This window comes from Burkholderiales bacterium, assembly GCA_035518095.1.
Classification (GTDB): Bacteria; Pseudomonadota; Gammaproteobacteria; order Burkholderiales; family JAHFRG01; genus JAHFRG01.
The window spans coordinates 1-57,060 of sequence record DATIXX010000076.1 but is presented as its reverse complement, the minus strand read 5'-3'; the positions used below and the strand labels follow the sequence as shown (position 1 = coordinate 57,060).

Annotated in this window: 57 protein-coding genes and 2 tRNA genes; 43 read left to right on the top strand and 16 right to left on the bottom strand. The window is 55.3% G+C overall.

Annotation, left to right across the window (positions count from 1 at the left end; genetic code table 11):
- Window positions 1-39 precede the first annotated feature (39 nt).
- The 17 genes from VLV32_12485 to VLV32_12405 all read left to right on the top strand — a co-directional run bounded on the left by VLV32_12485 (window position 40) and on the right by VLV32_12405 (window position 15,452).
- Window positions 40-840 carry a uroporphyrinogen-III synthase gene (locus VLV32_12485; GenBank protein ID HUL42700.1) on the top strand — a complete coding sequence of 267 codons (801 nt, stop codon included), beginning with the start codon at window positions 40-42 and terminating at the stop codon, window positions 838-840.
- Window positions 841-884: 44 nt separating this feature from the next.
- Complete coding sequence (locus VLV32_12480; protein HUL42699.1) at window positions 885-1,283, top strand: MAPEG family protein; 399 nt, start codon at window positions 885-887, stop codon at window positions 1,281-1,283.
- Between the two features lie 293 nt (window positions 1,284-1,576).
- Window positions 1,577-2,002: a nucleoside-diphosphate kinase gene (gene ndk, locus VLV32_12475; protein HUL42698.1), complete on the top strand. Its 426-nt coding sequence runs from the start codon at window positions 1,577-1,579 to the stop codon at window positions 2,000-2,002.
- Window positions 2,002-3,093 (top strand): 23S rRNA (adenine(2503)-C(2))-methyltransferase RlmN, encoded by a 1,092-nt coding sequence (gene rlmN / locus VLV32_12470; protein ID HUL42697.1) that lies wholly within the window; start codon window positions 2,002-2,004, stop codon window positions 3,091-3,093. Before ndk ends, rlmN begins: the two co-directional genes overlap by 1 nt.
- Complete coding sequence (pilW, locus tag VLV32_12465) at window positions 3,090-3,869, top strand: type IV pilus biogenesis/stability protein PilW (protein ID HUL42696.1); 780 nt, start codon at window positions 3,090-3,092, stop codon at window positions 3,867-3,869. The genes rlmN and pilW overlap by 4 nt, the downstream gene beginning before the upstream one ends.
- A complete protein-coding gene (locus tag VLV32_12460) occupies window positions 3,866-4,747 on the top strand; it encodes a helix-turn-helix domain-containing protein (protein ID HUL42695.1) in 882 nt (293 codons plus the stop codon). The genes pilW and VLV32_12460 overlap by 4 nt, the downstream gene beginning before the upstream one ends.
- Before the next feature lie 68 nt (window positions 4,748-4,815).
- Complete coding sequence (gene hisS / locus VLV32_12455; GenBank protein ID HUL42694.1) at window positions 4,816-6,081, top strand: histidine--tRNA ligase; 1,266 nt, start codon at window positions 4,816-4,818, stop codon at window positions 6,079-6,081.
- Window positions 6,074-6,703 carry a tetratricopeptide repeat protein gene (locus VLV32_12450; GenBank protein ID HUL42693.1) on the top strand — a complete coding sequence of 210 codons (630 nt, stop codon included), beginning with the start codon at window positions 6,074-6,076 and terminating at the stop codon, window positions 6,701-6,703. Before hisS ends, VLV32_12450 begins: the two co-directional genes overlap by 8 nt.
- A complete protein-coding gene (bamB, locus tag VLV32_12445; GenBank protein ID HUL42692.1) occupies window positions 6,704-7,864 on the top strand; it encodes an outer membrane protein assembly factor BamB in 1,161 nt (386 codons plus the stop codon).
- A 41-nt stretch (window positions 7,865-7,905) separates the two neighbouring features.
- Window positions 7,906-9,228 carry a ribosome biogenesis GTPase Der gene (gene der / locus VLV32_12440; protein HUL42691.1) on the top strand — a complete coding sequence of 441 codons (1,323 nt, stop codon included), beginning with the start codon at window positions 7,906-7,908 and terminating at the stop codon, window positions 9,226-9,228.
- A 98-nt stretch (window positions 9,229-9,326) separates the two neighbouring features.
- Window positions 9,327-9,569, top strand: coding sequence for an RNA chaperone Hfq (gene hfq / locus VLV32_12435; GenBank protein ID HUL42690.1), 243 nt, complete (start codon window positions 9,327-9,329; stop codon window positions 9,567-9,569).
- A 12-nt stretch (window positions 9,570-9,581) separates the two neighbouring features.
- Complete coding sequence (hflX, locus tag VLV32_12430; GenBank protein HUL42689.1) at window positions 9,582-10,703, top strand: ribosome rescue GTPase HflX; 1,122 nt, start codon at window positions 9,582-9,584, stop codon at window positions 10,701-10,703.
- 47 nt (window positions 10,704-10,750) lie between these two features.
- Window positions 10,751-11,929 carry an FtsH protease activity modulator HflK gene (gene hflK / locus VLV32_12425; GenBank protein ID HUL42688.1) on the top strand — a complete coding sequence of 393 codons (1,179 nt, stop codon included), beginning with the start codon at window positions 10,751-10,753 and terminating at the stop codon, window positions 11,927-11,929.
- Window positions 11,926-12,801, top strand: a complete 876-nt coding sequence (gene hflC, locus VLV32_12420) for a protease modulator HflC (protein HUL42687.1) — start codon at window positions 11,926-11,928, stop codon at window positions 12,799-12,801. The genes hflK and hflC overlap by 4 nt, the downstream gene beginning before the upstream one ends.
- Window positions 12,802-12,808: 7 nt before the next feature.
- Window positions 12,809-12,994 (top strand): DUF2065 domain-containing protein, encoded by a 186-nt coding sequence (locus VLV32_12415; protein ID HUL42686.1) that lies wholly within the window; start codon window positions 12,809-12,811, stop codon window positions 12,992-12,994.
- Window positions 12,994-14,148, top strand: a complete 1,155-nt coding sequence (locus tag VLV32_12410) for an ATP phosphoribosyltransferase regulatory subunit (protein ID HUL42685.1) — start codon at window positions 12,994-12,996, stop codon at window positions 14,146-14,148. The genes VLV32_12415 and VLV32_12410 overlap by 1 nt, the downstream gene beginning before the upstream one ends.
- An 11-nt stretch (window positions 14,149-14,159) precedes the next feature.
- On the top strand, window positions 14,160-15,452 hold the full coding sequence (locus tag VLV32_12405; GenBank protein HUL42684.1) for an adenylosuccinate synthase: 1,293 nt from the start codon (window positions 14,160-14,162) through the stop codon (window positions 15,450-15,452).
- Between the two features lie 96 nt (window positions 15,453-15,548).
- Here the strand turns inward: VLV32_12405 and VLV32_12400 are convergent.
- Window positions 15,549-15,635 (bottom strand) — tRNA-Leu (locus VLV32_12400).
- A gap of 113 nt (window positions 15,636-15,748) precedes the next feature.
- Between VLV32_12400 and rnr the strand changes: the two genes are divergently transcribed.
- Both rnr and rlmB read left to right on the top strand, forming a co-directional pair.
- A complete protein-coding gene (rnr, locus tag VLV32_12395; GenBank protein ID HUL42683.1) occupies window positions 15,749-17,953 on the top strand; it encodes a ribonuclease R in 2,205 nt (734 codons plus the stop codon).
- 4 nt (window positions 17,954-17,957) lie between these two features.
- Complete coding sequence (rlmB, locus tag VLV32_12390; GenBank protein ID HUL42682.1) at window positions 17,958-18,707, top strand: 23S rRNA (guanosine(2251)-2'-O)-methyltransferase RlmB; 750 nt, start codon at window positions 17,958-17,960, stop codon at window positions 18,705-18,707.
- A 42-nt stretch (window positions 18,708-18,749) separates the two neighbouring features.
- On the opposite strand, the gene VLV32_12385 is transcribed toward rlmB, so the two are convergent.
- Both VLV32_12385 and VLV32_12380 read right to left on the bottom strand, forming a co-directional pair.
- Window positions 18,750-19,082 carry a YbjQ family protein gene (locus tag VLV32_12385; GenBank protein ID HUL42681.1) on the bottom strand — a complete coding sequence of 111 codons (333 nt, stop codon included), beginning with the start codon at window positions 19,080-19,082 and terminating at the stop codon, window positions 18,750-18,752.
- Window positions 19,083-19,158: 76 nt separating this feature from the next.
- Window positions 19,159-19,440, bottom strand: a complete 282-nt coding sequence (locus VLV32_12380; GenBank protein HUL42680.1) for a hypothetical protein — start codon at window positions 19,438-19,440, stop codon at window positions 19,159-19,161.
- Window positions 19,441-19,630: 190 nt separating this feature from the next.
- On the opposite strand from VLV32_12380, the gene rpsF reads away from it, so the two are divergent.
- The 5 genes from rpsF to dnaB all read left to right on the top strand — a co-directional run bounded on the left by rpsF (window position 19,631) and on the right by dnaB (window position 22,617).
- Window positions 19,631-20,020 (top strand): 30S ribosomal protein S6, encoded by a 390-nt coding sequence (rpsF, locus tag VLV32_12375; GenBank protein HUL42679.1) that lies wholly within the window; start codon window positions 19,631-19,633, stop codon window positions 20,018-20,020.
- Window positions 20,021-20,022: 2 nt separating this feature from the next.
- Window positions 20,023-20,319 (top strand): primosomal replication protein N, encoded by a 297-nt coding sequence (gene priB / locus VLV32_12370; protein HUL42678.1) that lies wholly within the window; start codon window positions 20,023-20,025, stop codon window positions 20,317-20,319.
- A gap of 12 nt (window positions 20,320-20,331) precedes the next feature.
- Window positions 20,332-20,619 carry a 30S ribosomal protein S18 gene (gene rpsR, locus VLV32_12365; GenBank protein ID HUL42677.1) on the top strand — a complete coding sequence of 96 codons (288 nt, stop codon included), beginning with the start codon at window positions 20,332-20,334 and terminating at the stop codon, window positions 20,617-20,619.
- Between the two features lie 11 nt (window positions 20,620-20,630).
- Window positions 20,631-21,080, top strand: coding sequence for a 50S ribosomal protein L9 (gene rplI / locus VLV32_12360; protein ID HUL42676.1), 450 nt, complete (start codon window positions 20,631-20,633; stop codon window positions 21,078-21,080).
- 154 nt (window positions 21,081-21,234) lie between these two features.
- Window positions 21,235-22,617 carry a replicative DNA helicase gene (dnaB, locus tag VLV32_12355; GenBank protein HUL42675.1) on the top strand — a complete coding sequence of 461 codons (1,383 nt, stop codon included), beginning with the start codon at window positions 21,235-21,237 and terminating at the stop codon, window positions 22,615-22,617.
- An 83-nt stretch (window positions 22,618-22,700) separates the two neighbouring features.
- On the opposite strand, the gene VLV32_12350 is transcribed toward dnaB, so the two are convergent.
- The 4 genes from VLV32_12350 to mnmH form a co-directional block, all read right to left on the bottom strand.
- Window positions 22,701-23,492: a hypothetical protein gene (locus tag VLV32_12350; protein ID HUL42674.1), complete on the bottom strand. Its 792-nt coding sequence runs from the start codon at window positions 23,490-23,492 to the stop codon at window positions 22,701-22,703.
- On the bottom strand, window positions 23,492-24,916 hold the full coding sequence (locus VLV32_12345; protein ID HUL42673.1) for a PhoH family protein: 1,425 nt from the start codon (window positions 24,914-24,916) through the stop codon (window positions 23,492-23,494). Before VLV32_12345 ends, VLV32_12350 begins: the two co-directional genes overlap by 1 nt.
- A 261-nt stretch (window positions 24,917-25,177) precedes the next feature.
- On the bottom strand, window positions 25,178-26,056 hold the full coding sequence (locus tag VLV32_12340) for a 4-deoxy-4-formamido-L-arabinose-phosphoundecaprenol deformylase (GenBank protein HUL42672.1): 879 nt from the start codon (window positions 26,054-26,056) through the stop codon (window positions 25,178-25,180).
- Window position 26,057: 1 nt separating this feature from the next.
- On the bottom strand, window positions 26,058-27,125 hold the full coding sequence (mnmH, locus tag VLV32_12335) for a tRNA 2-selenouridine(34) synthase MnmH (protein ID HUL42671.1): 1,068 nt from the start codon (window positions 27,123-27,125) through the stop codon (window positions 26,058-26,060).
- A gap of 4 nt (window positions 27,126-27,129) precedes the next feature.
- Between mnmH and selD the strand changes: the two genes are divergently transcribed.
- A complete protein-coding gene (gene selD / locus VLV32_12330; GenBank protein ID HUL42670.1) occupies window positions 27,130-28,191 on the top strand; it encodes a selenide, water dikinase SelD in 1,062 nt (353 codons plus the stop codon).
- Window positions 28,192-28,432: 241 nt separating this feature from the next.
- Here the strand turns inward: selD and VLV32_12325 are convergent, their stop codons facing one another.
- A complete protein-coding gene (locus VLV32_12325; GenBank protein ID HUL42669.1) occupies window positions 28,433-29,053 on the bottom strand; it encodes an arylesterase in 621 nt (206 codons plus the stop codon).
- Here VLV32_12325 and VLV32_12320 point away from each other — a divergent pair.
- The 14 genes from VLV32_12320 (at window position 29,037) to VLV32_12255 (ending at window position 46,432) form a co-directional block, all read left to right on the top strand.
- Window positions 29,037-29,720 (top strand): ABC transporter ATP-binding protein, encoded by a 684-nt coding sequence (locus VLV32_12320; protein ID HUL42668.1) that lies wholly within the window; start codon window positions 29,037-29,039, stop codon window positions 29,718-29,720. The genes VLV32_12325 and VLV32_12320 overlap by 17 nt on opposite strands.
- Window positions 29,717-32,203, top strand: coding sequence for an ABC transporter permease (locus tag VLV32_12315; GenBank protein HUL42667.1), 2,487 nt, complete (start codon window positions 29,717-29,719; stop codon window positions 32,201-32,203). Before VLV32_12320 ends, VLV32_12315 begins: the two co-directional genes overlap by 4 nt.
- A gap of 295 nt (window positions 32,204-32,498) precedes the next feature.
- Window positions 32,499-35,582, top strand: a complete 3,084-nt coding sequence (fdnG, locus tag VLV32_12310) for a formate dehydrogenase-N subunit alpha (protein HUL42666.1) — start codon at window positions 32,499-32,501, stop codon at window positions 35,580-35,582.
- Between the two features lie 12 nt (window positions 35,583-35,594).
- Window positions 35,595-36,464 (top strand): formate dehydrogenase subunit beta, encoded by an 870-nt coding sequence (fdxH, locus tag VLV32_12305; GenBank protein HUL42665.1) that lies wholly within the window; start codon window positions 35,595-35,597, stop codon window positions 36,462-36,464.
- Window positions 36,461-37,075: a formate dehydrogenase subunit gamma gene (locus VLV32_12300; GenBank protein ID HUL42664.1), complete on the top strand. Its 615-nt coding sequence runs from the start codon at window positions 36,461-36,463 to the stop codon at window positions 37,073-37,075. Before fdxH ends, VLV32_12300 begins: the two co-directional genes overlap by 4 nt.
- A 72-nt stretch (window positions 37,076-37,147) precedes the next feature.
- On the top strand, window positions 37,148-38,074 hold the full coding sequence (fdhE, locus tag VLV32_12295) for a formate dehydrogenase accessory protein FdhE (protein HUL42663.1): 927 nt from the start codon (window positions 37,148-37,150) through the stop codon (window positions 38,072-38,074).
- Between the two features lie 26 nt (window positions 38,075-38,100).
- Window positions 38,101-39,519, top strand: coding sequence for an L-seryl-tRNA(Sec) selenium transferase (selA, locus tag VLV32_12290; GenBank protein HUL42662.1), 1,419 nt, complete (start codon window positions 38,101-38,103; stop codon window positions 39,517-39,519).
- A complete protein-coding gene (selB, locus tag VLV32_12285; protein HUL42661.1) occupies window positions 39,516-41,450 on the top strand; it encodes a selenocysteine-specific translation elongation factor in 1,935 nt (644 codons plus the stop codon). Before selA ends, selB begins: the two co-directional genes overlap by 4 nt.
- A 55-nt stretch (window positions 41,451-41,505) precedes the next feature.
- Window positions 41,506-41,601, top strand: a tRNA-Sec gene (locus tag VLV32_12280).
- A gap of 126 nt (window positions 41,602-41,727) precedes the next feature.
- Window positions 41,728-42,186 carry a glycine cleavage system protein H gene (locus VLV32_12275; GenBank protein HUL42660.1) on the top strand — a complete coding sequence of 153 codons (459 nt, stop codon included), beginning with the start codon at window positions 41,728-41,730 and terminating at the stop codon, window positions 42,184-42,186.
- Entirely contained in the window at window positions 42,183-42,560 is a 378-nt protein-coding gene (locus VLV32_12270) for a DsrE family protein (GenBank protein ID HUL42659.1), read from the top strand. The genes VLV32_12275 and VLV32_12270 overlap by 4 nt, the downstream gene beginning before the upstream one ends.
- Window positions 42,561-42,575: 15 nt before the next feature.
- Window positions 42,576-43,376, top strand: coding sequence for a molybdate ABC transporter substrate-binding protein (modA, locus tag VLV32_12265; GenBank protein HUL42658.1), 801 nt, complete (start codon window positions 42,576-42,578; stop codon window positions 43,374-43,376).
- A gap of 292 nt (window positions 43,377-43,668) precedes the next feature.
- On the top strand, window positions 43,669-45,177 hold the full coding sequence (locus tag VLV32_12260) for an aldehyde dehydrogenase family protein (GenBank protein HUL42657.1): 1,509 nt from the start codon (window positions 43,669-43,671) through the stop codon (window positions 45,175-45,177).
- A 154-nt stretch (window positions 45,178-45,331) separates the two neighbouring features.
- The gene (locus tag VLV32_12255; protein HUL42656.1) at window positions 45,332-46,432 is read left to right on the top strand and encodes a transglutaminase-like domain-containing protein; all 1,101 of its coding nucleotides are present in this window, start codon (window positions 45,332-45,334) and stop codon (window positions 46,430-46,432) included.
- A gap of 289 nt (window positions 46,433-46,721) precedes the next feature.
- Here VLV32_12255 and VLV32_12250 read toward each other — a convergent pair whose 3' ends face one another.
- Complete coding sequence (locus VLV32_12250) at window positions 46,722-47,162, bottom strand: hypothetical protein (GenBank protein HUL42655.1); 441 nt, start codon at window positions 47,160-47,162, stop codon at window positions 46,722-46,724.
- 317 nt (window positions 47,163-47,479) lie between these two features.
- On the opposite strand from VLV32_12250, the gene VLV32_12245 reads away from it, so the two are divergent.
- Window positions 47,480-48,568 carry a YHYH protein gene (locus tag VLV32_12245; protein HUL42654.1) on the top strand — a complete coding sequence of 363 codons (1,089 nt, stop codon included), beginning with the start codon at window positions 47,480-47,482 and terminating at the stop codon, window positions 48,566-48,568.
- Between the two features lie 505 nt (window positions 48,569-49,073).
- Here VLV32_12245 and VLV32_12240 read toward each other — a convergent pair.
- Window positions 49,074-49,748, bottom strand: a complete 675-nt coding sequence (locus tag VLV32_12240) for a ceramidase domain-containing protein (protein ID HUL42653.1) — start codon at window positions 49,746-49,748, stop codon at window positions 49,074-49,076.
- Between the two features lie 487 nt (window positions 49,749-50,235).
- On the opposite strand from VLV32_12240, the gene VLV32_12235 reads away from it, so the two are divergent.
- Window positions 50,236-50,553 carry a hypothetical protein gene (locus VLV32_12235; protein ID HUL42652.1) on the top strand — a complete coding sequence of 106 codons (318 nt, stop codon included), beginning with the start codon at window positions 50,236-50,238 and terminating at the stop codon, window positions 50,551-50,553.
- A gap of 170 nt (window positions 50,554-50,723) precedes the next feature.
- Here VLV32_12235 and VLV32_12230 read toward each other — a convergent pair whose 3' ends face one another.
- The 4 genes from VLV32_12230 to VLV32_12215 all read right to left on the bottom strand — a co-directional run bounded on the left by VLV32_12230 (window position 50,724) and on the right by VLV32_12215 (window position 53,442).
- Window positions 50,724-51,527, bottom strand: coding sequence for a methyltransferase domain-containing protein (locus VLV32_12230; GenBank protein ID HUL42651.1), 804 nt, complete (start codon window positions 51,525-51,527; stop codon window positions 50,724-50,726).
- Window positions 51,528-51,813: 286 nt separating this feature from the next.
- Window positions 51,814-52,584: a hypothetical protein gene (locus VLV32_12225; GenBank protein HUL42650.1), complete on the bottom strand. Its 771-nt coding sequence runs from the start codon at window positions 52,582-52,584 to the stop codon at window positions 51,814-51,816.
- Window positions 52,585-52,825: 241 nt separating this feature from the next.
- The gene (locus tag VLV32_12220; protein ID HUL42649.1) at window positions 52,826-53,080 is read right to left on the bottom strand and encodes a hypothetical protein; all 255 of its coding nucleotides are present in this window, start codon (window positions 53,078-53,080) and stop codon (window positions 52,826-52,828) included.
- 176 nt (window positions 53,081-53,256) lie between these two features.
- The gene (locus VLV32_12215) at window positions 53,257-53,442 is read right to left on the bottom strand and encodes a hypothetical protein (protein HUL42648.1); all 186 of its coding nucleotides are present in this window, start codon (window positions 53,440-53,442) and stop codon (window positions 53,257-53,259) included.
- 566 nt (window positions 53,443-54,008) lie between these two features.
- Between VLV32_12215 and VLV32_12210 the strand changes: the two genes are divergently transcribed.
- The gene (locus VLV32_12210) at window positions 54,009-54,500 is read left to right on the top strand and encodes an aspartate carbamoyltransferase (GenBank protein ID HUL42647.1); all 492 of its coding nucleotides are present in this window, start codon (window positions 54,009-54,011) and stop codon (window positions 54,498-54,500) included.
- 106 nt (window positions 54,501-54,606) lie between these two features.
- Here the strand turns inward: VLV32_12210 and VLV32_12205 are convergent, their stop codons facing one another.
- Window positions 54,607-55,716 carry a putative sulfate/molybdate transporter gene (locus VLV32_12205; protein HUL42646.1) on the bottom strand — a complete coding sequence of 370 codons (1,110 nt, stop codon included), beginning with the start codon at window positions 55,714-55,716 and terminating at the stop codon, window positions 54,607-54,609.
- A 392-nt stretch (window positions 55,717-56,108) separates the two neighbouring features.
- Between VLV32_12205 and VLV32_12200 the strand changes: the two genes are divergently transcribed.
- Window positions 56,109-56,579, top strand: coding sequence for a hypothetical protein (locus tag VLV32_12200; GenBank protein ID HUL42645.1), 471 nt, complete (start codon window positions 56,109-56,111; stop codon window positions 56,577-56,579).
- Window positions 56,580-56,761: 182 nt separating this feature from the next.
- On the opposite strand, the gene VLV32_12195 is transcribed toward VLV32_12200, so the two are convergent.
- On the bottom strand, window positions 56,762-57,060 hold a 299-nt coding region (locus VLV32_12195), incomplete at its 5' end, for a hypothetical protein (protein ID HUL42644.1).

The window sequence follows — 57,060 nt, the reverse complement described above, 5'->3', positions numbered from 1 at the left end:
ACTCGTTGCAGTGTTAAGAAATATTCGGACTTCAAGTCTATGAAAGGCAAGACGATCGCGCTTTTGGAGAATCGAATAAGCGATCAGCTCGCTGATCTGGTCGCGAAGCAGGGAGGCCTGCCGTTTTCAGCGCCAGCGCTTGCGGAAGTCCCCGACGTGGACATCGGCCACATCGCCAAATTGATACACGATTGGGAAGCCAGGCCGGCAAAGGCGGTTGTTTTCCAGACCGGCGTTGGAACCCGGGCACTATTTAGCGCCACTGATTCTCTGTGCGTCACAGAGACATTTCAAAAGCTGCTCGCGCAATCGGTTGTAGTAGCGCGCGGGCCCAAACCCACCGCAGTATTGCGCTCGCGAGGCGTGCGCATTGATTTGAGCGCCGCGGAGCCGTATACAACGACTGAAGTGCTTGCCGCGCTTGATGCGGTTCCGATTCGTGGAGAGTGGGTTGTCGTGCAGCGTTACGGTGAGACCAATATCGAGCTGGAAAAAGCATTGCGGGAAAGAGGCGCATTTGTAACTGAAATTCAGACGTACCGCTGGGCACTTCCCGAAAACAAGCAACCCTTAATTGATTTAATGAATGCATTGGAGCGCGGCGAGATTGACGCCGTGGCTTTTACCAGTGCTTCCCAGGCGCATAACTTGTTTTCCCTGGCCGAGAGCCTGGGACGGAAAGAAGCCCTTAAGACTCATATCAATAAAACGCTGGTCGCATCCATAGGCCCTGTATGCAGCAAGGCGCTGAATACGCTGGGCGTCAATGTCATGCTGGAACCCCGACCGCCTAAGCTAGGGCCGTTTATTGCCGCTCTTGCTAAAGCTCTAGAGCAATAGCCAAGGTTTTTCAATTCACGCAGTTCCGAAAGAGGAGGCTGGCAATGATGCCGCGAATTATTTTTCTATATGCTTCGCTACTAAGCTTGATTCTGGTTTACCTTTCCTTTCGCGTCGTGCGGTACCGCGTTAAATACAAGGTCGGTATAGGGGATGGCGGCAATCCCATTTTGGCGCGCGCCATCCGCGCGCAAGGCAATTTCGTGGAATATGTGCCGCTTGCGCTTTTGCTTATTCTTCTGGTAGAGCTTGCCGGTTTCAGCGCATGGGTGGTGCATGCGTTGGGCGTCTTACTGTTGGGAGGACGGGTTTGGCATGCGCAGGGACTTGGCATATCCTCCGGCGGGTCACCTGGTCGCTTCATCGGAACGCTAGCCAGCTGGCTCACTTTAGGTGCCGCTTCAATTCTCTGCCTGCTTGCCCTGTTCGGGACGGTTTTCTAATAGGACCCGGTTTATCAGCGGAAATAAATGGGGTAGCACCTTGCGACTGGTAAAACAGCGATTCACTGCGTGAAAATAGTTTCAAAGTGGTTTCCGCGTTCCATAGCCATGCCAGAGCTCAAATAAGCAACTAGAAGATCTCCCGCGAAATGTGCGCGGCTGAAATGGTGTGATTTCAGTCCAGGCGTTTGCCCAGACGGAAAACGCCATAAAAATTAGGTCTTAAGGCTTTATTTGAGCCTTGTAACATGGTAGCTTTACATATTTATTTCGAACTGTGTTGGAGACCGGAAATGGCTGTTGAACGCACCTTATCCATTGTCAAACCGGATGCCGTGAACAGAAACATCATTGGAAAAATCTATTCCCGTTTCGAAGAAAAGGGTCTCAAGATTGTCGCGGCGCGTATGCTAAGGCTCTCCCGCACCCAAGCCGAAGGCTTCTACGCCGTGCACCGTGGACTTCCATTTTTCAACGATCTTGTGGATTTCATGATTTCCGGCCCGGTAATGGTGCAGGTGCTGGAGGGCGACAACGCAATTCAGGCGAACCGCGAGTTGATGGGCGCAACTGATCCGAAAAAAGCGGCAAAAGGCACTCTGCGTGCGGACTATGCTCAAAGCATTAACTTCAACGCGGTGCACGGCTCTGACAGTAATGAAACCGCCGCCGTCGAAATCGCATATTTCTTCCCAACACTGGAAATCCATTCACGCTGATGCCCGTTAACCTTCTTGATTTTGATTTGAAGCACCTCACCGCTTTCTGCAAGGAAATCGGTGAAAGGCCGTTTCGAGCCCGGCAGCTTTTGCGCTGGATCCATCATTTCGGAGCAGATGATTTTGACAGCATGAGCGATCTCGCCCGGAGTTTGCGCGAAAAGCTGTCCGCGACGGCGATAATCGGGTCGGCGGAAGTAAAGTCCGCAAGTGTTTCGGCCGATGGCACGCGCAAGTGGCTGCTGGACGTGGGCAGCGGCAACGCGGTGGATGCGGTGTTTATTCCAGAAGCCGGGCGGGGCACGCTGTGCATATCCACGCAAGCCGGGTGCGCGCTGGCTTGTACTTTTTGCTCGACCGGCAGGCAGGGTTTCAACCGCAACCTAACCACCGGTGAAATCATCGGCCAGCTGCGTTTGGCGAACAAAGCGCTGGGCTACGACGGGCGCGGAGAGCGCGTGATATCCAATGTGGTGCTGATGGGTATGGGCGAGCCGCTGTTAAATTTCGACAATGTCGTGAGTGCGCTGCATTTAATGCTCGACAGTAATGCCTATGGCCTGTCGCGACGGCGCGTGACCCTCAGTACTTCTGGCGTGGTGCCAGGCATGGACCGTTTAAGCAAAGAGTGTCCGGTCGCGCTGGCGGTATCGCTGCATGCGCCCAACGATGCCTTGCGCGATATTCTGGTGCCGATAAACAGAAAATATCCGTTGCGCGAATTGATTGCCTCGTGCCGGCGCTACGTTGCTGTAGCTCCGAAGGATTTCATTACTTTCGAATACGTCATGCTCGCAGGAGTGAATGACAGCATCGCGCAGGCGCGCGCGCTGGTTAATTTGGTCAAAGATGTGTCGTGCAAAATTAACCTGATTCCGTTCAATCCATTTCCCGATTCAGGGTACAAGCGCTCTGCTCCTGATGTGATTGCGCGTTTTCGGGACATCTTGGCTGAGGCGGGCATCGTAGCGACCACGCGAAAAACGCGGGGTGATGATATTGACGCAGCGTGCGGGCAATTGGTCGGACGGGTGCAGGACCGTACCAGACGCGGATCGCGTAAAGCCGCAATAGCGGAGAATCCAGTTTGAAAAGTATCCTCGTAATCTGCTTCTTTGGAATGCTTGCAGGCTGTGTGCAGCAACAAGTTGAAACGACTACAATTCCACCACAGGATACCGTTTTGAAAACGGCGAGCCCACTGAGTCGCGCTAAAATTCACACCGAGCTTGCGGAGGGCTATTACCAACGCGGCCAAATGGGCTTTGCGTTGGATGATCTGAAGCAAGCTTTGGACACTGATCCAAATTATGCTCCCGCTTATAACGTACGCGGATTGGTATACATGCAATTGCACCAGAACGACGAGGCCGAGCGTGACTTCCGCCGGGCACTGGAGATCGATCCGCTCGATTCCGACACTAATAACAATTACGGGTGGTTCCTTTGCCAGAACAAACACGAGGACGAATCCATTAAATATTTTATGGCGGCGTTGAAAAATCCGTTGTATGCGACGCCGGAAAAGTCCTATGTCAATTCGGGCATCTGCATGCGTCGGAAAGGCGATGACAAGGCGGCATTAGCATACTTTAATAAAGCATTACAAATTCGTCCGGACCAGCCGCTGGCGCTTTATAACATGGCCGAACTATCCTATAAGCGCGGCCAATATACGGACGCCAACGCTTACCTTGTCAGATACATGCGGGTAGCGGCCCCGACCGCGCAGACTTTGTGGCTCGGCGTGCGGACTGAACGCAAGCTGGGTGACCGGGATGCGGAGGCCAGTTACGCATTGCAATTGCGCAAGAAATACCCGGACTCCGCGGAAGCCCGTGCGCTTGACAATGGGCAATTCGAATGAGCGACGGCACATCCAACAACAAGATTGAAGGCGTTGGCAGTGCTCTCTCGGCGGCGCGCCAACGCCACGGACTATCCGTTGCAGACGTCGCACGGCAGCTTAAGCTCGCGGTAAAGCAGATTGAAGCGCTGGAAGCCGATGATTATAAGAACTTGCCACGTATCAACTTTGTGCGCGGCTTCATACGCAATTATGCCCGGCTGTTGCAGATAGATGCTGAACCGCTGTTGAAGCCGTTGGAGCAATTGCCGTTAACGCCACAAGTTCCCGAAGCCGGACCGGGCGTAGCGGAATTCCCGACGGCATCGGATAAAAAAAGTAGTTGGCGCAGCTATGCGGTATTTGTTTTATTTGCGGCACTGGGACTCATGTTCCTGAGCTTCGAGTGGTACCGGGAGCAAAAGGCGCCGCATTCCAAACCGGTCGCGGCGATTAAACTTGCGGAACCTAATAGCAAGCGCGCGACGGCTGAATCAGCTGCCGCAAGTCCCGCAGGTCCTGCAAGCGCCGCAAGCCCCACACACCAGTCAAGTTCGCCCAGTACCGCGGGCCGGCCGGCGGTGCCAAATCCTGCCCTGACTGCTAACGCGCCGATTCGTGGGCAGGCCGATGAAGCCAGGCCGGTTGCACAACAAGTCCGGAGCAGCGAGATCAAGCTCGAATTTGACGAAGAGTCGTGGGTGGAAATTACCGATAAGGACGGTAAGAAGATTCTCTCTCAGCTCAGCCCTGCCGGCAGCACCGATACGGTGCGTGGGAATCCACCGCTTTTCGTAGTGGTAGGCAATGCCGCCGGTGTGAGGCTCACGTATAACGACAAGCCCGTCGATTTGCAACCGTATACTAAGGTTGACGTCGCGCGAATAACATTGAAGTGAAGACCCTGGAAACCTGAATTGCTTAGAAATTTTGAATTCCCCAACCCGGGTTATTTGCCGCTCTAATAATGAAAGATAAGAATTTCCAGGCAGTTCGCGGTATGGGTGACGTTTTGCCCGACCAAACCCACTTGTGGGAATACGTTGAAGATACGGTACGCACTTGGTTGCAAAGTTACGGCTACCTTGGTATTCGCACCCCCATACTCGAGAAGACCGACCTTTTTGTACGTTCGATCGGCGAAACGACAGACATTGTGGAAAAGGAAATGTACACCTTTGTCGACCAGCTGAGCGGAGAAAGCCTAACCCTGCGTCCGGAAGGCACGGCGTCCTGCGTGCGCGCCGTGTTGCAACACCATTTGCTTTACTCGGGCCCCAAGCGACTCTACTATGCGGGGCCAATGTTCCGCCACGAACGTCCGCAGCAGGGCCGCTTCCGTCAGTTCCACCAGGTTGGCGTGGAAGCGCTGGGCTACCCCGGCCCCGATATTGACGCTGAGCACATTATCATGTGCGAACAGCTGTGGAACAAGCTGGGTTTACGGGATATCAAATTAAAAATAAATACGCTTGGGAGCACGGAATGTCGAATGCGGTACCGCGAACGCCTGAAAAAATATCTGACCGCTCATGAAAAAAAGCTAGGTGACGCCGTGCGCACGCGCGTGGAGCAGAATCCGCTTCGCGTCCTGGACAGCAAGGATCCCGCATTACAGCCTGTCATCGCCGGCGCGCCGCGTCTGCTGGATGATCTCGATGCAGATTCCCGCACCCACTTCGAAAGGCTGCAGGCGATATTGCGCGACGCCGGAATTGATTTCGAAATTTCTCCGCGCTTGGTGCGCGGGCTGGATTATTACAATTTGACCGTATTTGAATGGGTGTCAGATATGCTGGGCGCCCAAGGCACTGTGTGCGCCGGCGGCCGTTACGACGGACTGGTGGCGCAGTTGGGTGGCAAACCAGCGCCTGCGTGCGGCTACGCCATGGGAATTGAACGTTTGCTGGCGCTGTTGCATGATGGCGCGCCTCCGGCGCGGCCAGCGGATGCTTATCTTGTACATCAGGGCGAATTGGCCGATAAATTCGCGCTGCAAGTCGCGAAGCAACTGCGCGATGGCGGGCTACGCGTGATATGGCACTGCGGTGGCGGCAGCTTCAAGTCGCAGATGAAGCGGGCGGATTCAAGCGAAGCTCGCTTTGCCGTAATAATCGGCGACGATGAAGCGCTGGCGCAACAGGCAAGCCTAAAACCGTTACGTGAAGCCGGCGAGCAGATCCGCACCGGAGTACGAGAGATTGTCGAAACGCTGAGGAAATATCATGTATGACTTGCAAGAACAAGAACAGATAGATGCCTTGAAAGCCTGGTGGAGGGAAAACAGACGCGCGCTGGTTCTCGCCGTGATTGCTGCTGCAGTCGTAGTCACAGGTGTCCAGGCCTGGCGCTACAGTCAGCACGCCAAGGCGCAGGAGGCCGCCGCGCTATACGCTGAGCTGCAAAGTTTGGTGCCGCAAAATAATCCAAAAAAAATAGGCGAGGCTGCCGCATTCATCATAAAAAAATTTCCTTCGACACCGTACGCGCCGCGCGCGGCGTTGATTGCCGCAAGGGCCGATTACGAGGCGCGGGACCTGCAAAGCGCAAAAGCTCAGCTGCAATGGGTCGTCGACCACGCCGATGAGGATGACTTGCGGGACATCGCGCGCCTTAGGCTCGCCGGAGTGTTGCTTGATGAAAAGAATTATACGCAGGCTCTGCAGCTGCTGGAGGCCAAACACAACCCTGCTTATGACGCGTTTTTTTCAGACCTCAGAGGAGATGTGTTGGTCGCACAGGGCAAACCGGCCGAGGCCCGCAGTGCTTATCAAGCCGCGCTAAGCCAAATCGACGCGAAAAGCGCTTACCGCCAATTGATTCAGGTCAAATTGGAAGCCTTGGGAGCAAAGTAAATGCGCTGCCGTTTTCTCAAGGCGGCTTCCCCCTTGCTTGCACTTTTGCTCTGCGCATGCGGCCTCCTCGGACTAAGTGGCGATGACGAAAATACGGTTGACCAGCCGGCGCCGCTGGTAGCGTTTAGAAGAGCCGCGCGGACAGAAGTTCTGTGGCAGAAGGGCATTGGGGAATCCGGTGAATACGTCTTTACTCCGGCTTTTGCCGATGACAGTGTTTATGCCGCAAACGAGGCAGGCGATCTGCTGCGGTATAACGCAAAAACCGGCAAACTGATCTGGCGCGTGGATACCCGCCGTAATCTCTCCGCGGGGGTTGGCGCCGCGCACAATCTGGTTTTGGTAGGCGATTTAAGAGGCGAGCTGCTCGCGTTTGATAACGAAGGCTACCTGATCTGGAAGTCGCGACTCACCAGTGAAATACTCAGCGCACCGCAGGTCGCGAACGGCATTGTGGTGGTGCGCACCGAAGACGGGCGAATTTTCGGATTGAACGCCGCAGACGGCAGCCGTAAATGGGTATACGAGCACGCCACGCCCACGCTCACCGTGCGCTCGTTCGCTGGTGTTGCCATCACTCGCGGCGGTGTGTTTGCAGGATTAGCCGGCGGCAAACTGGTCGCGCTCGACATCGAAACCGGCAACATCGGATGGGAAGCCACCGTGGCAGTACCGCGTGGAACCACGGAACTGGAACGGGTAACCGATATCACCAGCACGCCGGCAGTTGACGATGAACGCGTGTGCGCGGTCGCTTATCAGGGCCGCGTTGGGTGTTTCGATTTGTTTCGCGGCAGTCTGCTGTGGGCGCGCGACGTCTCGAGCATTTCCGGTTTGACCCTTGACGATCACAATTTATACGTGAGCGACGATAAGGGGGCGGTCGTGGCACTCGACAAGGTGAGCGGTGCCAGTGTGTGGAAACAGGACAAGCTGTTCGGGCGCAGGATCAGCGCGCCGCTCGTTATTGGAAACTATATAGTTGTTGGGGATCTCCATGGTTATGTGCATTTTATGTCGCGCGAGGACGGTTCGTTTGCCGCGCGGCGGGCCACCGATGGTAGCCGCATTTCTGCGCCGCCAATCGCATTGGATAACGGAGTACTGATTCAGACTCGCGACGGCGGGCTGTACGCGATGAATGTTGAACCGCTTTCATAGATTCGCGTGAACCCGCTGCGGCGCGGTATCATCGGCGCATAATGAAACCCACACTGGTCTTGGTCGGTCGCACTAATGTCGGAAAATCAACTTTGTTTAACCGCCTTACGCGAAGTCGCGATGCGATTGTTGCGGATGTGCCGGGATTGACGCGCGACCGGCAATTCGGCCATGGCAGGGTAGGCATAAAACCATTTCTCGTGGTGGACACCGGCGGCTTCGAGCCCGCGGCGAAGGATGGCATTTCGGCTCAGATGACAAAACAGACGCAGCAAGCAATTGCCGAGGGAGACGAAGTTTTGTTCATGGTCGATGCGCGCCAAGGCTTGCAGGCAAGCGATAGATTGATTGCGGAGAGTTTGCGCAAGAGCGGTCGCCCAGTATGGCTTGTGGTGAACAAGGCGGAAGGAATGGCGCGCGATGTTGCGGCTGCGGAATTTTTTGAACTGGGGTTGGGTGTCCCCTTGCCGATATCAGCGGCGCACGGCGAAGGGGTGAGCGAACTCATTGAATTGGCGTTGGCGAACCTGGCACCCGCGCGGGCACCCGAAGTTAAGTGCAAGCATCCGAAGATCGCGATTGTCGGACGACCAAACGCGGGCAAGTCAACATTAGTCAATAGTCTACTGGGCGAGGAACGGGTGATTGTGTTCGGCGAGCCCGGAACGACGCGCGACAGCATTTATATCGAATTCGAACACAACGACAAAAGCTATACTTTGATTGACACTGCGGGACTGAGAAAGCGCGGCAAAGCACATGAACTGGTCGAAAAATTTTCGACGATCAAAGCCATGCAAGCGGTGGAGGATGCCGACGTTGTCGTGCTTGTGCTGGATGCTCAGCGCGGAATCTCCGAACAGGACGCACATATTGCAGGATTTATACTGGAAGCGGGCAGGGCAATGGTGCTCGCGGTCAATAAATGGGATGCGCTGAGCGTAGAGCAGCGCGCACAAATTAAATTCGAACTTCCGAGAAAGCTCGGATTTCTGGACTTTGTCAACCTGCATTTTATTTCCGCTCTTGAAGGCAGGGGCGTACAGGCGTTGCTGAAATCAGTGGATATGGCATACCGCGCGGCGATGGTGAAACTTCCGACTCCGAAACTAACTCGTGCGCTGCAATCCGCAATCGCCAAGCAACAGCCGCCGCGCGCGGGGCTCATTCGCCCCAAGCTGCGTTACGCGCACCAGGGCGGAGTGAATCCGCCGCTTGTTATTATCCACGGCAATGCTCTAGAGCGGGTTCCTAACAGCTACCAGCGCTACCTGGAACACGCTTTGCGCAAGCATTTTAAGCTGCAAGGCACCCCCCTTAGAGTCCAGTTCAAGCACGGCCGGAATCCCTATGCCGGTAAATAAGTCTGAAAACAAGGAGCTTTGCGTGAGCCGAGCGGCTGGCTTTAAGCTCAAAAAACGAGTAAAGTTAACTTGTGAATAACTAAAACCATGGAGTGAACATGAGTGCAAAAGGGCAATTATTACAAGACCCGTTTTTGAATGCTTTGCGCAAGGAACATGTGCAGGTTTCGATTTATCTAGTGAATGGCATCAAATTACAGGGACAGATAGAGTCGTTCGATCAATACGTCGTGCTGTTGAAAAATACCGTTACGCAGATGGTCTACAAGCACGCAATTTCAACCGTGGTGCCTGCCAGGGCGGTCAGCGTGCCCTTCGAGCAATCCTCTCCAGAGACCTAGCGCCGGTAATTAATGTTTGAGCGTCCCGACAGCGGGAATACTGGAGTATTAGTCAGTCTCGATTTTGGCGAGGCGGGCTACGCAGAAAGGCTGCAAGAGTCACAGCAGCTCGCCTTAAGCGCTGGAATCAATCTCAAACTTGTAATAAAAGGAAGGCGCTCCAAGCCTGACCCTGCGCTGTTCGCCGGAACCGGCAAAGTGGCAGAAATTGCACAAGCCTTGCGCGAAAACCGAGCTCAACTCGTTATTTTCAACCACGATTTATCTCCGGCCCAAGAGCGCAACCTGGAAAAGCATCTGCGATGCAGAGTAGTGGACCGCACCAGTCTTATACTCGATATTTTTGCGCAGCGCGCTAAAAGCCACGAAGGAAAGCTGCAGGTCGAGCTCGCGCAACTCGAGCATCTCTCGACTCGATTGGTGCGAGGCTGGACACATTTGGAACGGCAAAAAGGCGGAATTGGATTGCGCGGGCCTGGCGAAACGCAGTTGGAAACCGACCGTCGTCTACTCGCGAGACGCGTCAAGGTCCTAAAGGATAAGTTGGCGCGATTGCAACGGCAACGCGAAGTTCAACGAAGGGCGCGGCGCCGGGCCAACGTAATGTCGGTGTCACTGGTGGGTTACACCAACGCCGGCAAATCCACGCTATTCAATTGTCTTACACATGCCAATGCCTTTGCAGCCGACCAGTTGTTTGCGACGCTCGACACCACTTCGCGCAAAATGTTTGTTCCGCATCGCGGCTCAGTTGTGCTTTCCGACACGGTGGGCTTCATCCGCAGTCTCCCGCACACGCTGGTTGAAGCGTTTCGTGCGACACTGGAAGAAACTGCTCTGGCGGATTTGTTGCTGCATGTAGTCGATGCCAGTCATCCCAACCACGACCGGCAAATCATTGAAGTCAATAAAGTGCTCGCAGAGATCGGCGCGGACCGGCTGCCGCAGGTGCTAGTACTCAACAAAATCGACTTGTGTGGTTGGTCACAAGGCGTAGAGCGTGACGAATATGGTAAAATCTCCCGAGTTCGTTTGAGTGCGCACACCTCTGAAGGCATTGATCTTGTGCGGCTGGCGCTGTTTGAAGCGATGAGCGGCGAAACCCCGGAACCGGTTGCAGTAGAAGTTGCCTGAGCTTAACGCGTCGGCGACGGCGTTAGATTTTTTTTGGGATATTCCACATGGCATTAAACGATCCGCAATGGGGAAAGCGCGGCAACCAAGGCCCCCCCGACTTGGATGATGTATGGCGCAAATTCAACGAAAAGTTGAATGCGCTGTTCGGTCGCGGTCGCATTTCAGGTGGCGGGCCAGGGACCGCGGCTCCCAAACAATTTGGCGGCGGGCTCGGCTTGCTGATTGCGCTGGTCTTGCTGGTGTGGCTGGCAAGTGGTTTCTACATCGTCGATGCATCGCAGCGCGGTGTAGTATTGCGTTTTGGTAAGTACATTGAGACGACTCAACCGGGACCGCGCTGGCACCTGCCTTATCCAATGGAAAGCGTGGACCTCGTCAATGTTTCGCAGGTAAGAACGGTGGAAGTCGGCTACCGCAACAATGTGAAAAGCAAAGTACTCAAAGAATCGCTGATGCTTACCGACGACGAAAACATCATCGATATCCAGTTCGCTGTGCAATATGTTATCAAGAATCCCGAGGATTACCTGTTTAACAATCGTTCACCGGATGATGCGGTGCTGCAGGTGGCAGAATCATCAATACGTGAAGTCGTGGGAAAAAGCAAAATGGATTTTGTGCTCTACGAAGGGCGCGAGCAAGTGGCGGCTCAAGCGTCCCAACTGATGCAGCAAATCCTGGATCGTTATAAAACCGGAATTTTGATTAGCAAAGTAACCATGCAAAACGCGCAGCCGCCGGAGCAGGTGCAGGCGGCCTTTGATGACGCAGTAAAGGCGGGCCAGGACCGGGAGCGGCAAAAAAACGAAGGCCAAGCCTACGCCAACGATGTAATTCCCAGGGCACGAGGCGGTGCTGCACGACTACTGCAAGAGGCGGATGGCTACCGTCAGCGGGTAATTGCCGATGCCGAAGGCGATGCCAGCCGCTTCAGTCAGATTGAAGCGCAATACAGGAAGTCAGCGGCGGTGACGCGTGAGCGTCTATATTTAGACACGATGCAGCGCATGCTATCCAGCAATAACAAAGTCTTGATAGAGCCGAAGTCCGGAGCGAGTCTACTGTATCTGCCGCTCGACAAATTGCTGCGGAGCGAAGGCGTTGCGCCGACAACTCAGGAGCTTGCGCCGGGAGGCGTGACGCCTGAGACGGCTCAGCCATCGGAAACTCCGGAGCGTTCGCGAGATGCGTTCCGCAGCCGCGAGCGGGAGCCACGGCCATGAGGAATACCGGTGCGATCCTTATTGGCATAATCGCTGTGCTGGTAGTGGCTAGCCTAAGCATGTTTGCGGTCGATCAGTGGCAGAACGCCATCGTTTTTCGCCTGGGTGAAATTATTTCGATAAAAAAGCAGCCTGGATTGCATTTCAAGATTCCGATACTCGACAACGTGCGCTTTTTCGACATGCGCATACGAACTCTGGACACTCCGGAACCGGAGCGTTTCCTGACCTCGGAGAAAAAAAATGTGCTGGTGGATTGGTTCGTGAAATGGCGCGTCGCGGACGTTAGGCAATACTATGTCAGCGTTGGAGGAGACGAGCAACGTGCGGAGTTGCGGCTCTCACAAACCGTAACTTCCGCTTTGCGCAACGAATTTGGCAACCGCACTGTGCACGATGTCGTGTCGGGTGAGCGCGGCCAGATTATGGAGCAAATGCGGGAAAAAGCGAATCAAGACGGAGCCAACATCGGAGTGCAGGTGCTGGATGTACGATTAAAGCGCGTAGATCTGCCGCAGGAAGTAAGCGAATCGGTTTATCGCCGCATGGAAGCCGAACGCAAGCGCGTCGCTAACCAGCTGCGTTCGACCGGAGCTGCAGAATCTGAAAAAATCCGCGCGGATGCGGACAAACAACGCGAAGTCATTCTCGCAGAAGCGTACCGCGATGCGCAGCGCGCCAAAGGCCAGGGAGACGCCAAAGCCGCGGAGATTTATGCGGACGCCTATAACGTAGACCCTGAGTTCTACTCTTTTTACCGCAGTTTGGAAGTCTACAGGGACAGTTTCAGGGCTAAAAATAACTTGCTTGTGCTCGACCCCAATTCGGAGTTCTTCAAATATCTGAAACACGCCGCTAAGCCGGGCAAATAGGCGAACTATGTTCAAGCTTTTGCTGACAGCGTTTGCCTTGATGCTGGTGCTGGAGGGGATCCTTCCTTTTTTGTTACCGACAATATGGCGTGAGGCTTTCAAAAGATTAATCGAGATGACTGATGGGCAAATCCGTTTCATGGGGCTTACATCCATGCTGGCCGGTCTGCTGGTGCTTTATCTGGTTCGATGATGCGTAACTGGCTGCTCCCTGAATATATTGAAGACATTCTGCCGCCCCAGGCGCGACGCATTGAGGAGCTGCGGCGCGTCATCCTTGACCTTTTTTATGCGCACGGTTACCAGTTTGTGATTCCACCGCTGGTTGAATACGTAGAGTCGCTGCTCACGGGTACTGGCCGCGATATGGATTTGAAGACTTTCAAGCTCGTGGATCAGTTAAGCGGCAGGATGATGGGTCTGCGCGCCGACATTACGCCGCAGGTTGCGCGCATCGATGCACACCTGTTGAATCGCGAAGGCATCACGCGCTTATGTTATTGCGGCAGCGTGGCGCATACCCGGCCTTCGGCAACCGGGCGCACCCGCGAACCGCTGCAGATCGGAGCCGAGCTTTACGGTCACCGCGGATTGGAAAGTGATGCAGAGGTTCAGCAGCTGATGCTGCAGTCGCTAAGGCTCGCAGGCATCGCTGAGATACAACTCGATCTTGGGCATGTCGGCGTATTTCGCAGCATCGCTCGGCGCGGGGACCTGTCCGCTGAACTTGAAGACGAGCTTTTCGGGGTCTTGCAATCCAAAGACAGACCTGCATTGCGCGAGCTGACAAACGGGCTTGACCCTCGCACCGGTCAAGCGTTGATGTCATTGCCGGACCTTTACGGCGGCGATGAAATGCTGCAGCGTGCTGCGAAACGCCTGCCCGATTACCCTGAGATTTCCAAGGCCTTGGCTGAGCTGCAGGCGTTCTCAAAGGAACTGCGGGGAAAAGTAGCCGGCGTTAGCTTTGACCTGGCTGAAGTGCGCGGCTACCGCTATCACAGCGGCGTTGTGTTCAGCGCTTATGTCATAGGCTCGGCTAACGCAATTGCGGTCGGTGGGCGCTACGATGAAGTCGGCAAGGCCTTCGGTCGCGCCCGGCCGGCGACCGGATTCAGCATGGACTTGCGCGAGGTAGCTGCGTTGCTGCCGCGCAAATCCGTGCGTTCGGCGATACTTGCGCCATATTCAGCGGACGCGGCCCTGAACAAAAAGATAGCGAGCTTGCGCGAACAGGGGGAAATCGTGATTATTGACTTGCCTCATGAAAAGGCGGGCACGGATCTCAACTGCGATCGAATTCTGGTATTGCGCAATGGGGTTTGGGAAACAAGCGATTTAAAATAACCGGACCGGGTATGTCAAAGAACGTCGTCGTTGTCGGTGCACAATGGGGAGATGAAGGCAAGGGCAAGGTCGTGGACTGGCTCACCGACCACGCCCAGGGGGTGGTGCGCTTTCAAGGCGGACACAATGCCGGTCACACCTTGGTGATCGAAGGCAAGAAGACCGTCTTGCATCTGATCCCGTCGGGAATCCTGCGCGAAAAAGTAACTTGTTATATCGGCAACGGCGTGGTGCTGTCGCCACAGGCTCTGTTGGATGAAATGACCATGCTCAAAAAGGCCGGAGTAGAAGTTGCCGGCCGGTTGAAAATCAGCGATGCCTGTCCGCTGATTCTGCCCTACCACGCGGCTCTCGATCAGGCGCGCGAAACAGCGAAGGGCGCCCTCAAGATTGGCACCACCGGGCGCGGCATAGGACCGGCCTACGAAGACAAGGTGGCGCGACGGGCCATCCGTCTGCAGGATTTATTTCATCATGAACGTTTTGCATCCAAGCTTCACGAAGTGCTGGAATACCACAATTTCGTTTTGAAAAATTTTTTCAACGTGAAGCCTGTCGCGTATCAAAGCACTCTTGAAGACGCACTCGCGCTTGCCGAGCAAATCAAGCCATTGGTTGCAGATGTTCCAAGCCTTTTATGCCAAGCGAGCCGCGACGGAAAAAATTTGCTGTTCGAAGGCGCGCAGGGAACGCTACTCGATGTTGACCACGGCACTTATCCCTACGTCACCTCTAGCAACTGCGTGGCAGGCGCAGCCAGCGCCGGAAGCGGCGTTGGGCCGCAAATGTTGCATTACGTATTGGGTGTCACCAAAGCCTATACCACGCGCGTCGGCTCCGGCCCGTTTCCAACTGAATTGAGCGATGAGGTGGGAAAAACGCTCGCGTCACGCGGCCAGGAATTCGGCGCAACCACGGGTCGCGCGCGCCGCTGTGGCTGGTTTGATGCGGCGGCGCTGAAGCGCTCGATCCAAATCAACGGCGTCTCGGGTTTGGGTGTTACCAAGCTCGATGTGCTTGACGGCATGGAGCGATTGTGCCTGGGAGTGGGATACAAGATTGACGGCGCAAAATGCGATATTCTGCCGGTGGGTGCGGAACTGCTTGCCAAGGGCGAGCCGGTGTACGAAGAAATCCCGGGATGGAAAGATAGCACGGTGGCTTTGAAGCGATTTGAAGACCTGCCATCCGCCGCGCAACATTATCTCAAGCGCATTGAGGAGATTTGCGATGTGCCGATTGACCTCATATCCACGGGCGCGCAGCGTGAAGAAACAATCGTCTTGCGCCACCCATTTGCCTGACGGGTACGCGGGTATTTGAAAAATGAACTGGGGTACTGATCAGCCCAATGGTTTTGACAAAAAGTTGAAGAATCACGACTCGGAACCGCGTCTGGCTGGTGCCGAGAAGAGGACTCGAACCTCCACAGTGTTGCCACCGCCAGGACCTGAACCTGGTGCGTCTACCAATTCCGCCATCTCGGCTTTTTGAGAAGGTGGAAATCTAATAGGAAAACATTTTCTTGTCAACGAAATCCAACGCGGGTTCCGGATCCTTTAACAAAACCGGCCGCAGCCACAAATCAGGAACTAAGCACATGCAGCGTGATCTTGACCCGCATAACAAGCGTGAACGACCGAAATACCGTACCGCCTTGCCGAGCCGTGAATACATATTGCAGGTTCTCGCAGAGCAGGGTATGCCGCTTCCCGCCAAAAAACTGATGCTGCTGCTTGACGCGCGCGGCCGCGATGAGGCGCTGGTTCAACGTCAACTGCGGGCAATGGAGCGGGACGGACAAATCATGCGCAACCGCAAAGACGCGATTTGCATTGTAGACAAGCTCGACCTCATCAAGGGAACGGTGCAGGGTCATCCGGACGGCTTCGGTTTTTTGATACCGGATGACGGGAGCCCTGATCTCTTTCTGGACCACAACGAAATGCAGAAAGTTCTGCACGGTGACCGGGTCATGGCACGCCAAATTGGATTCGACCGGCGTGGTCGCCCTGAGGCTGGGATTGTCGACGTACTCACGCGGGCCAATCAGCGCTTGGTGGGAAGGCTGCATGTAGAGCATGGCATTCGATTTGTGGTGGCCGAAAACAGGCGCATCAGCCAGGATGTCCTGGTAGCGCCCGGTGGCAAGGAGCCGGCAAAACCGGGACAAGTCGTCATTGTGGAAATCATCGAGCAGCCCAGCAAACATGCACAACCAGTCGGGCGAATAGTCGAAGTATTGGGGAGTTACGCCGACCCGGGGATGGAAATTGAAATCGCGGTGCGCAAATATAATCTGCCGTACTTGTTTTCGCCCGAGGCAAAGAAATCGGCGCAGCGCATGCCGGGCGCGGTACAGGAAAAAGACTACGCGGGACGCAAAGATTTGCGCGGTATTCCGCTCGTGACAATCGACGGTGAAAGCGCGAAGGATTTTGACGACGCGGTGTATTGCGAGTCGCGGGGCAAGGGTTTCACGCTATTCGTCGCGATTGCCGATGTTAGTCATTATGTGAAACCGGGCGACGCCATTGACCGCGAAGCGTTGCAGCGTGGCAATTCGGTTTATTTCCCGCTGCGGGTGATCCCGATGCTGCCCGAAGAATTGAGCAATAATCTTTGTTCACTCAATCCAAGAGTTGCACGGCTGGTAATGGTCTGTGAAATGCTAATCGCGGCCGACGGCGAAATCGAGAAATACCTTTTTTATCCGGCAATCATGTCCTCTCAAGCACGGCTTACCTACACTGCGGTTGCGGAAATTCTCGAACATCCGGATGGCGAAGCGGCGCGGCGTTGCCCGCAATTGCTGGCACATATTGAAGTCCTTCATACGCTATATAACGTATTGGCCAAGGCCAGGGAACGGCGCGGCGCAATTGATTTTGAAACAATTGAAACCCAGATGATCTTCAACGAACGCCAGAAAATCGAGCGCATCATTCCCGTAAAACGCAACGATGCTTACCGGTTGATTGAAGAATGTATGCTGGCGGCAAACGTATGCGCCTCGGATTTTCTCAAGACGCACGGCCAGCGGACGCTGTACCGGATTCACGAAGGTCCTACTCCGGAAAAGCTCGAGGCCTTGCGCGGATTTCTCAGGGAATTCGGATTGCATTTGGGCGGCGGCGACAATCCGCACGCTAAGGATTATGCGAAGCTGTTGAGAACAATTCGCGACCGCCCCGATGCGCAGTTGCTGCAAACGGTGATGCTGCGGTCCCTGCAGCAGGCTGTCTACAGCCCGGATAATGTGGGCCACTTCGGACTGGCCTATGAGTCTTATACCCATTTTACATCTCCGATCAGGCGTTATCCGGATTTGCTGGTGCACCGGGCAATAAAGGCGGTGCTGCAGGGCAAGAGCTATGATCCGGGCAACTGGCAACAGCTCGGTATCCATTGCTCTGTTACTGAACGCCGCGCAGACGAAGTGACCCGTGAAGTGGAATCCTGGCTCAAGTGTTATTACATGCAGGATAAAATCAATGAGTGCTTCGACGGAACGGTGAGCGGTGTGGCTGCATTCGGCATTTTCGTCGCACTGGATGACATCTACGTAGAAGGGCTGGTTCATATTTCTGATCTGGGGAATGATTACTTTCATTTCGATGCCCAGAAGCACCTGTTGCAGGGGGAGCGTACGGGCACACGATTCCGCCTGGGTGACCGGGTGCGTATCAGGGTAGTGAGAGTGGATTTGCAAGGCACAAAAATTGATTTCGTTCTCGATGTGACTGGTGCCGCATCGGACAAAAAAGGTAGGAAGGTAAAGAAAACAACCTTTCACACCGGGTGAGGACATGAGCCGGCTGATTTATGGCTTGCACGCAGTGACCGCGTGCGTTCGGCGAAACGCTAAAAGCATCAAAGAAATTTATGTGGACGAAATACGCCGCGACCGGCGTATGAATATTCTAATCGCCTTGGCTGAAAGTCGTGGAGTGCGCGTCATCGCGGTGGAGCGCAAACGGCTTGATGGCATGACGCGGCATGCGCGACATCAGAATGTAGTCGCCAAAACCACCGACGAATCCCAGCATCTGGATTTAGATGAACTTCTAGACGCGTTGACCGAACCTGCGTTGCTCCTGGTATTGGATGGCATTCAAGACCCGCATAACCTTGGCGCGTGCTTGCGCGTAGCGGACGCGTCTGGCGTGCAAGCGGTCATCGCCCCCAAGGACCGCGCGGTGGGTATGAATCCTACCGTCCTAAAAGTTGCCTGCGGCGCAGCGGAAACAGTGCCCTATTTTGCAGTCACCAACCTTGTGCGCACGTTGCACGGACTCAAAGAACGCAAAATCTGGATAATCGGCGCGGACAATAAGGCGAAGCAGGATTTGTTTTCCGCAAACTTAAGCGGACCTATCGCTTGGGTGCTCGGCGCCGAAGACGCGGGATTACGGCGCTTGACCAAAGAAACGTGCGATGAGTTGGTGCGGATTCCGATGGCCGGAAGTATTGAGAGCCTTAATGTATCGGTGGCAAGCGGAATATGTCTTTTTGAAACCAAAAGACAGCGGGCGGCAAAGAACGTAGTGCCCGCGTAGCGGGTTGCTGCGAAAAGCGATTGTGATGAGCAGCGGGACCGCTTATCTGTTAATCGCGGCAATAACCGCAGTTCCGTAGCACAGAACTTCGGTCAGTCCCGCCATTAACTCGGTTGCATCGTACCGCACGGCTACGATGGCATTCGCCCCAAGCTGGTCGGCGTGTGCGCACATCAGGTCAAAGGTCTCCGAACGTGCCTGTTCACATAGATTGCTATAGACGGATAGGTTGCCCCCGAACAGCGACTGCAGCCCACCAAAGATATTGCCGACGACCGAACGGGAGCGAACAGTAATTCCCCGCACCACGCCAAGATTCTTGGTAACGGTATAACCGGGAAGTTCAAGAGCTGTAGTTATCATTGAGTGCTGCATTTTTTCATCTCCTGGAATATTCAATATTCAATCTGTCTATCCCGGCGATTTGCGCCCTCGCCCAAAGCTTGTTCCCTCAACGAAAAAATTTCCACAGTAGATACATGATCAAAATGATGATGGCGACGATTATCGGCAAAATAACCGCCAACATCTTGCGCGCGCCGGTTACCAGCTGTGTACTCTTAGCCTGGATATATTCGGCGCGGTCTTGAATGCGCTCGGCTCGTTCGGATTGTTTTCGTACTAGAGCAAACTGCTCGCGCTGTAATTCCAAACCTTGAGCTTGGCGTTCCAACTGAAGCATCTGGTTGTCGCGAATTTCTTGCAGAACACGCAGAAGTTCTTGGTCGCTCATAAACCGCAATGTATGTTAGTTAAGCACTGTCAATGAGATGGCGGGTTGCGACATTTGTACGAGATAATATACCAGTTGCCCGCCTGGGCTGGGAACCTTATAATTACGCGCTTTCACTCCTTGCCTCATTGCTCAGGCATAGCAAGAGGCTCAATGGAAACCTTTTTCCATTTACCCAAAAGGACGTTACATGCGGCATTACGAAATCGTTTTTATCGTTCATCCTGACCAAAGCGAACAGGTGCCTGGAATGATCGAGCGCTATCGGGGCTTGGTGTCCTCCAAGGGCGGCAAGGTGCATCGTCTGGAAGACTGGGGCCGCAGGCAGCTCGCTTATCCTATAGCTAAAGTTCACAAGGCGCATTACGTGCTGATGAACGTCGAGTGCGATCAGGGAACACTGGATGAATTGGAGCACGCGTTTAAATTTAACGATGCCGTGCTGCGGCACCTGACCGTGAAAACGGGTAGTGCCGTGAGCAGTCCTTCGCCGATGATGCGAGAGGAAAAAAGCCGGTCACTAATGCAAACGGCGGACGAGGTCAAAACCGAGGCCGTCCCCGAGGAACCGGAAAACTAAATGTGGATTGCAATAGCGTCGAGCTATGCGGCAAGATTGTGGATGTTACACCGCTGCGTTATACGCCGGCAGGAATCGCGGTTCTGAATTTCCGGTTGATCCATGCCTCGTGGCAAATGCACGGTGGGAGAAAGCGCAACGTCGAATACGAAATTGACGCATTGGCGCTGGATGAAGTTGCAAAAACCGCAGCGAAATTGAAACTGGGTGCGCCGGTAAGATTGTCGGGTTTCTTGGCGCCCAGAAGCAAAAACAACGAGCAACTGGTGTTGCATGTGAACAACGTGGAACTGGAATAGTAAAGGACAGATATGCCGAGGCCTAGTTTTAAACGCAAAGACAAAAAAGACCGCAAGGACCGGAAAGAGGGAAGCAGCCGCCCCTTATTCAGACGCAAGAAATTTTGCCGCTTCACCGTCGAAGGTATAAAGGAAGTGGACTACAAAGACGTCGATCTTTTAAAGGATTTCATCAACGACAGCGGCAAGGTCATCCCCGCGCGAATAACGGGCACCAAGTCGCATTATCAGAGGCAATTGAGCACTGCGGTCAAACGTGCTCGGTTCCTGGCGTTGTTGCCGTATACCGATCTGCATTAAGGAATTGAGGCATGCAAGTCATACTCTTGGAAAAGCTGGTCAATCTTGGAAAACTGGGCGACGTAGTCAAGGTGAAGGAAGGCTTTGCGCGCAATTATCTTATTCCGCAGGGCAAGGCGAAGCGCGCAACACCGGCAAATATCGCTGAATTCGAGTTGAGGCGGTCGGAACTTGAAAAAACCGAGAGCGAGGTTCTTGCTTCAGCCCAAGAGCAAAGCGCCAAAATGCAGGGTCTAATGCTGCAAATTACTCAGAAGGCAGGTGTCGACGGCAAACTGTTTGGCTCGGTGACCAATGTGGACATTGCCGAGGCTTTGCACGCTCAAGGGTTTCCCATCCAGAAAGCCGCGATCCGCATGCCGCACGGCCCGTTGAAGCAGGTTGGGGATTACAATATAACGGTGGTGTTGCATACTGACGTGAAAGCGACTATCACGGTGTCAGTGCTCGGAGAGGCATGACTGTCAGCAAAGTCTTTTGGCGACGCATCTACGAACGTAAGATATAAGTTGCGGCAGTACCGTGTATTTGATCACCGACGAGCTAAAAATCTTGAAACAAAGTTATTTATAATACAAAGATATATACGCTTTGCTTAACGACGTACATTAAGTCATGATCCAGGCGGTTTCTGAAGTCGTGCATGATGAGCAGGTCGATGTAATTAAGCTACCGCCGCATTCAATCGAAGCGGAACAATCGGTGCTAGGCGGCTTACTGTTGGACAACGCCGCGTGGGACAAAGTCGGTGATTTGATAGTCGAAGCAGATTTTTATCGGCATGACCACCGCCTGATTTATCGACATATCTCCAAGCTTATCGAACGCAACAAGCCGGCGGACGTAATAACCGTCGCCGAATCCCTGGAAAACAGCGCTGAACTTGAGAATGCGGGAGGCCTGGCTTACCTCGGTGCGCTGGTCCAGAACACGCCTTCCGCAGCGAACATCCGTCGTTATGCGGAGATCGTGCGCGACCGCTCGGTGCTGCGCAAACTTGCCGCAGTAGCGACGGAGATCGCGGACAGCGCTTACAATCCGATGGGGCGGGAGGCCGTCGACTTGCTGAACGAGGCGGAAGCCAAGGTATTTCATATCGCCGAAGCGGGAGCGCGTGGGCAGATTGGATTTGCTGAAATCCAGCCGCTGCTCACCCAGGTGGTGGAGCGCATAGACATGCTGTACCACCGCGACAACCCGAGCGAGATCACGGGTGTGCCGACCGGGTTCACTGATCTCGATCAGAAGACGTCTGGCCTGCAGCCTGGAGATCTGGTTATCGTCGCGGGACGGCCGAGCATGGGCAAAACCGCGCTTGCGCTCAATATCGCTGAGCATGTCGGGATTGAATTGCGCCTTCCGGTTGCGGTGTTCAGCATGGAAATGTCGGGCACCCAGCTAGTGATGCGCATGATGGGCTCGGTGGGGCGCCTGGATCAGCACAAAGTGCGGACCGGTAAACTTCAAGACGAGGATTGGCAGAAACTCACGCATGCAGTGGGTAAACTCAACGATGCCGCGATTTATATAGACGAAAGCGGGGCCCTCACGGCGCCTCAACTGCAGGCACGAGCGCGCCGCCTGCACCGTCAGTGCGGCGGCTTGGGATTGCTGGTGATTGATTACCTGCAGCTGATGTCAGCGGCGAGCGAAGGCGAGAATCGTGCTACGGAGATCTCACAGATTTCCCGCTCGCTGAAAGCGCTGGCGAAAGAACTGAATGTACCCGTAGTTGCGCTTTCTCAACTTAACCGCAGTCTTGAGCAGCGTACCAATCGGCGCCCGATTATGTCCGATTTGCGCGAGTCGGGAGCCATCGAGCAGGACGCGGACTTGATTTTGTTTATATACCGCGACGAAGTTTACAACCCAGAAACCAAGGATAAGGGAATGGCGGAAATTATCATCGGAAAACAACGCCACGGTCCGATAGGCACGGTACCCTTAACTTTTCTTCCCGAATTCACTCGTTTCGAAAGTTACAGCCCCGGCTATTGAGGAGCGTCGGTCGAGCGTTCTGTGCAACGCCTACGCGCTCACCTGCAGGCCGCCAAACACACTTTGACCGGAATCTGCTGACACTACTTCGCCGGAGCGGCTTCGCCCGTGGACTCGTTTTTTGCCTCGGGCGATTTGGCTTTGCCTGACGTTTTGCGTGCCTTCATTGCGCCTCCTTCACCCGGAATCTTTACCGCCGGAACGTCGCGCAAATCCGGAATGATAATGACGGTCCCAGTGGGCGGCTCATCCGGCTTGCCATCGGGAAACACCTGCGGATTATATTGCACGATCGCCCACACCATTTTTTTCTGGTAGAACGGGTCCTTGGGGTAAATCTTCTGCGCAAGGCCGGGTAGCGTATCGCCGGCGCGCATGCTCCAGTAAACGCCTCCGCCTTTGGGCTGGCTGCCGGTGACCGGCGCTGCTTCAGTCATCGCAGTTTCAGACTGCGCCGGGATCGTCACCACGTTGCCGATGCGTGTTCCCAGCTGTACCGTAAAGTCGCGCGCGATCTGCAATTGGCCCGGACACTGAACTTTTACGAGCAGGTTAAAGCTGCTGTCGGTAACCGGTTGCGAGGTTGTGATACTTATGAACTGCTTGCCGTCACGCGTGTCCAGAGAGATGTTGGCGTCGGTAAGATACGGCAGCTTGTTCTCGGCTTCGGTATCAGGCTTGCCGAGCGATAGGCATTCCGAAGTGATGGCCTCGCCGGCTCCGGCCTGAAATTCAATATTGGCTTTAAGCGGCTCATCGCGCAATGAATCTACCGTCAAATTGCCGATAGTGACTACCGCAAAGGCGTTGATCGCCGCAAGCAAAATAGCCACGCCGCACAGCGCGGTTTGCAAAATTATCGAAGATTTTCTCATCACAGTATCCCCGCTGCGTAATCGGCCAATCGCGATCGCTCCCCGCGCTGCAGGGTGACATGCCCGCTGTGCGACCAGCCTTTGAACCGGTCTACAACATAGGTTAATCCGGAACTGCCCTCGGTGAGATACGGTGTATCGATTTGCGAGATATTGCCGATGCAAATCACCTTGGTGCCCGGTCCAGCGCGCGTGATCAACGTTCTCATTTGTTTCGGCGTTAAATTCTGCGCTTCGTCGATGATCAGAAACTTGCTGATGAAAGTGCGGCCGCGCATAAAATTGAGTGATTTTACCTTGATGCGCGAACGAATCAAGTCGCGCGTCGCCGCGCGGCCCCACTCTCCAGCCTCGTCATCGGTATTGTTGAGCACGTCCAGGTTATCTTCCAAAGCTCCCATCCAGGGCGTCATTTTCTCTTCCTCGGTCCCCGGGAGGAAGCCGATGTCCTCGCCCACCGGCACCGTGACCCGAGTCATAATGATCTCAGTATAGACCTTATTCTCCAGGGTTTGCATCAAAGCGGAAGCAAGGGTCAGCAAGGTCTTTCCGGTGCCGGCTTGACCGAGCAAGGTGATGAAGTCGATTTCTGGGTTCATCAGCAGGTTCAAAGCGAAGTTTTGCTCGCGATTGCGCGCGGTGATCCCCCACACGCTGTTCTTCTGGTGCGTGTAATCCCTGAGCGTCTCCAATACCGCGCTCTCTCGAGTCTGCTCCTTGACTCGGGCATTAAACGGTTTGCCGATATCCTGATACACAAATTCGTTCACTAGGAGGCTGGGACAGAGCGGCCCGCTGACTCGGTAGTAGGTATGACCGGCGTGTTGCCAGGATTCCATTTCCTTGCCGTGTTTATCCCAAAAATCTTCCGGCAATTGCTGGAATCCGGTGTATAGCAAATCGGTGTCTTCAAGCACCTTGTCGTTGTAATAATCTTCGGCCGCAAAGCCCAGCGCGCGCGCCTTAATTCGCATATTGATGTCTTTGCTGACTAAAATGACGTCGCGCGCAGGAAAAGTTTCCCGTAAATGCTTCACTACGCCAATCACCTGGTTGTCGCCGTTTCCACCGGGAAAATGCGCGGGAAGATCGCTGCTGATGGCCTTGGTCTGCAGGAACAAATGCCCGGTCGCATCTTTTCCGCCGTGCGTTTGGAGAGAAATCCCTTGTTCCACGTTGGTAAAGGCGTCACTGACGATTTCGTCGAGATAACGACTTGCCTGGCGCGCATTGCGCGCTACTTCGGACATGCCTTTCTTGTTGTGATCGAGTTCTTCCAGGGTGCACATGGGCAGGTAAACATCGTGCTCCTGGAAGCGAAACAGACTGGTCGGATCGTGCATCAGCACGGTCGTATCGAGGACAAACAGCTTGGTTTTGGCATGCAGGCTGGTAACGACAGTAGCTGATTTTCTCTGTGTCATTATGGTATTTTCCATTAAACGATATTTTCAATTCTCAATCGTGGTACGAAAGGCTGCATGCGTCAGCCTTGATGGTACGCCCAGCCGCAGAACCGTTTTGATGAAAATGAGTGATGAGAATTTTGCCGGCGGAAGAGGAGAGGTGAATCGCCTTGTTCCCGGTTGAGGCGAGATCAAAATCGGGGAAGACAACGTCAATCATTATCCTTTGGCGCAGTGTATAACAGCCGTATTTGCTTGGCAATCATGGTACAAACGCATTTAACCGGCAAGGAATTCCTTGGCTTGCAGCATGATCATGCTAGGGGTGCCGGGCCAATGGCCCAGTTCCACTTCGTGTCGCGGCAGCCTCCCGATCTCCAGCGAGGCATAAATCTCGCCAGCCGACACCAATTCATATCCCTGGGCGCGCCAGCCGTGCAGCAGCCGCTCGAAAACCGGCGCAAGTCGCATGCCCTCAAGTTCGGCACGCAATGTGTAGAGGTGACCGGTTGGAGGCGAATCAGTGCTGAGATTCAAAATATGCTCGGCACACGCATCCAACCCTGCGCTTTTGATCGCCTCATTGACAGTAGGAAGCGTGGTCGGAAGCTGCGGGCAGGCAATGATTTCTCCATGGTAAATGGGAATGAACGGGCCGCGGCCGCGGGTGTCGCTGCAATAGTGAAAACCCATGCGCTGGGTCAGCCGGTAAGAGTGTAGGTTCATCTGCCAGCCCGCAGCAGCCCGCGTTTTAGGAGGTTCCCCGAATATTTCGGCAAAGCGCTCGTAGCCAAGCCGCATTTGCTTTTCGCACCACGCTGCGTCACTTTGCGCCGCATGATTGCACCATGCAGCCGCGTCATACGCCTGCAGGCCGATCTCATTACCCGCGGCCCGCGCTTTGCTCATGATATCGCTGCATTGTTTGCCAATGTCGGGCCCCGGAAGCACAGTGCCGTAAAGCATCGATGGCATGCCATAATACTTGAGAAGATTGGCACGCCAAAGCTGCTTTACAGCGCGTCCGGTGTGATCGGGCCCGACGCAGAAGAAAAAACTGGCGGAGGCATTATGCTTTTGCAAAAGCTCGATAAGACGCGGCACGCCTTGACGGGTACCGCGCAAAGTCTGCACGTCTATTTTAAGTGCCAGTTTCATTTTAGTCTTTTCCGCTCTCTGAAATGATGTTCTGCGCCAGCTGCCGCATTTCGGCATCGCCGGTTGCCTTAACGTTTAGAATCGGCGCATTCTGAAAGTCCGCATAATGTTTCAGGGTGGACTTGCTGTAAGCCGGATCATAATGGCGCTCCAGCAATTCCATTACCAGAGTGTCCCAATGCCCGTCCGCCACGTAGCTTTTCCAGCAATTGATCAGATCATGTCCATAGCGTGAATTCAGCAGTTCAAGCTTTTGAAACAACATTTCGGGATTGTGTAAGAAATGCTGGTATTCATCTTTGAGTAACGTCGCCCGCAAACTGGAGTTTGCTTCGATGCGGATGCAACGTCCGCGCCACATTGCGTCGAGCAACGCGTCCGGGAGGTGCAGGTTGCCGATTTTCTTGCTCTCCGATTCAACATATACCAGTTTTGCGGGATCGAATCCTTGCAGCTTCGCCCAGATCAGGCTTTCAAACATTTTTTGCGCGGGCTGCGGTTCACCGGGCAGGTCTCCCAGCACTGAGCCGCGGTGCGCCGCCAAGCGCTCCAAGTCCAGCACCTGCGCTCCGAGCAGGTCAAGCATCTGTATCAGGCGGCTTTTGCCGGAGCCGGTTGGACCGCAGATGACGCGGAACCGAAATCGTTTGGGCAGCTTCAGCAGCCCTTCGATCACTGCCGCGCGATACGATTTATAGCCGCCTTTAAGTCTTCCTGCGCGCCAACCGACTTGTTCCAGAACATGCACTAACGCGGCGCTTCGGTTGCCGCCGCGCCAGCAATAGACCAGGGGCCGCCAGTCCTTTTGCCGTGTGATAAAAACCTGTTCGATATGATGTGCAATATTACGCGCAATCAATGCGGCGCCGGTTTTTTTCGCTTCGAAGCTGGACGCCTGCTTGTATATGGTTCCAATCTGCTTTCTTTCAGCGTCATCGAGCACCGGGCAGTTGACGGCGCCAGGAATGTGGTCTTCCGCGAATTCAGCCGGCGAACGCACGTCGATCAACTCGTCAAATTCGCACAACTGTGTTACGTTAACTAAACCTCGAGCTGAAAAAGAAAGCATGTGAATGAATCAATTGGCTGAAATTGGCGATATCAAGTTGACCGCATTTTCGCACGGCGGCGGCTGCGGATGCAAAATCGCGCCGGCGGCGCTGCGCGAAATCTTGTCAAAATCCGCACTCGGCAAGTCCTGGCCGAATTTGCTGGTTGGCGCCGAAACGAGCGATGACGCGGCGGTCTACAAACTGAATGAAATGCAGGCGCTGATAGCGACCACAGATTTTTTCACGCCGATCGTGGATGATCCCTATGATTTCGGTCGCATCGCAGCCACCAACGCGTTATCCGACATTTACGCGATGGGTGGACGTCCGGTTTTGGCGCTCGCCATTGTTGGCATGCCAATCGGCAAGCTTCCGGTTCCGGTAATACAGCGCATTCTTTCCGGCGGCGAAGATATCTGCTCGCAAGCAGGAATTCCCATAGCGGGCGGACATTCGATTGATTCACCGGAGCCTATTTATGGTCTTGTGGGCCTGGGACTTGCCCACCCCGACAAAATAAGGCGCAACGACACCGCGCGCGCGGGCGATGCCGTAATTTTAGGCAAGGCGCTGGGAGTCGGCATCATGAGTGCGGCGCTGAAAAAAGGCAAACTGTCGGATCAGGGCTACCGACAAATGGTGGAGAGCACTACGCAGCTAAATTGCGCCGGAGTGGGACTCGCAGACATCACCGGCGTACACGCCATCACCGATGTTACAGGATACGGTCTGTTGGGACATCTGCTGGAAGTCTGCACTGGGTCCGGGCTTGGCGCGGAAATTAGCTTTGCTGCGCTGCCAATTTTTTCCGAGGCGTTGGGATTGGCAAAGCAGGGGTTCGGCCCCGGCGCAATCGAGCGCAATTGGGCGAGCTACTGCGGGCAGGTGGTTTTGCCTCAAGCTGTTCCCGAGTGGCAAAAAAAACTGTTGTGCGATCCGCAGACCAGCGGCGGCTTGCTGGTGGCCTGCGACGAGAGTGACGTGCAGGAAGCGCTGAGCGTCTTCCGCGACCAGGGATTCGATTACGCAGCCAGGATAGGCAGAATGAAAGCAGGAGCGGCGGAGATCAGGTTGGTTGAGTGAGTTATGCTATTTCTTGGTTTTTTGTGCGAATTCCGAGGCTCTGCGACTGGGTCTGCGGCGTTTCTCAATGCCGATGTGCCGCCGCGATCTGTATGAGGACGCACGTCTTTCATCCAGTCTTCTTTCGACCGGAATAAACTCCACCTCGTAAGTCGGTAGTTTTGATTTTTCGTGTCCCATGGTTTCATTTCGTCAATGCATCTTGCTGTTAGAGCAATATAACATATTTCGCGCGCTGATTTCATTGCAGTAAAGGTCTCAAATGTTTCCAGATATTATCGAGAATGACGGACTGTGCCGCGGCGGTCGGGTGTATACCATCAGCCTGGAACATGGAAAGGTCATCGCCAAAACCTTCGAGCATGAATGGCGTCAAAGCAAGTTGGTAGCGCTTCGCAAGTTGTGGATAAATTGCGTGAAACTGCTGCGTATAGGCTGGCCCGTAGTTCGGGGGCAGGCGCACGCCGATGAGCAGTACCTTGGCCCCGCGCAACTGGCAGGATTTGATAATGCCCTCCAGATTATCGCGCGTGGCTTCGATGGGTTGCCCGCGCAAACCGTCGTTGCCGCCCAATTCGACGATGACGATTGACGGATGGTGCGCTGCAAGGCTTTGCGATATGCGGCTCAGACCGCCGCGTGTTGTCTCTCCGCTGATGCTGGCATTGACTACGTCGTAATTCAGCAGCTCTTGGCGCAAGCGTTTTTTGAGAAGTGCCACCCAGCCGGCGTCTTGCGGCAAGCCATAACCCGAGGACAAACTGTCACCAAACACCATGATGGTCGGGGTGGCGCTGGCGGCCACCGGCAAGCATAGACACAGAGAAGCAAGGACAGATTTGAGGATGAGTGAAAATCGCATATCGCCCATTGTGCAGGCGCTGCAACTTGGCAAGCAAGTGCATAACGGCGCAATCAATCTGACCATTCTGAAAGATGTGAGTTTCGCGGTTCTGCCGCGCGAAGCGGTGGCGATTCTTGGCGCCTCGGGCTCGGGCAAGTCCACGCTGCTGGGGTTGCTTGCGGGGCTCGACACGCCGACTTCAGGCACTGTCAGATTGAACGGAATAGACATTTTCTCGCTTGATGAAGACGGCCGCGCCGCGCTGCGCGCCGGGATGGTGGGTTTTGTGTTTCAGTCGTTTCAGCTTCTACCAGCGTTCACCGCGCTGGAAAATGCGATGCTGCCGCTGGAATTGGCAGGCAATCCGGATGCGCGCGTGCATGCCGAGCAAATTCTTGAGCGCGTCGGCCTTAAACAACGGCTGTATCATTATCCGAAGCAACTTTCGGGTGGCGAACAGCAGCGTGTAGCAATCGCCCGCGCCTTTGCCAGTAAGCCGAGGCTGCTTTTGGCGGACGAACCAACCGGCAATCTCGACAGCGCAACCGGGGCGCAAATAATAGAGCTGTTATTTACGCTCAACCAGGAACAGGGTACGACTTTGTTGATGGTGACTCATGACGAAGAGTTGTCCAAGCGCTGTGGACGGTTGCTGCACCTGACTGCCGGAGTGGTTAGAGAATGAAAACTTTCGCACTTTCCCTGCGCATGCTGAACCGCGATTGGCGCTCAGGTGAATTGCGGGTGCTAGTAGTGGCCTTGGTGATCGCAGTCGCTAGCGTGACAACGGTCAGCTTCTTTGCTGATCGTGTGCAGCGCTCGTTAAGCGATCAGGCCAATCAATTGCTCGGCGCGGACCTGGTTCTCACTTCGGATCGTCCGATTCAGAGGAATTTCGAAGAGCGCGCAATACAGCTGGGTTTGCGTGTTACCCGAGCGCTGAGATTTCCCAGCATGGTACTGCACGCCGGTACCGGCCAGCTCACCGAAATCAAGGCGGTCGCTGCGGGTTATCCGTTGCGCGGTGAACTGCGGGCAACAGCACAAGGCGGTCCCTCCGAAATTGGCACGCGTCCGGAACGCGGGTCCGTTTGGGTGGACCCGCGCCTCGCGACCAGGCTGGGATTTGAAGTAGGTGATCGAATTGCACTCGGCAATACGAGCTTTAGAATAGCCGCGGTAATTGTCGAGGAACCTGATTTTTCAATTGGTCTTTTCAACATTGCTCCGCGCCTGCTGATGAATCTCAGTGATGTGCCTGCAACCGGTTTGATCCAGACCGGCAGCCGCATCACGTACCAGCTGCTGTTTGCAGGCGATCCGGAAGCGGTAGCGGACTTCCGTGCCTGGGCGCAATCCCATCTTGCTTTGGGCGAGCGTCTTGAGGGCGTGCAGGACGCGCGTCCGGAAATCAGGGCGGTGCTGGAACGTTCGAAGAAGTACTTGGGACTCGCGGCGCTTATGAGCGTGGTGCTCGCGGCGGTGGCAGTTGCGCTGGCGGCGCAGCGCTTTGTGAATCGACATTTGGACGGCTGCGCAATGATGCGCTGCCTGGGAGCGCGCCAAGCTGTTATGTTGCGGCTGTATCTTTACCATTTCCTGCTGCTGGGCGCGACGGCGAGTCTGGGCGGATGCATATTGGGCTTGTTGGGACAAGAATTTCTAGTGCGCTGGCTGAGTGGTTTGGCTACGCGGCAGCTGCCTTTACCAAATATGTGGCCTGCAGCTTACGGCTTTGCCTGCGGAATCCTGCTGCTTTTGGGTTTCGCTGTTCCGCCGCTGGTGCGCTTAACCGAGGTACCGACACTACGGGTGTTGCGGCGCGAATTGGGAGCCCCTAAAGCCGCTGGCGCTACAGGATATATTTTGGGCTTTTTAATTATCGCGGCGATGCTGCTGTGGCAAGCCAACGACTTGAAGCTTGGCATGTACGTGTTGAGTGGGCTGATCGGCGGCGTCACGCTGTTTACGTGTATTGCGCTTGCGCTCATGAAGTTGCTGCAACGGTTGCGTAGCGGCGTAGGGGTGGCTTGGCGATTTGGGCTCGCGAGTCTGCATCGCCGCGCGTCAGGCGGGGTATTGCAGGTGGTCAGCTTGAGCGCGGGAATAATGGCTTTGCTTTTACTTACATTGGTACGCGGCGATTTGCTGCAAAGCTGGAGAAGCAGCCTACCACCCGGTGCGCCCAACCGCTTCCTGGTGAATATCCAAAAGGACCAGTTGCAGGCGCTGCAAGGATTCTTTGCCGCGCACGGCATGGGGCAGCTGCCCATATTTCCGATGGTGCGGGGAAGGTTGACTGCGATCAACGGCAAGCGCGTATCGCCGGCGGACTATTCCGAACCGCGGGCGAAACGCTTGGTCGAGCGTGAATTCAATTTGTCCTGGGCACGGGAATTGCAGAACGACAACCAAATTGTCGCCGGCCGCTGGTGGCGCGAGCAGGATTCGGGCAAAGCGGAGTTTTCGGTAGAAAAAGGCCTCGCCGAAACTCTGGGCATCCGGCTTGGCGACAGGCTTACCTACGATATAGCCGGCAACGTGTTGAGCGGGCGGGTCGCCAGCTTGCGCAAGGTGGACTGGGACAGTTTCCGGGTGAACTTCTTTGTCATCGCGCCGCCGGGCGTTCTGGAAAATTATCCGGTGAGTTATATTTCCAGTTTTTACTTGCCGGGAGACCGGTATCAGGTGATCAACGATCTTGTCAAAGCGTTTCCAAATTTCCTGGTGATCGATGTGGCTGAAATTATGTCGCAGGTGCAAAAAATCATGGACAAGGTGGTCCTTGCAGTCGAATTTGTATTCATGTTCAGTCTGGTCGCCGGGTTGACTGTGCTTTACGCAGGTGTAGTCGCGGCGCAGGACGAGCGCATGCTGGAAGCGGCAGTGTTGCGCACGCTCGGCGGCAGCACCGCCCAAATAATGCGCGCGCAACTTTCTGAGTTTGCCGCAATCGGAGCTTTGGCGGGACTTCTTGCCGCCGCCGGCGCTAGCGCCCTGGGTTATGTTCTGGCATCCAGAGTACTAAATGTCGCGTATGTCTTCAATCCCTGGCTGTGGATAATGGGTTTAGCAGGCGGCGCAGCGGGCGTGACCATTGCATGCTTGCCGCAGCTGCGAGGCATCCTCATACATCCTCCACTTCAGACCCTGCGTAATCTGGGCTAGGCTAATCAAGCCCCGCATGGACTGGCTGAATTTGGCGGTCCTGCAAACCCAGTAATACTGACTTTTCCCATGGTGATAAAACCAGCGTCGAGACGGGCATGAGGCATGCTCGTCGCCAATGGGCATTCTCTGAAAAGCAATAAAAAAGTTTTTTCGCCTGTGCAATAAGGCTGACCTAAGTTACATATATGTAATTTACTTCTTATTTACTTAGACCTTTATATTAAACATACTGGCTAGAGAGAACCTATGCATTCTTATTCATATATATAAACGATCGGGTGGAGGAAAAATTATGGATATGACGAGGAGACAATTCTTCAAGGTTTGTGCCGCTGGGCTCGGAAGTTCAAGCCTTGCGATGTTGGGGTTCTCGCCGCAACCCGTGCTGGCGGAGACGCGCAACTTCAAGCTTGAGCGCACCACTGAAACCCGCAATACCTGTCCTTACTGCTCAGTAAGTTGCGGCATCATTATGTACAGTCTGGGCGACAAGGCGAAAAACGCCAAGTCCGATATTATCCACATCGAAGGCGACCCGGATCACCCGGTCAACCGTGGCACGCTGTGCCCCAAAGGTGCAGGCCTGCTGGACTTTGTCCACAGCGAAAGCCGTCTGAAGTATCCCGAGTACCGCGCACCAGGCTCCAATGAATGGAAGCGCATTTCCTGGGACGACGCGCTAAGCCGTATTGCCAAGCTGATGAAGGAAGATCGCGACAAGAATTTCATCGCCAAGAACGCCGACGGCCAGATGGTGAACCGCTGGCTGTCTACCGGTATGCTTGCGGCCTCCGCCTCCAGCAACGAATCAGGCTACATCACGCACAAGGTGATGCGCAGCCTGGGGATGCTCGTATTCGATAATCAGGCACGTGTCTGACACGGCCCGACGGTGGCCAGTTTGGCCCCGACGTTTGGCCGCGGAGCGATGACCAACCACTGGGTTGACATCAAGAACGCAGATGTAGTGTTAATCATGGGCGGCAATGCTGCTGAGGCCCACCCCTGCGGCTTCAAATGGGTGATAGAAGCGAAAGCCCATAATAAAGCGAAGCTGGTGGTAGTTGATCCGCGCTTCACTCGTTCGGCGGCGATGGCCGATTTTTACGCGCCGATTCGCCCCGGCACTGACATCGCTTTCCTCGGAGGCGCCATCAATTATTTAATCACTCACGACAAGATCCAGCACGAGTATGTCAAGAGCTACACGAACGCGACGTTCCTCGTGAACGACAAGTTCAGCTTCGAAGACGGTCTGTATTCAGGTTATGACGCTGCGAAGCGGCGCTACGACCCGGCATCCTGGGGATACGAACTGGACAAAGCCGGCTACGCTGTGGTTGATGAAACGATGGAAAACCAGCGCTGCGTTTTCCAGATAATGAAAAAGCACTATGCCCGGTATACCCCGGAAATGGTGTCGAAGATCTGCGGCACGCCCCAGGACGCGTTTCTCAAAGTGTGCGAGATGATATCTACGTCCGCTGCGCCGAACAAGGCGATGACGATCATGTATGCGCTGGGCTGGACGCAGCACTCCACCGGCACGGAAATGATCCGCACCGCAGCGATGATGCAACTCTTGCTCGGCAACATCGGTATTGCTGGCGGCGGCATGAACGCGCTGCGTGGGCACTCCAACATCCAGGGCCTGACGGATCTGGGCTTGCTGTCGAATCTGCTGCCGGGCTATTTAACCTTGCCGGGCGATAGCGAGCAGGATTACAACGCATATATTGCCAAGCGCGCCCTGAAACCGCTGCGTCCGAACCAGATGAGTTACTGGCAGAACTACCCCAAGTTCCACGTCAGTCTCATGAAGGCCTGGTACGGAAAAGCCGCAACCAAGGAAAACAACTGGGCGTTCGAGTTCCTGCCCAAGTTGGACAAGGGTTACGACGTTTTGCAGGCCTTCGAGTTGATGAGCCAAGGCAAGATTAACGGCTACATCTGCCAGGGATTCAATCCATTGGCCGCGTTCCCGAATAAAGCCAAAATCGGCGGCGGGCTGGCGAAGCTCAAGTTCCTGGTAGTCATCGATCCACTTGCAACCGAAACTTCCGAGTTCTGGAGGAATTTCGGGCCGTACAACGAAGTGGACACGGCCAAGATTCAAACCGAGGTGTTTCGCCTGCCGTCCACCTGCTTCGCCGAAGAAGATGGCTCGCTTACCAATTCCGGTCGTTGGTTGCAGTGGCACTGGAAAGGTGCCGACGCGCCCGGCGACGCCAATGGCGATGCGGAAATCATCGCCGGACTCTATATCCGTATCCGCGCTTTGTACGCGAAGGAGGGCGGGACCTTCCCCGAACCGGTGCTGAATCTCACCTGGCCGTACAAGATCGCCGCTGCCCCATCAGCGGAAGAGCTGGCGATGGAGTATAACGGCAAAGCACTCGCCGACGTACTGGCGCCGCCCGACCCGAAAGATCCGAAGGCGCCGCCTAAGGTGCTGGTGAAAGCGGGCGAACAGGTGCCGAGCTTTGCATTTCTGCGTGATGACGGTTCGACTTCCTGCGGTTGCTGGATTTATTCCGGAGCCTGGACCCAGGCTGGCAATCAGATGGCGCGACGCGATAACAGCGATCCCTACGGTATTGGCCAGACACTCAACTGGGCGTGGGCGTGGCCGGTAAATCGGCGCGTCCTGTATAACCGCGCGTCGTCGGATCCTTCCGGCAAGCCTTGGAACCCGGCGAAGAAGCTGGTGTTCTGGACCGGCGACAAATGGGGAGGCTCGGATGTTCCCGACATGCGGCCCGATGCGGCGCCGGATGAGAATGTCGGCCCGTTCATCATGACCGCCGAAGGCGTGGCGAAACTCTACGTGCCTTCCGGCATGGCGGATGGCCCGCTGCCTGAACATTATGAACCTTTCGAATCCCCGGTCGAAACGAACCTGCTGCACCCGAATAATCCTAAAGCGTTTGCGAACCCGGCCGCCCGGGTGTTCAAGGGTGACATGGAAGCGTTCGGCAAGCCGAAGGAGTTCCCGTACGCGGCAACGTCTTACCGCCTCACGGAGCATTTCCATTACTGGAGCAAGCACGTGGAGATCTCAGCGATCTTGCAACCGCAGCAGTTCGTGGAAATTGGCGAGGAACTTGCTGCCGAGAAAGGCATCAAGCACGGCGACAAGGTGAGGGTGCGGTCGAACCGCGGACAAATTGAGACCGTCGCGGTGGTGACCAAGCGCATCAAGGCGCTGGATTGCGGTGGCAAAAAGGTGCACACGGTTGGCATTCCCATTCACTGGGGTTTCAAGGGCGTGGCGAAGGCCGGTTACCTCGCCAACACCCTGACACCCTACGTGGGCGATGCGAATACGCAGACGCCGGAGTTCAAGGCGTTTATCGTGAACATCGAGAAAGCATAGGGGGAGGCGACCATGGCATCACTGCAATCGCTCGATCTCAAGCAACGCTCGGCAACTACCACACAGCCGCCTTCCGTACGCCAGACCGTCGAGGTCGCGAAGCTCATCGACATCTCCAAGTGCATCGGCTGCAAGGCATGCCAGGCGGCATGCATGGAGTGGAACGACATTCGCGACACGGTGGGCACCAATGTCGGCGTCTACGACAACCCACCTGATCTTACCGAGAACTCGTGGACGGTGATGCGCTTTACCGAGTACGAGGAAAACGGCAGGCTCGAGTGGCTGATTCGCAAAGACGGCTGCATGCACTGCGCCGATCCGGGCTGCCTCAAGGCCTGCCCGGCGCCCGGCGCCATCGTGCAGTACTCCAGCGGCATCGTGGATTTCATCGAAGAGAACTGCATCGGCTGCGGCTCCTGCGTTACCGGTTGCCCGTTCAACGTCCCGCGCATTTCCAAGAAGGACAACAAGGCCTACAAGTGCACTCTGTGTTCGGACCGTGTGGCGGTCGGGCTGGAACCCGCCTGCATAAAATCCTGCCCGACGGGTGCACTGGTGTTCGGCAGCAAGGAAGATATGATTCATCACGCGGAAGAGCGCATTACCGACCTGAAGGAGCGCGGCTACCAAAACGCGGGACTTTATGATCCACAAGGGGTCGGCGGTACGCATGTCATGTATGTGCTGAAGCACGCCGACAAACCGGAAATTTACCATGGCCTGCCTGCCGATCCGCACATCAGCCCGCTGGTCGGTTTATGGAAAGGCGCATTCAAGCCGCTCGCGTTATTAGGTCTCGGCGTCACCGTATTGGCTGGTTTCTTCCATTACGTCAAGGTAGGTCCCAATGAGGTGGAAGAAGAAAAGGAGAAATCATGAGCAGCTTTATCCAACGCTATAGCGAAAGCGATCGCGTCAACCACTGGATTGTCGCCATCAGTTTCATCCTGGCAGGGCTTTCCGGCCTGGCGTTCTTCCATCCCTCGATGTTTTGGCTGGTAAATCTGTTTGGCGGCGGCCCTTGGGCGCGAATCCTCCATCCTTTCATCGGCGTGGTGATGTTCGCGTTTTTTCTCGCGCTTGCGTTTCGTTTCTGGAATCACAACCGGCTTAACGACAACGACCGTAAATGGCTTTCGAAATGGCGCGATGTGCTCAACAACCGTGAGGAGAATCTGCCCGAAGTCGGCCGCTACAACGCGGGACAAAAGGTGTTGTTCTGGGTGATGGTGGGCTGCGTGACTGTGCTGGCGGTGACCGGGTTCATCTTCTGGCGGCCGTATTTCGCCGATGCCTTTCCGATCGGGCTGGTGCGGCTTTGCACGCTGTTACATTCACTCGCCGCATTCATTCTGATACTCGGCATCATCGTGCACATTTATGCCGCAATTTGGGTGAAAGGCACGACCCGTGCGATGACCCGAGGTACGGTATCCAAAGCCTGGGCGGCAAAGCATCATCCAGGCTGGTACCGTGAAATGAGCAAGTAGGTTTTGAACTGGTTCCTCACATCGGATGGCGGGCTGTAACGGCTCGCCGTCCGGTTTTTTTATCGCAAATTCATGGCGACACGAATCCTTGAGCCTGACGAGATCGAACAGCTGAGCGGCAGCGAAATACCGTTTTTGCGCCTTCCGCTTCGGAGTTCCCTGTTTTCTGACCGCGCCGCACGGCTCAAACAACTTGCGCCCAACCACCCGATGGGCGATTACCTGGCGTTAATCGCAGCAGTCGCTGAAACACAGCAATGGGCGCTGGAGAACATGCCGCCGGTCGCACTGCCCAAGCCCGAGCAGATCCAACAGTGTAAAGAGCACGGCATGCCGCCGCTTAACGTGCAGACCCATCACCGCGACCGGATGTGGTGCGACCTGCTGCGCCGCATGCTGCGCCGCCTTGCCGATGAGACGCAGGGAAGGGTGCGCGAAGTGATCATGCGTCTCGAGGGTTCGCCCGACGAATATTACGAGGGGCAGGCGAGCAAGCTGCTTGCAGCCGTTATGTTCGGGCTGGATACGGCTACAGCTCCACTTCTCGGTAGCGCATTGCAGGTTTATTGGGTACACATGGCTACTACTTTGGGGCGGGAAAGCTTCGGCCGCATCGATGCACCCGGCGTTTGCCCGGTGTGCGGCTCGCGCCCGGTAGCGAGCATTGCCCGCATCGGAGCGCAGGAAAACGGCCACCGCTATCTGCACTGCTCGGTGTGTTCCGCCGAATGGCACATGGTGCGTATCAAATGCAGCAATTGCGAAACCACCAAAGGCATTCACTACTGGGGCATCGAGGGTGGATCAAAAGCGATTCAGGCCGAGTCCTGCGATGAATGCGACACATATCTCAAAATCTTATACATGGAGCGCGACAACCAGGTCGAGCCGACGGCAGATGACGTGGCGAGCGTCCAGCTTGACCTCCTGGTTGCCGAAAAAAGCAAACTACGCAGTGGCGTTAACTTCATGCTGATCCACGGCGAGGAAGACGACTAGTTTTACTACTTTGCTCGGAGTCTATCGTGCATAGCCCGGCACCTGATTTTTCCAAGATTCCCTCGGTTGACCGCGTCCTCAACTTCGCGGCGACACAAAAGCTCATCGAACAACATGGCCGCAGCCTAGTCACGACTGTGGCGAGGAACCTGCTGGCGGAGGTCCGCAGACGCGCCAGGAAGCAAGCATTTAACGAAGCGGCGATTAGCGAACCGTCGCTGTCAGCGGAGCTTGCGGTGCGGTTGGCTGTTCAGACGCAATCTAATTTGCGGCGTGTATTCAACCTGAGCGGCACCACGCTGCACACCAATCTCGGTCGCGCCTTGCTGCCGGAGGAGGCGGTGCAGGCGGTGGTAACCGCAATGCTATGGCCGGTGGCGCTGGAATTCGACCTGCAGACCGGAAATCGCGGCGACCGTGACAGCATTGTTGAAGGACTACTATGCCAATTGACCGGCGCCGAAGCGGCGACGGTTGTCAATAACAACGCCGCAGCAGTATTCCTGCTTCTCAACACCCTGGCGCTCAAGAAAGAGGTCCTCGTCTCGCGCGGCGAGCTGATCGAGATTGGCGGGGCGTTTCGTTTGCCAGACATTATGTTACGGGCGGGCGCCAGGCTGGTGGAAGTCGGCACCACCAACCGCACGCACCTCAAGGATTTTAGCGGAGCGGTCTCACCGCGTACGGGAATGCTGATGAAGGTGCATTGGAGCAATTACGCAATCACGGGTTTTACCGCGATGGTTCCGGAAAAAAAGCTCAGCGCCTTGGCGCACGCGCACAACCTGCCGTGCGTTGTCGATTTAGGCAGCGGCAGTCTAGTCGATCTTACCCGCTACGGCTTGTCCAAGGAGCCGACACCGGATGAAGCGATCGCCGATGGCGCCGATCTCGTGACCTTCAGTGGCGACAAGCTTTTGGGCGGACCACAAGCGGGAATTCTGGTCGGTCGCAAGGATTTGATCCAGCGCATTAAGAAGAATCCTCTGAAACGCGCACTGCGAGTTGGCAAAATCACTTTGGCGGCACTGGAGGCGGTACTCAAGATTTATCTTGACCCAGATCGGCTTGCCACGAGACTTACCACTTTGCGCCTGCTAACGCGGCAGCAAAGCGATATCCAAGCGCAAGCTTCCCGCCTGCAGCCGCATCTGGCGGCGGCGTTACAGGGAATTGCCACTGTCGCAATTCAGTCGATGAAAAGCCAAATCGGCAGCGGTTCATTGCCGGTGGATCGCTTAGCGAGCGCCGGCTTCGTAATTCGGTCCGTCGCCCCGGCCAGACGCAATGGGAAAGCGTTGAAAAAAATCGAGGCGGCATTCCGGATGTTGCCCATCCCCGTGATCGGTTTTATTCGCGACAATGCATTCCAGCTCGATCTGCGCTGCCTGCACAACGAGGAGGAATTCGTGCGGCAACTCGCGGAGTTGAGGTTCGAGCCATGATCGTCGGCACGGCGGGTCACGTTGATCACGGCAAGACCAGTCTGGTGCGCGCGCTCACCGGCGTGGATACCGACAGGCTGCCGGAGGAAAAGAAGCGCGGCATTTCCATCGAACTCGGCTACGCTTACCTGCCGCTTGAAACGGGAGAGGTTCTGGGATTCGTCGATGTGCCAGGGCACGAGCGCTTCATCCACACCATGGTGTCCGGCGCCAGCGGTATCAACTACGGATTGATCGTCGTAGCCGCCGACGACGGTATCATGCCGCAGACGCGTGAGCATGTGGAAATACTGTATTTGCTAGGTGTGAAACAGGGGGCGGTAGCGCTGACTAAAATCGATCGCGTCAATACGGATCGTGTGCGGATCGTGGAGCGCGATATCACGAATTTGCTTGCCGCGACGTTTTTCGAAACCACGCCCGTCTTTCCAGTTTCCAGCATCGCAGGCACCGGCATTGACGCTCTACGCACGCACCTCATCGCGCACAGCAAGCACTTAGCAACACCGCAACGCGCAGGCCGCTTCCGCCTTGCGGTGGACCGTGTCTTTACCCTTGACGGGGTAGGCACAGTGGTGACGGGAACGGTGCATTCGGGAAGCATCAAGGTAGGAGACCGGGTGGTCGTTACTCCGGGACGGAAAACGCGGGTTGGTGAGGTTCGCGTGCGCAGCCTGCACGCGCAAAATCAACGCGTCGAACATGGAGTGTCCGGTCAACGATGCGCGCTCAATCTGGCCGGCATGAGCAAAGATGAGATACAACGCGGCGACTGGATCGTTGATCCGGCCATCGCGCTTGCCGTCAATCGATTGGATGCCCGAGTCACGATGCTGGCCGGCGAAGAACGTTCGCTCAAATCCGGCGCCAGCATGCATTTCCACTTGGGATCATCCCACGCTCTAACGAGGGTGGCATTGCTTGACCGGGGCCAGATCAGCGCGGGCGAAAGCGGATGGATTCAGATTCTGTTGCCCGAACCCCTGGCCGCATGGCATGGTGATCGATTCATTTTGCGCGATGCCTCAGCGACACGCACCATCGCCGGGGGGCAGATCGTCGATCCTTTTGCCCCTAGCCGCTATCGCAGCACGCCTGATCGGCTGAGTATTCTGGCTGCGCTGGAAATCGAAAATGAATCACGCAGCCTTAGCGCGTTGCTGAGCCAGTCCCCGTTGGGTGTCGATTTCAGTCGTTTCTTGCTGATCCGGAATGTGGCGAATGCCGATACTATACTGAACACTCTACCGGTGAAGCGCATCCAATCCGAAGGCCAGGACTTTGTTTTCGAGGCCAAGTACTGGGATGCCCTCAAACAGCGCGCCGTCTCAGCCCTAGAGGTTTTTCACACAACCCATCCCGACGAGATGGGGCCCGATGTTTCGCGTCTCAGGCGCATCGCTTTTCCCAAGCTCCCCGATGCAATTGCGCACGCGCTCGTTGACGATATTCTGGCCGGCGGACAAGTGCAACGCACAGGGGCTTGGCTGCATCTTCCCGATCACGCCATTCGTCTAACTGATCAGGAAATAGCGCTCGCCGAGCGCATCCGTCCATTATTGTTTGAACGCGCCTTCGATCCGCCTTGGGTGCGCGACATCGCGAAAACAATCGGCCAGCCGGAATCAGTGGTGCGGACGCTGCTTGCCCACTTGGCGAGGCGGGGGGAGGTGTTCCAGGTGGTGCGCGATCTGTATTACGACGACGCAGCCGTTCAACGCCTGACGGCAATTGCCGGCGAACTCGCAGAAGAAAACGGAATGGTGCGCGCCGCCGAGTTCCGCGACCGCACTGGTCTCGGGCGCAAGCGCGCTGTCCAGATTCTGGAGTTTTTCGATCGGATCGGCTTCACGCGACGTGTGCGGGATATACATGCCATTCGCAGACGTGACTTACTTTCTGCAATGCATGATAGTGAGCAACACAAATGATTTCGCTTCGCAGGCATGGGCATCGCGTTTCGAGCGCGGTATCGCTTTACCATCAGGAAGAGATTCGTCTCCGGTGGGACGGCCGGACTTCAAATCCGGTTGGCGGCGCCATGCGCTGCCGGGTGGGTTCGACTCCCATTCTCTTCCGCCAATCTTTCCTGTCGACCTGGTTTGCCTTATTTTCATGCGGCCGTTACAACGCTTTTCGGCCCCAGCGCGGCGAAAGCCGCGATATTAAATCCATCGATAAGACCTTTCGCGGTTTGGGAGGTGAGTAATGGTCACGGTGCGTGGATTTTCATTCCCGGATGATTTGCACTATCTCGTGGAACAGGACACTTGGGCCCGGATGGATGCTGATGGCATGGTTACGGTTGGCCTCACATCGCTTGGCGTACATATCTCGGGGGAATTTTTTGCGTTTATGCCAAAACAGGTTGGCATGGCAATCGAGCGAGATCGTTCATTCGCCGTGCTGGAAATGTCGAAAATCGTACGCTCGGCGCATGCGCCTGTTGCTGGCACAATCGTCGCAATCAACGAGGATGTGCGCGAGCATCCGGCCTTGGTCAATCGGGACCCTTATGGCAGGGGATGGTTAGTCAAGCTCAATCCACCTGCCTGGCAAAGGGACTCGGCGCTGCTTGTGACCGGGGCAGACATTGCCAAAGCGGTGATTCGCTACATGTATCTAAATCTGGTGAATGAATTCGGACAGGAACCTCCCCCTTCATGAAATTAAAACTTGCCATTCTGCTCTGGGGGGCCAGTCCTGATCAGCCGCATCTGTGCGCGACGCCATTCTTCCATGCGGCCGCCGCGGCCGCGATGGACGTGGAGGTCGAAATCTATTTCACCAGCAAATCGGTGCTCTTGCTGGTGCCGGGGGCGGCGGCAAATCTCTACGCGGGGAAAAACCGCGATATGAGTATTTATGAACACATGTGTCAAGCGGCCGCACACGGCGTCAAATTCTTTGCCTGCAGTGACGCAATGGCGGCGCACGGCGTGGATCCAGCCAAACTCATTGAGGAATACAGCGGCGTTGGTGGAGCCGCGGCATTTATGGGTCGTGTTTTAGATGAAACTTGGAGCACACTGAGCTATTAATATTAGGAGGGCGAAATGAGAAATTTAATGTCGAGCAGAACCGCTTCTCGAAAGCAAAGGCTCTTTAGAGGGATCACAATCGCTTTGGCGGTGTTTGTATGGGCAGTGCCGGCGTTCGCGGACAACTTCACCGTGTTCGCTGCAGCCAGTCTCAAAGACGCCCTCGACGATGTCATCAGTCAATATGAAGCCGCCAGTGGCAATAAAGCAGTTGGGGTTTACGCGGCCAGTTCCGCGTTGGCCAAGCAAATCGAGAATGGCGCGCCCGCGGATATCTTTATTTCCGCCGACCTGGATTGGATGGACTATTTGGAGGCGCGCAAGCTGCTCCAATCCGGTACGCGCATTAACCTGTTGCGCAACCGTTTGGTGCTGATCGCACCGGTTGACAGCCGGATTGAAACTGAAATCGCTCCTGAATTTCCTTTGGCCCGGCTGCTCGGAGACGGACGATTGGCGATGGCCAATCCGGATAGTGTTCCAGCTGGCAAATATGGCCGCGCGGCGCTGGAAAATTTAGGTGTTTGGGCTTCGGTTGCGAAGCGGGTCGCCCCGACGGAAAATGTCAGGGCCGCGCTGGCACTGGTCTCGCGCGGGGAAGCGCCGCTCGCCATTGTATACCGAACGGATGCGTTGATCGATAACAAAGTCCGCATCGTTGCCGAATTTCCCGCCAACGCGCACCCGCCGATTGTTTATCCGGCAGCAGTTGTCGCATCCAGCCAATCCAGCGCCGCACGCGCTTTTCTATCTTATTTGAGTTCGCCTGCAGCGCGCGAAATTTGGAATAAATACGGGTTTGGCATGGCGAGCTAGCCCGATGCTGCGCGTAAAGTCGGAAGTGTTGTAGAAACTGCAACTCAGTCCGCGTGTCGATTTGGTAGTACCGCGGGGCCGGGTGTGTAACAGACTTCATATTTACATTGTGAGCAATAAGGGTAAAAATTTTGATTATTGCTGAAAATAGTCTGCACGCTTAATCAGTAAATACCTTGAGGTACATTCCCATGCCCCGGTTGGTCGCCGTCACGGCACCATATTTAACGACTGGCAGGCTAGACTCAATTTATGCCCAGTTGATTTGATTATTGAGAGGAGGTTGACAGTTATGAGCGCCGTCTTGAAAGAGATTTTAGTGTCAAAACCGGTCTCGCAATTCCTGCGCGGGCCAAAGAAGTTGTTAATTGACGGCAAGTGGGTGTCCGCGGCTTCCGGCAAGACATTCGCGGTTATCAATCCCGCCACCGGCGAAGTAGTCACGCAGGTCGCGGAAGGCGATAAAGCGGATGTCGATGCCGCTGTTAAGGCTGCCCGTCGCGCCTTTGAGTCGGGTCCATGGCCATCGATGACGCCATCGGAACGCGGCAAGCTGATCTGGAAGATCGGCGATCTGATCACTAAGTATCTAGACGAGCTTGCTGAACTGGAATCTCTCGACAACGGCAAGCCGGTCGGAGTCGCCCGCGCCGCTGACGTACCTCTGGCTGCTGACATATTCCACTACATGGCCGGTTGGGCCACCAAGATCGAAGGCAAGACCATCCCGTTGTCCGTTCTTTACACACCAGGTGTTCAGTACCACGCTTACACGCGTCCGGAACCGATTGGTGTAGTCGGGCAGATCATTCCCTGGAATTTCCCTCTGCTGATGGCTGCCTGGAAGCTGGCGCCGGTATTGGCGACTGGCTGTACGGCGGTATTGAAAGTTGCGGAAGAGACACCGCTCTCCGCCTTGCGAGTCGGCGAGATTCTGCTGGAGGCGGGGTTGCCGGACGGAGTAGTGAACATCATCACTGGCTTTGGCGAAACCGCTGGTGCGGCACTTGCCGCGCATCCCGGCGTCGAGAAAGTGGCATTCACGGGCTCAACGGAAGTAGGCAAACTGATCGTCAAAGCTGCTGCCAATGATTTGAAAAAGTTGACCCTCGAATTGGGTGGCAAGTCACCGAATATCGTCCTCAGGGATGCGGATCTGGACATAGCCATCCCCGGCGCGGCTAGCGCCATCTTCTTCAACCACGGCCAGTGCTGCTGCGCCGGTTCTCGTCTGTACGTTGAGAAGCCGGTTTTCGACAAGGTGGTTGAGGGTGTGGCCGAGATTGCCAAGAACATCAAGCTGGGGCCGGGGCTCGATCCGACCAGTGAGATGGGACCAATGGTCTCCGACAGCCAACAAAACCGTGTCTGCGGGCACCTGGAGTCAGGCTTGCAGGAAGGCGCCAAAGCGATCACCGGCGGCAAACGTAAGCCGGGTAGAGGTTACTTTGTCGAACCTACGGTCCTGGTGGATACCAAGCCGAACATGAAGGTCGTGAAGGAAGAAATCTTCGGGCCGGTCGTCACCGCCATGCCGTTCAAAGAACTGGATGCGGACCTGGTGCGGCAAGCCAACGATACGGTGTATGGACTGGCGGCGGGTATCTGGACGCGCGACCTGAGTCGGGCCCACACTCTCGCTGCGAAGTTGAAGGCCGGCTCGGTCTGGGTCAACTGCTACAACATCTTCGATGCAGCGTTGCCGTTTGGCGGTTACAAACAATCGGGATGGGGCCGCGAGATGGGTGAGGCTGTCCTCTCAAACTTCATTGAGAACAAAGCCGTTACCATCCGGCTGTAAGCTGGTTTTTTTCGCCAGTTCGTCAATGACCGCTAGCGAACACGACCATTAAAAACTCTGCACCCACACACGCATAAGGATGGGTCGAGTCGCTAGAAAGCGCTCCAGGCTTTTGCCTATGACTATGTCCAGGATCTTATAGGAGGAAACTCCGGTGCTGCGACGATCTGTGTATTTTTGCGCCGCGTTGCAAGGGCTGCTTTTGTTCTCGTTGAACTGGGTTGCTTCCACCGCTGGCGCTGAAACAATTCAAGCGGAACACTCGTCATTCCAAATACGGAATGTGTTGACGGTTCAAGTCCCCAAGGATGCCCACAGGGTGCGAGTATGGTTCGCGGTGCCCAACGACGACGGATATTCCGTGATTACGAATTTTAAGGTGGCAAGCCCGTATTCTGTCAGCTTCGACAGCGATTCCTGGGGCAACCGGGTTGGTTATGTCGAGGCGAGTGGATCCATCGAGCCGACAATCACGATCACGGAGACATTCGATTTGAAGCGATCGGAGATTCGCAATAGCATCGATCCCTCCAAGACACGCCCGCTAACGGACGCCGAGCGCGAGGCCCTGGCTCGTTACCTTCTGCCTACCACCTACGTCGTCGTGAACGATCCCGTCAGAAAGCTTTCGGCTTCGATTGTCGGCGAAGAATCGAATCCGATCATCGCGGCCCGCAAGCTGTACGACTGGACGCTCCAGAATGTGGACTACTGGGTGAAGGACCCGGACCATCTGAAGGCTTCACCGGTGGGCAGTACCGACTATTGCCTCATGACCAAAACAGGCAATTGCACCGATTTCCATTCTCTTTTTGCCTCGCTCGCGATGGCCTCGGGCATTCCCGTTCGCATGGTATATGGCTCGCTGCTGAAGCCTACGCTCAACGGTGTCAAGGTCGACGCCAGCTATCATTGCTGGATCGAATTTTATGCGCCCAACTACGGCTGGCTGCCGCTCGACGTTTCACTTGCCAACATTTACGGCAAGAAGTTTCCGCTTACCGAGAAGAACGAAAAGCTCGTCGAGCTGACCACCGCTACCGGCTATCACGGCCTCGACACAAGCAAGGTGGATTACTATTTCGGGAATCTTGATGACCGCAGGGTCGTGTGGTCGATGGGACGTGACCTGATGATGCAGCCACCGCAGGACGACGGACCGGTGAACGCGCTTACGAAGATGTATGTCGAGGTGAACGGCAAGCAATACACGAACTGGACGCGCGAGTTGACCTATAAGACACTCGCGCAATAGCTGAAATCCTGGCCCCCCGAAGCGGGCCATGATCAATTTAATCGCTCCCGTCGCTGGAAAGGCGCTTTTTTTGCGCATCTTAGCAACTGCGGCGCGGGCGGCTGAAGTTGGGCGTTGAATGTCTGCTTGGGGGCGATAGCCGGCGTTAAGTGGCGGTACCCGAGTAGAGGTCAAAACTACGGCCTGCGGATTATTTCGAGCGGTGCTTTCAATCGCGCCCGGTGTCGGAATAAGCCGGGATCATGAAAAAACTTTTTTCCGCCGCTTATCCTCTTAATGCCCTGATTCCTCACACCTCGATCATATTCATCCACACGTCGTGGATGTTGCAAATCGTCAGCACGTAAACGTTGCCTCTATAAGTTCCGAGATCAAACGCGGCAGCCGGCGCCTTGTCCTTCGCCGGGTCGTAGCGGTGCTCCTGCAGGAACCGAAAGTCCGTGTTCAACAATTCATGCTTGATGATGTAGTGGCCGTATGCAACCATCGGGTGCTTGGACGCTGCGTGTAACTGGGCCGCACCGCCCGATACTTGCTTCTCCAAGTTTGGAAGGTGAAGCGAAGCTATGCCCTTGTTCCAGCGACCGAGCGCATCCTCGGTATGAAAAACACCACCTGCGAGCTTCGAATTCAGCCCGCAGTCCATGGCGGCAGCGAACACCGTCTTCGGAGTGATGATACCGACCGTACTTCCGACAAAACTCAATCGGATAAAACTGCGCTTGTCCATGTTTCCTCCTCGTTTGACCTTGACCTGACCGACCTATTCTGTACCAGTGTAAAGATCATTTCAACCTGAGTGAAAAAGGAGCTGGTCACGGGCAAGAAAATCTCTACCCCGGAATAATTCCTCCACATGCTGCGCCAGATTTCGTGAGACCTCCTCTTTCGTCGGATACCCGACCTTGAGTAGTGGTTCCGCGATTCGGGGTCGAATCTAGCGGGTCATTGAGAGCGGTGCTTTCCGTCGCGTGGGGATTCCAGATTGACCGGTAGAGTCCGGCTATTTGGTTCTATAATTGGCTACACGAATAGCCGGGGAAAGAAATGACACGTTCTTATTCCGCATTTGCAGGCCTTGCCTTTTTGAGCGTTCTGCTCTTCGCAGCCAGCGCAGGGGTAAATGATTGCCGCGCTCAATCGTCACGAATCGACGTGCTTGATCCGCATATGCTGCCGCTTGGCGACGGCAAGGTAAGTACCGGGCCTGTGCGCGGGTCTGTGTATTCGTGCCGGTCGCAGTTTCGCGGCGGCGGCGCGGTGCACGCGGGCGGCTGGATCCACGGTTCGACCTGGGACGCAACCAAAAAGATATGGGTGCAAGGCGACGTGGAATGGCCGGATGCGGTTTTGACGGTTGCCATGTCAAACGGCGAGCGGCGCATCAGGGGTAATGGCCTGCCGGTCAATCATACGACCGGTATCTTTCCAATCCAGCCGACCGATCCGGCTTACCAGATCGACCGCAATCCCAACCACATCGAAGCGCAGCAAATCGCTTTTTCATTACCGCTTCTGCCCACGCTCGCCGCTGCGCCGAGTTGCGTCCCGATGGGAATGATCGGTATTGCTTTGAACGGGGTTGCGTTCTTCAGCGCGCTTGACGACAGCGGCCGCGATGCGGTCGCGCACGAAGTGCAGGACCGCTGCGACGGCCACCCACAGATGACTGGCGAGTACCATTACCATGGTCCGACTCCATGCATTCCAGGCGCCGGAGCCGAGAATACGCTGATTGGCTATGCACTCGACGGGTTCGGCATCTACAGCATGTACGACGAACACGGCAAAGAGCTCACCAACGCCGACCTGGACGAATGCCACGGGCGCGTGAGCAAGATCCTGTGGGACGGCGAGGAAATAAGCATGTATCACTACGTTCTCACGCGCGAATACCCATACACGGTCGGCTGCTTCCGCGGCACGCCCGTCAGCATGGCGGGGCGCGCCGGCGGCGGCTCGCCTCCCGGCAATGGTCGGGGCCGAATGCGGCAACCGCCTGCCGAAGCGATCGCTGCTTGCACGGGACTATCATCCGGTTCGAAGTGCCAGTTCATATCCCCCCGCGGCGACGCGATTTCCGGCATGTGCCGTTCGCCAGCCGGTGGGCTAGCGTGTGTGCCGGAACGCCCGTAAGAGATTTCGTCAGAATTGTCGGCAGCAGAGGAAACTAGAACGTACGCCCATTACAGCGGGCGGCAACCTACCAAAACTTGAAGCTTGCGAGAACTTAATATCAATCAGGCAACGGGGACTATTTGGAGGGATGCATTCCGTCGTGTGAGGATTCTGGATATACCGGTATCGCGGATAATTTCGGCCGTAATCCCTTTCTGTGTTTGAGTTTCATGACGCCCAACGGCTATTTGCCGACCATGGAACCTAATCCGGTGGACAAAGCGCGACACCCTCAAACCCTGCATACCTTCACAACAAACGCTACAGCGAACATGGTTAGAAGTGCAGCCTTGGCTGCGGCCGGAATTCCGACCGTCGGCTGACTGGGGTTTGAGGTCGCGGGCCCCGTCGACGCAGGTCGGGCAGCTTCTCCGTTTCGAAAGATTTGCAACGCTTCTGCAGTTCGTGTTTGCTCACTTCCACCCGGTTACCCTCGGCTCCCGAGGGGAGCAGCTTTGGATAATCAATCATGGGCGACATCAGCGTGGTTGTCGATTAGAGAGTCGCCGCTGGGGCTTCCTCGATTGAGAACAAAGGCCAGGGTAACCAAAAAAAGAACCGCCGCATCCAAGAGATGCCAGAGAAAGTGCGTCCCGATCCACAGATAAGGGCAGACAGCTTGATCGATGGTCCGAAAAGTGAGCGCGAGTAAGAACACGCCGGACGCGAGCAGGAGCATTCTCGGCCCGCGCTTCTTGGTCCAGTAGTGGTAAATGCCCAGGCTAACCAAAGCGAACAAGGCTGGCGCATAGGCGAGCGACCCGTTCAATACTGCCGGGAACTGCCTGCCGATCAGGGTTGCGACCAGGAAACCGGTCGTGAGCAACGCTGACCAACGCCAATTCATCAAGATGATACTTCGTGCGTAAACCCATATGTACCATGTTTGAAAGAGCAAGATTGAAACCACGTCGAGTACTCGCGCCCAAGTCGTAGCCAAGGTATGGAAGAGCCCACTGCCGATTCCAATAACAGCGATGAGTGCGATGAGTATCGTCACTTCCCCCGAACGGTTGGGCGAACGCCGGACTATGGACAAGCAAACCCATGCCGCCACAAGAAACGCGAGGTTCGTCACGGCATTGAGCGGTTCTGCCCACAAACCCGGACCTAGTCGTTCGCAGTAAAGATCTGCCACTATCAATTCCTTTCTTTAGTCACCGAACAATTGCAATGGGCATATACACTAAATCTGGGCGGGGCGCCGGGCGCGTGAATAATATCCGTGCGAGTTGCTGCCCCTTTTGCGCAAAGTTCTGATATCTGTAACGGTGGCCCGCTTTTCTTCAGCTTTCACGTCCTGTGTCGAACGTCATCAGATCATATACATCTCCCGCATTCGCGAAATCAAGTCGGTGATGCCGTGTTGCAGCCCTAACCCCTGAGCGAATCCGCGTAATTGAACTTCAGAATCTGCCAAACGACGCCCTGCGGCAAGTGGCATGTGCGTTATCTCACATCACTTTGAACTTTGCGGTGGACAATAGGATTTGCATTGAAACCAGCCGTTTGTTTTCGCAAAAAAGCGACGCGCTCGTTCTTAGCGCCCAGCGGTCTGGTTCCATGAACAAATATATCACCAGGATAGGGATGAAGAGTTCAATTCCTATTGAAAGGATGAAGCCATGTCAAAACTGTACTTAGCGGCTTTACTGCTTGCCGTCTCAGTATTAGCAAGTGCAGGGAAATATAGTTACCCCAGTACGGGTAACGCGAATAGCCAAGCGGGATCCATTCCTGGTGAAAGCAATGTTAGGGTTGGTGGACCCCAATCGGTCGGTGGCAAAGCCGGCAATCAGGGCGAGGACCCAATCAGCGACCAGGTCATCGAAGAGCATCGCCTGGGTGACACCGCAGCGGAACTCGACCGGGAACGGCACGAGCGGGAAGCGAAATGTGCCGCGGAAGCCAAGCAACACAAAGACGATCCGGACTGCGATTGAGATGAAACATACAAAGGCAAAACACTGCGCGAAACGCAGATGCTGCCCGATAATTGACGTTGAGTGACGGCTCCTCAATCAGAGCATGAAGCCGGGGCTTGCAGATTGCTTGGAGCGGTGCTTTCCATCGCTTGAGGGAATCTGGGCTCAAGCGAATCCATCGAGGCGGTTCACGCTCGAATGGCACGCGTAATCAGGTACTCCCGGCCCCAACGCACCTTACCATCCGCTGCGCGGTAACCGTCGAGGTAAGCAAGCAGCTCGCGGCGCAGCGCCGTAAGCGCCTCGCCCTGCAGGCTCACGACAACACGGACGGTAGGTCCGTAGCGGGTCGAGAATAACTCCCAAATTTCCTCGGGCGAAGCGCCGAATTGAGGACAGTCCCCGCGAGTAAACGCTAGGTCCCGGAACGCACTCCTGAGGAGTTGGCGCACCTTGTCGGGCTCGCCCCAATTGAAGGGACTCGGCGCCCCGCCGGGCGGCGGGACGTGCTTGTTCATGACGCGAAACCAGCCACCGAGCCCACCTTCCGGCGTCCACGCGAGGAACACAACTCGACCTCCGGGGCGCGTGACGCGCGCAAGTTCGGCGGCGACTTTGGGCTGGTCGGGAGCAAACATGTGGCCACAGGTGGAAAGAACGACGTCGAAGCTTGCGTCTCCGAACGGAAGCGCCTCCGCGTCTCCCTCCCGGAAATCGATGTCATTAAAACCTTCAGCTTCCGCCTTTTCCCGTGCCACGGCGAGAAGCTCCGGCACGAAGTCCACGCCGCTCACCCGGGCGCCCCGGCCACGTGCCGCGAGTGCTGTGATGCCCGTGCCAGTCGCGACATCCAGCACGCGCTCACCGGGTCGAAGCTTAGCGACGCGCAACGTCTGGTCCGTAGAAATGGTGAGGCCGTCCGCAATACGGTCGTACTCGCCCAGTGCCCACGCCGCGCGTTGCTTCTTCTTGAGCTCAGTGTAATTAGTCATGGGGGTCGCCTTGAACGCGCGTTGGCGGATGGGAGGTGAAACCCGCGACCGGACTCTAGGCTGCCAGGTAAATAATGTCAAGGCAGCGCTATTCGTGACTCGTAGCCACAGGAATACGCTAGCGGAACTTCTGTTTTGAGTCGAAAACCAGCGTCAAGCGATAGCTCGCCGAACGGGGTTCAAGCCCAGCGACTGCGGATTATTTGAAGCGGCGCTCCCCGTCGCGTGCGGCTTGAGGATAGGTATCGGAAATAAAGTCGCTAAAGCCGCTTGTCGTTGATGACGCCTAACGCCGCCTCACATAACTGCCAGCCTTCTGTGCCGTGAGAGGAATACAAGCGACGATGAAAAGCATAATAATAAAGGAAGAATCAATGCGGCTCAGGTGCAGTCCGCCGTTCGCATGAGCCTTAGTCAAAAAGTCGCCAACCGTTGCGCCAAGCGGTCTGGTCAGGATGAACGCCACCCAGAACAACATCGTGCGCGAAATTCTGCTAAAGAAATAAGCGGCCGCCACAAAAACTATCGCGCCTGCAAAGACCAACGCGCCGCGTTCGTACCCCAGTCCCGAACTGTCGGCCAAAAAATCGCCAAGAGCCGTCCCGAGAGTGTTTGACAAGAGAATCGTGGTCCAGTAAAACATCTCGACTTTGGGCGATGTGATGTAATTGACAGACACAGACCCTAATGTGAACCGCCACAGCCCGAGAACGAGCATCAAGGTGGTAAAGAGGATGAGCGAGCCGCCCACGTAACCTATTCCAAGAGAGCGGTCAGCAAAGTCTGCGATGGTCGTGCCGGCCGTGGTAGTTGCCACGATGACAGACCAATACAAAAACGGCTGAAAGGATTTTGCGCGAATCTGGGCCGTGACGCTGATGATGAAAAATGCCAAGAAGATGATGCTGCTCACCGCGTAGCCCAAATGCTCCGTCATGGAAAGGGCATCTCCGCCCGTTTCGCCGAGCGTCGTGGCCGCGATCTTGATGATCCAGAATACCAGAGTGACTTGAGCAACTTTGTTCAGGTGATCCGGGTTACCGGCTTGTTCGCCCAACATGGCGGAGCAGTCCCTTGGCGCAATTATCATTGAGACGCAACACGCCAACGAAAGTTCAAAGCGGTCTGCTAAGTCCGTAAAGCAGGATTTTCAAGGCGTAATCAGTATAGCTGCGGCAGAGAAGGATTTGACAACCGGCATTGCTTCGATAACGGCGTCGAGTACCGGCGCCCGAGTGAGAATCAAATTTACGACCTGCGGAGTATTTGCAGCAGTGCTTTCCGTCCAGAAGCGCCGGTCAACTCACTTCATTCGCGTTTTGTTTCTTGGGCCTACCCGCGCGGCCTTGTCCCGGATGCGCGATCGCCTCACCCCGACTCTTAAGCCCTTGGCGGATCTGGTCCCTGGCCTGGGCTTCGCTAGTCCCTTTGGGAAAGATATGCCGGTAGCGCAGCATCCCGAGTTCGCCCCGCGTTTCTACATCGCATACCAACTCGCCTTTTTTTGTGTTACTGCATTCGATGTGCACGTCTCGCTCCATCAAATTTTCCATGGTGTAGTCTTTATGCCCCGTTAAAGTTCTTCGCTTGCTTCGCTCTCTCCCAATGCCGGGAAGAAGGGCGATCTGCGCGAGGTATTGCTAAGAGTCATCCAAACCTTGCCCGCGCAAAATTCAAATTCATCACCAATGCTCACCTGGTGCCCAGGTTTTCCCTGGAAGTGTTTAGGTCAGGTTTCCGTCGTCTCACCAACAGCATCGGGTTCTGTCGATTCAGATTGGTCCGCGGAATGTTCCTGACCGGCTTCGCTCACTGGAATCTTACGAGCAAGCTTGCGCTGCCGTTTTTCTTCCTGCTTCCTTTTCTTCGCGAGATCTCTCTGGCGCTTCTCAAAATGGTAGTTTAATTTTGCCAAAGCGTTACACCTGAGTGCGGTGGATGCCGACTAGAATATGGCTTAGATTACAAACATAAAGCCCCTTGTCCAATTAAAACGCTCCAAGTTGAGGACATGAAAATAACTCCAGTTAATACAATAGCAAACATCGAGGCCGGCGTCGAATGATTTAACAACTGTGGGGCAACGGCCGCGCCCAAGCTTGGATCGAATTATCTGGACTGGTGCTTTCAGTCGCGCGGGGATTCGGGATAGACCGGCGTAGCGAATTATTTCCGCTGTAATCCCTTGCTGTGCTTGAGTTTCATGACGCCTGACGACCAAAACCATCCATTCACCGAATGCCGAATTTTTGCCCCTTCGCTCTCGCTCTTCCTCCGGGGTCTTCTAAGCGAGGTAGGGCTAAGGTTGACGCCGATATATTTCGAAGTTCTTATAAGTAAGCACGCAAAAACGACGAAGTACTCACATTTCGTGTCATTAGGCTATGATTGCTGCCGTCAGTATTACTGATTCATATCCCGGCGTTGATTTCGGCTTTATTACCTTTGGACCTTCGCGCCCGCGGACCAACGAGGTACACAATGACTAAACATCCGCGGCAGATTCAGGATTACAGTCGATTTATCGCGCTTTTTCTGGTTTTCGGCTGCACGATCGCCGTGGCCCAGACCAAGCAAGAGCACATTCACCGAATGGGTCAAAGCGTTATGCCCTTTGACCTCACCAAGACAACCCACATCTTCCGAATGACGGACTTTGGCGGCGTAGAGCGAGTTATCGTCAAAGACCCGGCGGCAACGGATCAGGTGGCGCTGATTCAGCGGCACCTTCAGCATGAAGCAGAAGCGTTTCAACGTGGCAACTATTCCGATCCGGCATCACTGCACGGCGCGGATATGCCGGGGTTAAAGGAATTAGAAGCCGGTGCCGCAAAAATAAAAATTTCGTATTCGGCATTACCCACCGGCGCAGAAATCACGTTTAAAACAACGGACCTTCATTTGCTTACCGCAATTCACAGGTGGTTTGGCGCGCAGTTGTCAGAGCACGGCGCGGATGCAACATCCGAATGACCAGCGGGCCCAACAATCCGTTCCATTGGGGGAGTGACGTGACGCGCTCGCTTTGTATCAACTTGAACTTGTAGCTCCCGGCAAAACCGGCCATTAGGTTGTAGCCCTACAGCCTTATCCACCCGCGCTTCAGAAAGTGGTATGTCAGTATCCCGAGGACGAACGCCAAACCGATATTCCACATTGCGCATGCCGCCGTGATTAGGCTCACAAAACGATCGTTCTTTGTTTTTCCGAAGTCACATGAGCCGAGTGCGAGCTGAGCGCCCGTCAGGAACAAGATTACCCCAAGAATCGGTGCCGGGAAAATTTTAAAAATTGTCTCAACGGAACTGCTGAAGAACAGAGCGATGACCAGGATAAGAACGCCCATTATGATCAACGCGCCGCCTGTCCTAGCTCCGAATCGCACATGCCCCGCCATACCTCCCGCGCCATGACACATCGGCACTGACCCAATGATTGGGCCGAGCAGGTTCATGATGCCGGTTGAAATCGCAACGGTCTTCTCCGTCACCTTCCGGTTTGGAAATAAGCGGTTGTTTTCCTCGGTTACCGCCAGGATTGCATTTCCGAGCGTGAGCGGGACTTGAGGCAATGCTAAGAACACGGTCCCAATTACAAATTCTTTCCACGTCATCCCGCTAAGAGCGAATGACGGCGTTCTGAAATCGATGCCTATTTTTTCAAGCTCGTTCAATAGCGCGGGGTTTTGAACTACTGCGGAGAACGCGCCGACGATAAGTAGCAGGAACATTACAGGCACAGCGCGGTTAGTCAGTAGCAGCATTGTGCCGAATAACGCGGCCCCACCGAGCAGCCAACCATGCGACATCATCTTGATGCCCTCGAGCATGAAACTCAAGCCGAGGCCCATAACGATCCCGACGGCGACGGGGCGACTTACCAGATCAGCCACCTTCTTTGCCGTACCGGACACGCCCAACAATAGCCAAATAATTCCGGTGACTATCCCCGCCCCGTATACAGCGTTGGGGGTGATAGTGAGGGTTTGTGCCGCTTGGGTCGTTGCGACTGCGCCGATAGCTTTCATCGGCTGAATAGGAAAGGGCGTTTTGTAGTAGAGACCCGAAACGATTTTCGCCACCCCGAACGCGAGCAGGATCCCGTAAGGGTCCATTTTCAGGAGGCCAATATATGCAACGACGAATGGTATGAGTGTGCCCAGATCGCCGAACGCTCCTGCCCACTCCATCCGACCGAAATGGTTCGAGACTGCTGACGTTTGTACCTTATGCGCGTAATTACTATTCGACACGATCTTTCTCAACATCCCCGTTCGAGTAATACGGTATCCTAGGATACATTAAAGAAAAGATTTTACGCCTACGCGGACACTGAATCCTTGCCTATTTGCGTAGTTGGATGCCATTTCGACCCGTGCTCAAAGCAATGAGTCAAATAAAGAGGCAGCGGAAATGACCGCTTTGACTTGTAAAGCAACCATCCGCAAACGGGCGGTTGGCGGCTGATTACTAATACTCATCAAAGCCCGTCATATCTCATGATTTTCCACAAGACGGCATTGCGAACGTGGTTCAACAGGCCGAGAATATTCCTGAAGCATAGGTCCTACATCTCTATCTCATGATCTCAATCGAGGTTCCCGGCTTCCGCAAGCTCAACCTGTCCCACCTCGTCTCGGACTACAACGGCACGCTAGCGCTCGATGGCAAACTGTTGCGTGGCGTTGCGGAGGCACTCGTTAGCCTTGCACCCAGCATTTGTATTCATGTTATTACCGCCGATACTTTCGGGCTTGCTAAGGCACAACTCGCTGAACTACCCATCAACCTCACCATCACACCGGTTGAATTGCAGGCCGAGGCCAAGCTCCGGTTTGTGTCGGAGCTGGGAGCTAATTCGGTCGTCGCCATCGGCAATGGCCGTAACGACCGCAAGATGCTGAGCGCTGCGGCACTTGGCATCGCGCTCATCCAACGTGAGGGTGGCGCAGCAGAAGCGCTCGCGAGCGCCGATATCGTCAGCAATAACATCCTCGATGCGCTGGAACTTCTGCGCAATCCAAAGCGCCTTGTGGCAACATTGAGGTCATGATCTGTCAAAGAGGCACGTTACGGCGGGGTACGTCGGTGCTTCGGGTAAAAGTCTACCGCGGCGTTGAGTCCGTCCACGTTAAACGTTAAACGTCTGCTTTGCGTGTATATTGCGGACTTTCAGTCGTGGATCGGCGATTCGGGCTCGGACCTATGACCGCCGATTAATTGAAGCGGTGTTTTTCATCGCGTGGTAATTCTGGATAGATTGGCATCGCGAATTAATTCGCCTCTGATCCAAATTTTCCCTATTATTGATAAAGTCCTGATTGGCCTGTCTGGTGAATAACTGTTGGGCGTAACGATGAGGGAGCGCTTGCGGTGTTCCGCAAATTTCTCGCTGTACCAGCTTGGAGTCTTGTCATACCGGTCGCGGCCTGCGTCGCGCTCGTAGCGGTTTGGGCGCAGCCGCTGGGCTGGATTCTTCTTCCTTTGGTCTTCGCCGCGCTCATAGCGGCGGTGCTTGTCGGTGTACATCACGC

Excerpts from the sequence above, each read along its gene's own strand:
- VLV32_12485 (HUL42700.1), top strand. The coding sequence starts at position 40 with ATGAAAGGCAAGACGATCGCGCTTTTGGAGAATCGAATAAGCGATCAG.
- VLV32_12480 (HUL42699.1), top strand. The coding sequence starts at position 885 with ATGATGCCGCGAATTATTTTTCTATATGCTTCGCTACTAAGCTTGATT.
- ndk (HUL42698.1), top strand. The coding sequence starts at position 1,577 with ATGGCTGTTGAACGCACCTTATCCATTGTCAAACCGGATGCCGTGAAC.
- rlmN (HUL42697.1), top strand. The coding sequence starts at position 2,002 with ATGCCCGTTAACCTTCTTGATTTTGATTTGAAGCACCTCACCGCTTTC.
- VLV32_12460 (HUL42695.1), top strand. The coding sequence starts at position 3,866 with ATGAGCGACGGCACATCCAACAACAAGATTGAAGGCGTTGGCAGTGCT.
- hisS (HUL42694.1), top strand. The coding sequence starts at position 4,816 with ATGAAAGATAAGAATTTCCAGGCAGTTCGCGGTATGGGTGACGTTTTG.
- VLV32_12450 (HUL42693.1), top strand. The coding sequence starts at position 6,074 with ATGTATGACTTGCAAGAACAAGAACAGATAGATGCCTTGAAAGCCTGG.
- bamB (HUL42692.1), top strand. The coding sequence starts at position 6,704 with ATGCGCTGCCGTTTTCTCAAGGCGGCTTCCCCCTTGCTTGCACTTTTG.
- der (HUL42691.1), top strand. The coding sequence starts at position 7,906 with ATGAAACCCACACTGGTCTTGGTCGGTCGCACTAATGTCGGAAAATCA.
- hfq (HUL42690.1), top strand. The coding sequence starts at position 9,327 with ATGAGTGCAAAAGGGCAATTATTACAAGACCCGTTTTTGAATGCTTTG.
- hflX (HUL42689.1), top strand. The coding sequence starts at position 9,582 with ATGTTTGAGCGTCCCGACAGCGGGAATACTGGAGTATTAGTCAGTCTC.
- hflK (HUL42688.1), top strand. The coding sequence starts at position 10,751 with ATGGCATTAAACGATCCGCAATGGGGAAAGCGCGGCAACCAAGGCCCC.
- hflC (HUL42687.1), top strand. The coding sequence starts at position 11,926 with ATGAGGAATACCGGTGCGATCCTTATTGGCATAATCGCTGTGCTGGTA.
- VLV32_12415 (HUL42686.1), top strand. The coding sequence starts at position 12,809 with ATGTTCAAGCTTTTGCTGACAGCGTTTGCCTTGATGCTGGTGCTGGAG.
- VLV32_12410 (HUL42685.1), top strand. The coding sequence starts at position 12,994 with ATGCGTAACTGGCTGCTCCCTGAATATATTGAAGACATTCTGCCGCCC.
- VLV32_12405 (HUL42684.1), top strand. The coding sequence starts at position 14,160 with ATGTCAAAGAACGTCGTCGTTGTCGGTGCACAATGGGGAGATGAAGGC.
- rnr (HUL42683.1), top strand. The coding sequence starts at position 15,749 with ATGCAGCGTGATCTTGACCCGCATAACAAGCGTGAACGACCGAAATAC.
- rlmB (HUL42682.1), top strand. The coding sequence starts at position 17,958 with ATGAGCCGGCTGATTTATGGCTTGCACGCAGTGACCGCGTGCGTTCGG.
- VLV32_12385 (HUL42681.1), bottom strand. The coding sequence starts at position 19,082 with ATGCAGCACTCAATGATAACTACAGCTCTTGAACTTCCCGGTTATACC.
- VLV32_12380 (HUL42680.1), bottom strand. The coding sequence starts at position 19,440 with ATGAGCGACCAAGAACTTCTGCGTGTTCTGCAAGAAATTCGCGACAAC.
- rpsF (HUL42679.1), top strand. The coding sequence starts at position 19,631 with ATGCGGCATTACGAAATCGTTTTTATCGTTCATCCTGACCAAAGCGAA.
- rpsR (HUL42677.1), top strand. The coding sequence starts at position 20,332 with ATGCCGAGGCCTAGTTTTAAACGCAAAGACAAAAAAGACCGCAAGGAC.
- rplI (HUL42676.1), top strand. The coding sequence starts at position 20,631 with ATGCAAGTCATACTCTTGGAAAAGCTGGTCAATCTTGGAAAACTGGGC.
- dnaB (HUL42675.1), top strand. The coding sequence starts at position 21,235 with ATGATCCAGGCGGTTTCTGAAGTCGTGCATGATGAGCAGGTCGATGTA.
- VLV32_12350 (HUL42674.1), bottom strand. The coding sequence starts at position 23,492 with ATGAGAAAATCTTCGATAATTTTGCAAACCGCGCTGTGCGGCGTGGCT.
- VLV32_12345 (HUL42673.1), bottom strand. The coding sequence starts at position 24,916 with ATGACACAGAGAAAATCAGCTACTGTCGTTACCAGCCTGCATGCCAAA.
- VLV32_12340 (HUL42672.1), bottom strand. The coding sequence starts at position 26,056 with ATGAAACTGGCACTTAAAATAGACGTGCAGACTTTGCGCGGTACCCGT.
- mnmH (HUL42671.1), bottom strand. The coding sequence starts at position 27,125 with ATGCTTTCTTTTTCAGCTCGAGGTTTAGTTAACGTAACACAGTTGTGC.
- selD (HUL42670.1), top strand. The coding sequence starts at position 27,130 with ATGAATCAATTGGCTGAAATTGGCGATATCAAGTTGACCGCATTTTCG.
- VLV32_12320 (HUL42668.1), top strand. The coding sequence starts at position 29,037 with ATGAGTGAAAATCGCATATCGCCCATTGTGCAGGCGCTGCAACTTGGC.
- VLV32_12325 (HUL42669.1), bottom strand. The coding sequence starts at position 29,053 with ATGCGATTTTCACTCATCCTCAAATCTGTCCTTGCTTCTCTGTGTCTA.
- VLV32_12315 (HUL42667.1), top strand. The coding sequence starts at position 29,717 with ATGAAAACTTTCGCACTTTCCCTGCGCATGCTGAACCGCGATTGGCGC.
- fdxH (HUL42665.1), top strand. The coding sequence starts at position 35,595 with ATGGCATCACTGCAATCGCTCGATCTCAAGCAACGCTCGGCAACTACC.
- VLV32_12300 (HUL42664.1), top strand. The coding sequence starts at position 36,461 with ATGAGCAGCTTTATCCAACGCTATAGCGAAAGCGATCGCGTCAACCAC.
- fdhE (HUL42663.1), top strand. The coding sequence starts at position 37,148 with ATGGCGACACGAATCCTTGAGCCTGACGAGATCGAACAGCTGAGCGGC.
- selB (HUL42661.1), top strand. The coding sequence starts at position 39,516 with ATGATCGTCGGCACGGCGGGTCACGTTGATCACGGCAAGACCAGTCTG.
- VLV32_12275 (HUL42660.1), top strand. The coding sequence starts at position 41,728 with ATGGTCACGGTGCGTGGATTTTCATTCCCGGATGATTTGCACTATCTC.
- VLV32_12270 (HUL42659.1), top strand. The coding sequence starts at position 42,183 with ATGAAATTAAAACTTGCCATTCTGCTCTGGGGGGCCAGTCCTGATCAG.
- modA (HUL42658.1), top strand. The coding sequence starts at position 42,576 with ATGAGAAATTTAATGTCGAGCAGAACCGCTTCTCGAAAGCAAAGGCTC.
- VLV32_12260 (HUL42657.1), top strand. The coding sequence starts at position 43,669 with ATGAGCGCCGTCTTGAAAGAGATTTTAGTGTCAAAACCGGTCTCGCAA.
- VLV32_12250 (HUL42655.1), bottom strand. The coding sequence starts at position 47,162 with ATGGACAAGCGCAGTTTTATCCGATTGAGTTTTGTCGGAAGTACGGTC.
- VLV32_12245 (HUL42654.1), top strand. The coding sequence starts at position 47,480 with ATGACACGTTCTTATTCCGCATTTGCAGGCCTTGCCTTTTTGAGCGTT.
- VLV32_12235 (HUL42652.1), top strand. The coding sequence starts at position 50,236 with ATGTCAAAACTGTACTTAGCGGCTTTACTGCTTGCCGTCTCAGTATTA.
- VLV32_12230 (HUL42651.1), bottom strand. The coding sequence starts at position 51,527 with ATGACTAATTACACTGAGCTCAAGAAGAAGCAACGCGCGGCGTGGGCA.
- VLV32_12220 (HUL42649.1), bottom strand. The coding sequence starts at position 53,080 with ATGGAAAATTTGATGGAGCGAGACGTGCACATCGAATGCAGTAACACA.
- VLV32_12210 (HUL42647.1), top strand. The coding sequence starts at position 54,009 with ATGACTAAACATCCGCGGCAGATTCAGGATTACAGTCGATTTATCGCG.
- VLV32_12205 (HUL42646.1), bottom strand. The coding sequence starts at position 55,716 with ATGGAGTGGGCAGGAGCGTTCGGCGATCTGGGCACACTCATACCATTC.
- VLV32_12200 (HUL42645.1), top strand. The coding sequence starts at position 56,109 with ATGATCTCAATCGAGGTTCCCGGCTTCCGCAAGCTCAACCTGTCCCAC.